Consider the following 57,671-nt stretch of genomic DNA (forward strand, 5'->3'; position numbering starts at 1 on the left):
CCAGCGTCCGCAGCACCTCCTTGTCGTCGGCCGAGACCGATTTGGGCGGGATGCGGGCGATCTTGGACACCATGTCCTCGACATCCTTGAGCGTCACGGTCTTGCGGCGCTTGGATTCCGGCTGCAGCATGCGCGCCGCCCCGGCCTCGTCGATGACGTCGATGGCCTTGTCCGGCAGCTTGCGGTCGTTGATGTACTTCGCCGCCAGTTCCACGGCGCCGCGGATCGCGTCGTCGGTGTAGCGGACCTTGTGGTGCTTCTCATACGCGACCTTCAGCCCGCGCAGGATCTTCACCGCGTCCTCGACAGACGGCTCGTTGACGTCGATTTTCTGGAAGCGCCGGACCAGCGCCCGGTCCTTCTCGAAATAGTTGCGGAATTCCTTGTAGGTGGTCGAGCCGATGCAGCGCAGCGCGCCCTGCGCCAAAGCCGGCTTGAGCAGGTTGGAGGCATCCATCGCCCCGCCGGACGTCGCACCCGCGCCGATCACCGTGTGGATTTCGTCGATGAACAGAATGGCGCCGGGCGAGTTCTCCATCTCGGTCACCACCGCCTTCAGCCGCTCCTCGAAATCGCCGCGGTAGCGGGTGCCGGCCAGCAGCGCGCCCATGTCGAGCGCGAAGATCGTCGCGTTCAGCAGCACTTCCGGCACGTCGCCATCGACGATGCGCTTGGCCAGGCCTTCCGCGATCGCGGTCTTGCCGACGCCGGGATCACCCACATAGAGCGGGTTGTTCTTGGTGCGGCGGCAGAGGATCTGGATGGTCCGCTCGATCTCCTGCTCGCGGCCGATCAACGGGTCGATCTTCCCGGCCACCGCCTTCTTGTTGAGGTTGACGCAATAGGTGGTGAGCGCGTCCTGGCCGCGTTTGGGCGTGCTCTTCTCCTCGCGGTCCGGCTCCTGCTCGGCCGCCCCGGTGGGCGTGCGCGGCGCCGACTTGCCCGGCGACTTGGCGATGCCGTGGGAGATGAAGTTCACCGCGTCCAGCCGCGTCATGTCCTGCAGTTGCAGGAAGTATACCGCATGGCTCTCGCGCTCGCTGAACAACGCCACCAGCACGTTCGCCCCGGTGACCTCGTCACGGCCGGAGGACTGCACATGGATGGCGGCGCGCTGCACGACACGCTGGAAGCCGGCGGTCGGCTTCGGGTCGCCGGCGCGGTCAGTGGCCAGCCCGGCGAGGTCCTTGTCGAGGAATTCGGTGAGGTCTTTCTTGATCTTCTCGATATCGACCCCGCAGGCGCGCAGCACCGTGATGGCGTCGGCATCGTCGATCAAGCCAAGGAGCAGGTGCTCGAGCGTCGCATATTCATGCTTGCGATCGGCAGCCAATGAAAGAGCACGGTGCAGAGTTTGTTCAAGATTGCTAGAGAGCATAGCTTTAAACCGTTCCTTCACGCCGATAAACGGCGCTCTTATATCCGGGCGATACAAGTGCCTGCCCGGCCGGCGTCATTGCCATTTGTTGCCATCATTCGGGATCTGACCGGACGGCGCCAGCCCCTATAAACGCAACATAGGGACGCTTTATGGCATTACAGCGTCATTCTTTCTCAATAGTGCATTGCAGAGGGTGCTGGTTTTGCCGCGCCAGGTCCATGACCTGAGTCACTTTTGTTTCCGCGACCTCGTAGGTGTAGACGCCGCACACCCCGACGCCGCGGCGGTGCACATGCAGCATGATCTGCGTCGCCTGGTCGCGGGATTTCTGGAAGAAGCGCTCGAGAACATGCACGACGAACTCCATCGGCGTGTAATCGTCGTTCAGCATCAGAACCTTGTACATGGTCGGCTTACGGGTCCTGGGGCGGGGTTTGACCACCACGCCGGTATTCGGCCCTTCGCCTCCCCGCTGCTTGTCGTTCTCACTCATCATCAGCATCCTGAAACTCGATCGGGCCTGCGCCTAGCCCCCTCCGGATAGATCCACCCCCGGATAACCCCAGGATCGACCCTTCTCCGATAAGCCAGCATATCGAAAGCTCTGGCCGATGTGAAAGAGCGATTTTCCGCTTGGACCGAAAAACATCACCGCATGAACAAGAAATTGACGGCATGCCCCGCCCCCGAACGCAAAAAGGCCGGCCCCGTCAGGAGCCAGCCTCGCCGCCGCCGCTCGAAAAAGCCGGCGGTCGCAAAAAATACGAGGGACCGGGCGCCTCCGCCGGCCCCGCGCTGGCCTTAGCGCGTCTTGCCGAACGTCTCGACCGCCAGGGTGACACGCGCGGTGATCGGCGCGACCACCTGCTCGGCCAACTTCACGCTGGCATCGGTCAGCTTGTTGGTCTCGGACACCGCCTTCTCGATCGAGGATTTGGCGAAGCCAGTCTGCAGATCGACCGCTTCCTTGACCGATTTCACGCCCATCAGGGACTTCGTGAAGGCCACCGTCTCTTCCAGCGAGGCCTTGCTGGACGCGGCGAAATGCTTGGAAATATCCTGGAAGCCGGAAGCGTAGATCTGGCCCGCCTTCATCAGCGCTTCCATGTTGCCCTGGCTGAACACCATCATTTCCTCGGCCGTTTTCATCGCTTTCTCCATATTTTCCTTGATCTTCACTTGCGAGGTCTCGAGCCCCTTGGCGGCCCGCTCCATGCCTTCCTTCATCGTCACCAGGGTCTTGTCGAACCCTTTGTTCGCGGCGTCGGCCGTGTGTTCGAAGGTGGTCGCGACCTCGGAGGCGGCTTTCGATTTCGTGCTGCTCATTCTCTTATTATTCCCCATTTAAGATCATAAAAGGTCTGCACAGCCCCAACCAGGCGAGCGAAAACGGCATTTGCCGCAGTGCAGCAAAATTGCTATAGCTTAAATAGCGTTTCGGGGTCAATATGTTTGTTGTGCGACGCACAAACACTTCTTGATTTTGAAACATTCCGCTGCTGGCCACACGAGTTTGTGAAAATGGTGGTCTTTGCAAGCCGCACTCGGAGCGCCCGGCGAAGGCCATGGCCGACGGCCACGCACGCCTCGCCGCCCGGCCAGCCTCCCCTTTTAACCCCTTAAAATTTCTGTTCTTTTCTACGGCCGGTAAACAATTTTTGGCTGGACACAAGACGTCCGGAACGTTTAGATCGACGCAGTTTTTCGCGGGATGGCGTGTATGGGGGCGGGGTTGAAAAGGCGAGGCGCTAGGCTGGCAGCATTATTCGGCCTTTGTGCGGCCAGTTGGCTGACTGTGCGACCCGCCACCGCTGACGTCCATCACCACATTTACCACCATCACGCGTACCACCATCACGCGTACTACCATCATGTGCGGTACCGGCCGGCGGCCGAGATAGTCCCCCCTTCGGCCGGCTTCGGCCCGACCTATCCCGGCCCGAGCTCGCTGGTGATGGACGCGGCCAGCGGCCGCGTGCTCGCCGAGAGCGGGGCGGACATTCCCCGCTACCCCGCCAGCCTGACCAAGCTGATGACGCTCGACCTCGCCTTCCAGGCGCTGCGCGACGGCCGGCTGACCCTGGACACACCGCTCCCGGTCTCCGTGCAGGCCGCCTCGGTCGAGCCGGTGAAGCTCGGCCTGCGCCCCGGCAGCACCATCACCGTGGAACAGGCGATCCTGGCGATGACCACGATGTCCGCCAACGACGCCGCAACCGCGCTCGGCGAGTATCTGGGCGGCGGCTCCGACGTGCGCATCGCGGAAATGATGAACCTGCGCGCGCAGGCGCTCGGCATGGCGCAGACCCATTTCGCCAACCCCTCCGGCCTGCCCGACCCGAACCAGGTGACCACGGCGCGCGACCTCGGAATCCTGGCGCGGGATATCGTCATCAACGACCCGGAAGACCAGCATTTCTTCGAGGTCGAAAGCTTCGATTTCGAGGGCCGCACGATCTACAGCAACAATGGCATGCTGAAACTCTATCCCGGCACTACCGGGATGAAGACCGGCTATACCGATCTCGCCCGGCACAATCTCGTGACCACGGCCGACCACGACGGCCGGATCCTGATCGGCGTCACCCTGCACGAGCCGAGTTGGGGCACCAGCTACACCGCGATGGCGATGCAGCTCAACAACGGCTTTGACGACCGCGGCACCGCGCCGGATCTCGCCGTTGCCGCCGCCGCGCCAGCCGCGCCCATCACCACGCCCGCCGTTCCGGTCCGCATGGCCGCTTCGCGTGACGCCGGGCGTTATGGCCATCCCGGCGCCATTGGCGGCTGGACCGCGCAGCTCGGCGTCTACAGACTCATGGTCAGCGCGCGCATCGAGGCGATCGCAGTGCAAAGACGGCACGGCGTCGGCGTCGCCCGCATCGCCCGGTTGCAACGGCACGGCCACACGCTGTGGACCGCGCAGCTGGCCGGCCTGACCCTCACGGCCGCGCACGAGACCTGCAACGACCTGGCCGCGCGCCGTTCCTCGTGCCTGATCATCGCCCCCTCGACCGACCATCTCGCCTCCCTGCCCGCCGACGACGGCGACAGGACCTAGAGCCGGAAGCGAAGGGGAAGTCTTCTTTTTGTGAACAAAAAGAAGCAAAAAAACTTTATTAATGCTGGGCCATGGGCTGTGTCGGCGACAACGCCCACGGCCCAGCATAACAAAAGTTTTTGCGCCGCTTTGGCTCGAAAAGCGGCCGCTTTCCTCTCTCTGAGCCCCGCGCCCCGACGCAAGGCAACCCTTCGTGTCAAGCCCTCCCCGCCCCTTTCACCGTTTCCCCCCTGGCCGCGAGGGGTGACGCGCCGATTTGAGGTGCGACGCGGTTTTCCCTATGTGGAGCCATATGATCACATCCGAATTCACGGAGCTGCTCGCGGCAGCCTCCGGCAACGAGCCGCTGCAGGCGGCGACGATCGTGATCGGCACATTCATCCTGGAAGACGCGGCAACGCTCCTGGCCGCGATGCAGGTGGCGACCGGGGCGCTATCCCTGCCATTGGCGCTGTGCTCGCTCTATGCGGGCATTGTGCTGGGCGATCTCGGCCTTTACGGGCTCGGCGGCCTGTCCGCCTCCCATCCCTGGGCGGCGCGGATGGTGCCCAAGCGGCGGCGCGATATCGGCCGCGACTGGGTCAGCCAGCGGATCATCTCCCTGGTTCTGGTCAGCCGCTTCGTCCCCGGCCTGCGCCTGCCGACCTATACCACGCTTGGCTTCCTGCACGCGCCTCTCGGCCGCTTTGCGGCCGCCGCCATCGGCGCCACGCTGGTATGGACGTCCGGGCTCTTTTACGTCAGCCTGCGGCTCGGCACCTTGCTGATGCATTATCTCGGCGTTTGGCGCTGGGCAGGCCTTGCAATATTTCTTATAATGTTAGTGATGGTGGGACGGCTTGCCACGCGTATTTACGATAAGAGGACCAGTTCATGAGCGAGACAACGCTCCGCACCAACCTGCGCTCCTTCTTCGGGCAGGCCGGCCTCTCCAAAGCCAAAAGCCCCGTTTCCTTCTTTGAATTCTGGCCCGGCTGGTTGTTCTACACCCCCGTGGTCGCCTTCTGGATCCTGAAATCCATCCGCTATGGCAGCATCACCCTGCCGACGCTGGCCAATCCCCGCATCGATGCCGGCGGCCTCTGCGGCGAGTCCAAGAACGGCATTCTCGACCAGGCCGGCCCCACGGCCCGGCAATGGATCGCCAACTTCGCCGCCGTCACCACCTCGGGCCATAATGACGGCAACGACCTGGCGCTGGCCCGCGCCGCGATGGCCACAGCGGGGCTGGAATATCCGGTGGTCGCCAAGCCGGACATGAGCTGCAACGGCGTGGGGGTGCGCATCGTCCGCGACGACACGCAGCTGGCCGCCTATCTCGCCGAATTCCCCCGCGCCACGGCCTTGCAGCTGCAGGCCTATGTCCCCTTCGAGGGCGAGGCCGGAATTTTCTATATCCGCCACCCCGGCGAGGCCAGCGGCCGCATCACCTCGGTGACCCTGAAATTCCCCCCGACCGTGACCGGCGACGGCGCCTCCACCGTGCGCCAGCTGGTCGCCGCCGATGCGCGGCTGAACGCCGTTTCCAACCTGATCCTGCCGAAAATCGGCGCCAAGGCGGACAGCGTGCCGCCCCGCGGCGAGACGGTGCGGCTGGTCTTCGTCGGCAACCATTGCCGCGGCTCGACCTTCAAGGACGGGCAGGACATCGTCACCCCGGCACTGACCGCGCGCATCGACGAGATCGCGAGGGATATGCCGGACCTGCACTTCTCGCGGATCGACCTGCGCTACGAATCGCTGGAGGATCTGCGAGCCGGCGAGAATTTCAAGATCATCGAGTTGAACGGCAGCGGCTCGGAAGCGACCCATATCTGGGACCCGCAAATGACCATCGCCAAGGCCTATGCCGCGCAGTTCTTCCATTACGGCGAGTCGTTCCGCATCGGTGCGACGATCCGCAAGCGCGGCCTGCGCCCGCTCGGCGCCTTCAAGCTGCTGGCGCTGTGGCAGCATCAGAAGCGACTGATGGCCGTCTATCCCGCCAACGAGTAAGACAAGGAAGACTATTTTTTGTGAACAAAAAGTAGCAAAAAAACTTTATTACGCTGGGCCATGGGCGTTGGCGCGGACAACGCCCATGGCCCAGCATAATAAAAATTTTTTGCGCCGCTTTTTTTAAAAAGCGGCTGCTTTCTTTCTACGCCTCGCTCGCCGTCGCGCCTTCCAGCGAACTGCGCAGGGGCATTTCCTTCATCCGCCAGGCGATCACCATCGCCACGATCTGGAGCGTGGCGCAGGCGCAAAAGCCGTAGCGAAAGCCCTGGTGCAGGTTCGAATGCGCCAGCGCCAGCAAGGCGCCGACCAAGGTGGCGCCGAACGCCCCGCCCATCGCGCGCATCAACATCAGCAATCCCGTTGCCGCTCCCATATCCCGCCGCGCCGCCAGGCTTTGCGCCTGCACCAGCGAGACGGGCATCACGCAACCGATGCCGAGGCCGAACAGCGCGGAGACGCTGATCGGATAGAACAGAGTTCCGGCCCCCGGCGCCACCGCCAGGACCAGGAATCCCGCCGCCGAGGTGGCGACGCCGGCCATCAGAATGACACGGCCACGGCCGGTGCGCCGCAGCATCTGCCCCGCCCCATAGGCCCCCGCCGTGCTCCCGAACAAAAATGGTACCAGTTCAAGCCCGGAGGCGCTCGCCCCTTGGTGGTAGAGCCATTGCAGCATCAGCGGGAGCAGAAAAATCGCCCCGAACATGGCGGCGGCATTGGCGAAGGAGACTTCCAGAAGCGCCCGGAAAGCTGGCTTGACCAGCAGCGCACCGGGAAAAAGCGGCGCTTCCGCCTGCCTCTGCTGCAGCACCAGCACCGCGAGAATCACGACCGCGAGCGCGAAAACGCCGAGCACCTCCGCCGACAGCCACGGCACATCCACGCCGCCCGTACTCAGCCCGAACAAAGCGGCCGCCACCGCCGCCATCATCAGCAGCGCGCCGGAATAATCGATCCGGCTGCGCAGCCCGGTGGGCTTCAGCCCGGCCAGCCCCCGCGCGCTGAAGCCCATGGCGAGCAGCGCCAGCGGCACGTTGAACCAGAAAATCCAGCGCCAGCTTAAGGCCTGGGCGACGAATCCGCCGGCGATCGGCCCGGCGACCGAGGAGATCGTCCACACCATGGAGAACCAGGCCTGGTATTTGCCGCGTTCGCGCGGCGGGATCACATCCGCCACCGCCGCTTGGCTCACCGCCAGCAGCGCGCCGCCGCCGATCCCTTGCAAGGCCCGCGCCAAGATCAGCATCAGCACTGAGGAGGACAGCGCGCACAGCACCGAGGCGACGCAGAAAAATACCAGCGCCGGGATCAGCACCTCGCGCCGCCCCAGCTGGTCGGATAATTTGCCGTAGATCGGCGTGGTCGCCGTGGCGGTCAGCAGGTAGGCGGACACCACCCAGGAGAGATGCCCCGCGCCGTGCAGGTTCGCCGCCATTTGCGGGATCGCCGGCAGCACCACCGTCTGGTCGAGCGCCGCCAGCATCATGCAGGTGAGAATGCCGAACACCACGCGCATGCGCTCAGCGTGGGAATAAACGCGACCGGCGCCCTCTAGCTGAGCGACTTGTTGATCGGGGGACATGGGCATTTCCGTTACTGACTCTGACATTTTTCCGCCCATGCCGGCGCAAAGACAAGGTACGGTACGAAATTTCTGCCATGCCGGAATGTGCCAGATAGGAAAGCGGCCGCTTTTTGAAAAAAGCGGCGCAAAAACTTCTTTTATGCTGGGCTATGGGCATTATCGGCGACAACGCCCATGGCCCAGGAGCAAAAAGAGTTTTTTTGCTCCTTTTTGTTCACAAAAAGTAGCCTTCCCTGCGCTTGCTCCGCCCCCACGCGATCCGGCGCGACATCGCCCCCCAGCCCCAGCTTCGGCCTTGCTGGCCCGGCAACGCTATGTTACTGCCCGGCGGATATGGCCCGATGGGCCTTAAATCACGGCAAAATAGCAAGCGAGCAGCATAATTGGTCGATCACACGGGTACTGGTGAAACGGGATTATCCGGTCGCTACGCGGCAGCGCTTTACGCGCTCGCGTTCGAGCAGAAGATCCTGAATGACGTCGTCGATCAGATGGCCGCACTTGGCCGCCTGATCCAGGAATCCGCGGATCTGCGCCGTTTGATCGAAACCCCGCTGACCGATGCGGCGAAGGCCGCCCCGGTCCTGACGCAGGCGCTGGCCGCTCAGGGCTTTCTGCCCATTATCCGCAATTACGTGAACGTGGTGATCGCGAATCGCCGCCTGCGCGACCTGCCGTTTCTGATCGCCGGCTTCGCCGCCTATGTGGCGACCAAGCGCGGCGAGATCGTCGCCGACGTCACCTCCGCGCACGCTCTGTCCGACACGCAGCGCCATCAGCTGCGCGCCCGCCTCACCGAGGCCGGCTACGGCAATGTGCACCTGCGTGAACACACCGATCCGAGCCTGCTCGGCGGGCTGGTGCTGAAAATCGGCGCCAAGCTCTTCGACACCAGCCTCAAGTCTCGCCTTAACCGGCTCAATTATTCTCTCAAGGGAGCTGCCTGACATGGAGATCCGCCCAGCTGAAATCTCCGAAATTCTGAAGAGCCAGATCGCGAATTTCGACACTGAGTCCAACGTGGCCGAGACCGGCCAGGTGCTCTCTGTCGGCGATGGCATCGCACGGATTTTCGGCCTGACCAACGTGATGGCCGGCGAGCTGGTGGAATTCCCCGGCGCCGGCATCAAGGGCATGGCCCTGAACCTGCAGCAGGACAATGTCGGCGCGGTGATTTTCGGCGACGATACGCGGATCCGCGAGGGCGACACCGTCACCCGCACCGGCCAAATCGTCGACGTCCCCGTCGGCAAGGGCCTGCTCGGCCGCGTCGTCGACGCGCTCGGCAACCCGATCGACGGCAAGGGCCCGATCGTCTCCACCGAACGCCGCCTGGTCGAGACCAAGGCGCCGGGCATCATCCCGCGCAAGTCGGTGCATGAGCCGATGCAGACCGGCATCAAGTCGATCGACGTGCTGATCCCGATCGGCCGCGGCCAGCGCGAGCTGATCATCGGCGACCGCCAGACCGGCAAGACCGCGGTGATCATCGACACCATCATCAACCAGAAGGCCATCAACGCCCTGGGCGATGAGAGCAAGAAGCTCTACTGCATCTATGTTGCGGTCGGCCAGAAGCGCTCCACCGTGGCGCAACTGGTGCGCACGCTCGAAGAGCAGGGCGTGATGGAATACTCCATCGTCGTCGCCGCCACCGCCTCCGACCCGGCCCCGATGCAGTACCTGGCGCCCTATACCGGCTGCGCCATGGGCGAATATTTCCGCGACAACGCGATGCACGCGCTGATCGCCTATGACGACCTCTCCAAGCAGGCCGTCGCCTATCGCCAGATGTCGCTGCTGCTCCGCCGTCCGCCGGGACGCGAGGCCTATCCCGGCGACGTGTTCTATCTGCACTCGCGTCTCCTCGAGCGTGCGGCGAAGATGTCGGACGACATGGGCGCCGGTTCGCTGACCGCCCTGCCCGTCATCGAGACCCAGGCCGGCGACGTGTCCGCCTACATTCCGACCAACGTGATCTCGATCACCGACGGCCAGATCTTCCTGGAGACCGAGCTGTTCTTCAAGGGCATCCGCCCGGCGGTGAATGTCGGCCTCTCGGTCTCGCGCGTCGGCTCCGCCGCGCAGATCAAGGCGATGAAGCAGGTCGCCGGCAAGATCAAGCTGGAACTGGCGCAGTACCGCGAAATGGCGGCCTTCGCGCAGTTCTCCTCCGACCTCGACCCGGCGACGCAGAAGCTGCTGGCGCGTGGCGCGCGCCTGACGGAACTGCTGAAGCAGCCGCAATACCAGCCGCTCTCCGTCGAGGAGCAGGTGATCTCGGTGTTCGCCGGCACCCGCGGCTATCTGGACAACCTGGCGGTCGACCAGGTCGGCAAGTTCGAGGCGCACCTGCTCTCCGAGATCCAGGCGCGTGAGCCGGGCATCGTCGAGGCCATCCGCAACGATCAGCAAATCAAGCCGGAGACCGAGAAGAGCCTGATCGCCTTCATCGAAAACCTGCTGCGCACGTTCGGCTGACGCATGCCGTCACTGAAAACCCTCCGCAACCGGGTCAGCAGCGTCAAATCGACGCAGAAGATCACGAGTGCGATGAAGATGGTGGCCGCCGCCAAACTGCGCCGCGCGCAGGCGCAGGCGGAGGCCTCCCGTCCCTATGCCAAGCGTATGGGCGAAATGATGGCGGCCCTGGCCGCCGCCGAAGCGAAAAACCCGAGCGCGCCTGCGCTGCTGGTCGGCAATGGCCGCCAGCAGACGCATCTGCTCGTGGCTGTCACCGCCGATCGCGGCCTCGCCGGTGCGTTCAACTCGAACGTCGCCCGCTCTGTCCGCAACCAGGCGCAGGCGCTGGAAAGCCAGGGCAAGACGGTGAAAATTTTCGCCGTCGGCCGCAAGGGCAATGATTCGCTCCGCCGCGATCTCGGCGACAAGGTCATCGGCACGAAGAATTTCGTCGGCAAGAAGACGCTGGAATTCACCGACGCCGAGGCGATCGCCCAGGACCTGATCCAGATGTTCCGCGACGGGCAGTTCGACGTCTGCACGCTGGTGTTCAACCGCTTCCAGTCGGTGATGACCCAGACCGTGACGACCTCGCCGCTGATCCCCGCCGCCCCGTCCCAGGCCAACGACAACGCCGCCGACGACGCGCAGGGCTACGAGGTCGAGCCCGATGACGGCTCGCTGCTGGACCGGCTGCTGCCGCGCAACCTGGCGGTGCAGATCTACGCCGCGTTGTTGGAAAACAATGCCGGCTTCTATGCCAGCCAGATGACGGCGATGGACAACGCCACCCGCAATGCCGGTGAAATGATCAAGAAGCTCTCGCAGAGCTACAACCGCGCCCGGCAGGCGAACATCACCAAAGAACTTATCGAGATCATCTCCGGCGCTGAAGCCGTTTAAGGTAGAGACACATGGCAAGCAACAACACTGGTCGCGTGACCCAAATCCTCGGCGCTGTCGTCGACGTGCAGTTCGAGGGTGAGCTTCCCTTCATCCAGAGCGCGCTCACCACCATGGTCGGCGAGCGCACCCTGGTGCTGGAAGTCGCGCAGGAAATCGGCGAGCGCACCGTGCGCTGCATCGCCATGGACACCACCGACGGCATGGTCCGCGGCGCCGAGGTCACCGACACCGGGGCGGCGATCTCCGTGCCGGTCGGCCCGGGCACGCTGGGGCGCATCCTCAACGTGGTTGGCGACCCGATCGACGAGCGCGGCCCGGTTCCGGCCGTCGGCCGCATGCCGATCCACCGCGATGCCCCGCCCTTCGAGGAACAGTCCGCCTCCGCGGAAATCCTCGTCACCGGCATCAAGGTCATCGACCTGCTCGCCCCCTATCAGAAGGGCGGCAAGACCGGCCTGTTCGGCGGCGCCGGCGTGGGCAAGACCGTGCTCATCCAGGAACTGATCAACAACATCGCCAAGGGCCATGGCGGCGTGTCGGTGTTCGCCGGCGTCGGCGAGCGCACCCGCGAAGGCAACGACCTATATCATGAAATGATCGATGCCGGTGTCATCAAGCTGGGCGAGAACGACACCGCCGGCTCCAAGGTGGCACTGGTCTATGGCCAGATGAACGAGCCGCCGGGCGCGCGCGCCCGCGTCGCCCTCTCCGGCGTAACGATGGCCGAGTATTTCCGCGACCAGGAAGGCCAGGACGTGCTGTTCTTCATCGACAACATTTTCCGCTTCACCCAGGCGGGCGCCGAGATGTCCGCGCTGCTGGGCCGCATCCCCTCCGCGGTGGGCTATCAGCCGACACTGTCCACCGACATGGGCGCGCTGCAGGAACGCATCACCTCCACCAAGAAGGGCTCCATCACCTCGGTGCAGGCGATCTACGTGCCGGCCGACGACTTGACCGACCCGGCGCCCGCGACCTCGTTCGCCCATCTGGATGCCACGACCGTGCTGAACCGCGCGATCTCCGAAAAGGGCATCTACCCGGCGGTGGACCCGCTCGACTCCACCTCGCGCTCGCTCGACCCGCGCATCGTCGGCGAGGAGCACTACAAGGTGGCGCGCGACGTGCAGCGCATCCTGCAGACCTACAAGTCGCTGCAGGACATCATCGCCATCCTCGGCATGGATGAGCTGTCGGAAGACGACAAGCTGATCGTCGCGCGGGCCCGCAAGATCGAGCGCTTCCTGTCGCAGCCTTTCCACGTGGCGGAAGTCTTCACCGGCTCGCCGGGCGTGTTCGTGGCGGTCGAAGACACCATCCGCTCCTTCAAGGGCATCGTCGCCGGCGAGTATGACCACCTGCAGGAAGCCGCCTTCTACATGGTCGGCACCATCGAGGATGCCATCAAGAAGGCCGAAGCCATGGCCACGAAGGCCTAAGGAGCCATCATGCCTCTCGCGCTGGAAATCATCGGCCCGGAAAAGCTCCTGCTGGCGCGCGACGTCGACATGGTCGTGATCCCGGGCACCGAGGGCGACCTCGGCATCCTTCCCGGCCACTCCCGTATGATCACCAGCCTGCGCGGCGGGCTGGTGGACATCTACGAGAACGACCGGATCATCGACCGTTTCTTCGTCTCCGGCGGCTTCGCCGAGGTCACCGAAACGCAATGCGCAGTGCTGGCGGATTCCATCACCCGCCAGTCCGAGCTTGACCCGGCCAAGGCGGACGCCGCTCTAGCCGAAGCCACGACCGCCTTCAACGCTGTGAATATGGCCGACCGCGACGCCTATCGCGTCGCCTCCGACCGGCTGATCTCGGCGCAGGCGATGGTGGACTGCATCGCCGCGTCTCACCACCACAGCTAATCTCCACACCGCTCACAAAAAAAACCCGCCTGCCCTTTCGGGAGGCGGGTTTTTTATGGAGAAGAAAGAAAGCAGCCGCTTTTTAAAAAAAGCGGCGCAAAAATTTTTGGCTATGCTGGGCTACGGGCGTTGTCGCCGACACAGCCCATGGCCCAGCAAAGCAAAGTTTTTTTGCTACTTTTTGTTCACAAAAAGTAGTCTTGCCTTCGCTTCCTAATGAAACAGCATCTTCCCGCCGACTACGGCCAGAATGATCCCCAGCGCCGCCTTAAGCACCCCGTCCGGGGCGTAGCGGGCCGTGTAGCTGCCGATGATGATGCCGGGAATGGAGCCTACGAGCAGCGATTCCAGGAGCGAAAAATTCACCGTGCCGAGATACCAGTGGCCGATTCCGGCCAGCAGGGTCAGCGGCACCGCATGGGCAATGTCGGACCCGACGATGGTGACCAGCGGCAGGCGTGGGTAGAGAACGATCAGCGCCACCGTGCCAAGCGCTCCCGCCCCCACCGAGGAGAGTGAGACCAGGATGCCGAGCACGAACCCAACCGCGATCGTATACTTATACGACGCCTCGACGCCGAAACTGGGATAGCGGCGGCTGATGAATTTCACCATCTGCCCCTTGAACACCAGGCTGATCGCGCTGAGCAGCAGCGCCACCCCCAAAGTGAGCGAGATCGCGTTGGTCACGCCGTTGCTGGCGACGCCGAAATAGGCGATGCCGGCCAGGCAGAGGATCGTCGCCGGCACCGAGCCACAGGCCAGCCGCCCGACGATCCGCCAGTCCACGGTCTTGCCCGCACTGTGGATCGTCGTCCCCACCGTCTTGGTGGCGGCGGCGAACAGCAGATCCGTGCCGACCGCCGTGGTGGGGTGAAAGCCGAACACCAGCATCAGCAGCGGCGTCATCAAAGAACCGCCGCCAACCCCGGTGAGGCCGACCAGAATACCGACGAGAAGCCCGGAAACGGCATAAGCCGGCTGAATTACCATTAATCCTACATGCATCATAAGGATATCTTTGCCCAGATTATTTTAAAAAAGGCAATGCGTGGCCATTATGCACAGATTCGAGGGCCTAAAAGTCACAAAGTGACGAGGATCGCTTCTGCTCCAGGCCCAAATTAACAAAGTTTTTTTGCTACTTTTTGTTCACAAAAAGTAGTCTTCCCGTCCTTACGCGTCCCGCCGCGCCGCGCGGGGATGCGCGTTGCGCCAGACCTCCATGAGCCGCACGGTCTCGACATCGGTGTAGCGTTGCGTGGTGGAGAGGCTGGCATGACCGAGCAGTTCCTGGATCGAACGCAGATCCGCGCCCCCTTCCAGCAGATGCGTGGCGAAAGAGTGTCGCAGCGCGTGCGGCGTGGCGTGCTCCGGCAGCCCGTTCAGCCGCCGGAAATCGCGCAGCGTTTTCTGCACCACCCCGGCATTCAGCCGCTTGCCCTGCACGCCGAGGAAAAGCGGTGCGTCCGGCGCGCTGTTGGGATGCAGGCGCAGCCAGGCGGCTAGGGCGGCGCGGATCACCGGCAGCAGCGGCACGATGCGTTGTTTGCTGCCTTTCCCGGTAACGCGCAGCGCGGCATCCTCCGCCGGCAGATCACCGACATTGAGCGACAGCGCCTCGTTGATGCGCAGGCCAGCGCCATAGAGCAGACACATCAGCGCCTCGTCACGCGCCTGCGTCTGTGCCCTGTTGGTGGCCTCGCCGATGTCCTGGGCGATTTTTTTGGCATCGTCGGGGCTTAAGCCCCGCGGCAGCGGTCGTTTGGGCCGGGGCCTTCCGACCAGCGCCAGCGCGGTGTTTTCGACCCCGTGGCGCTTGCGCAGAAACCGGTAGAACGTCTTGATCGCCGAAAGCTTTCGGGCGCGCGTCGTGTTCCCCGTCCCTCTCAAAGCATCAGCAGCGATCCAGGCGCGGATATCCGCCGCCCGCAGCGCGCCCAGCGCCGCCGCATCCGGCTCGGCGCCGATATGCTCCTGGCAGAACGCCAGAAAGGCCAGAATGTCCCGGCCATAAGTCTCCACGGTCTTGGCGGCCGCGCGGCGCTCGCCGCCCAGCCAGCCCAGAAACTCACCTGCGAGGGGATGGTAGGCTAGCAAAGTGGCCGCTTTTTAAAAAACGCGGCGCAAAAATTTTTGCTATGCTGGGTCATGGGCGGTGTCCCCGACAGCGCCCATGACCCAGCATTAACAAAGTTTTTTTGCTTCTTTTTGTTCACAAAAAGAAGTCTTCTCTTCGCTTACTAGGCAATCGTCTGCCCGGTCTTCGCCCAATCGGCCAGAAACGCGGCCAAGCCCTTATCGGTGAGCGGATGGGCATAGAGCTGGCGGATGACCGCGGGCGGAATGGTCGCGACATCGGCGCCCATTTTCGCTGCCTCGATCAGATGGATCGGGTTGCGGATCGAGGCGACCAGCACCTCGGTCCGGATCGCCGGGTAGTTGTTATAGATCTGCGTGATGTCGGCGATCAGATCCATGCCATTCTGGCCGATATCATCGAGCCGGCCGACGAAGGGGGAGATGAAGGCGGCGCCGGCCTTGGCCGCCAGCAGCGCCTGGGCGGCGGAGAAACACAGCGTCACGTTCACCATCACGCCCTTCTGGCTCAGGCTGTGGCAGGCGCGCAGGCCATCCGGCGTCAGCGGCACCTTGACCGCGACATTCGGGGCGATGCGTGAGAGCACCTCCGCCTCTTTCATCATCTGGCCGTATTCAGTCGCCGCCACCTCGGCGCTCACCGGGCCGGATACGACATCGCAGATCTCCGCGATCACCTCGGTGATTTTTCGCCCGGATTTGGCGATGAGCGACGGATTCGTCGTGACCCCGTCCAGCAGGCCGGTCTCGGCCAGTTCGCGGATCTCGGAAATTTCAGCGGTGTCGACGAAGAATTTCATGCGCACTTCCCGTTTTCAGATGGTCCGGCCTAAGCATGTAGCATGGATGCCCGAAGCCAAACCACCCGTCTCAGCGTGCTGCTGCCTTATCCGTTCGATGCCGCCTTCACCTATGAGTCCGCCTCAAAGCTGCCGCCGGGCACGCTGGTGCGGGTGCCGCTGGGCAAGCGCGTGGCGGTCGGCGCGGTCTGGGACACGGCGCCTGACGAGACGGTCAAAACCAAGGCGGTGGCGGAAATCCTTGATTTCCCGCCGCTGCCGGCGCAGCTGATGCAGTTCATCGACTGGGTGGCGAATTACACGCTGGCCCGGCGCGGTGACGTGCTGGCGTTGGCCCTCAAGGAATCTCTCCTCGCCGCCCCCTCGGCGCGGGCGAAAAAATTTCTTTTCGGCGGCGCCGATCCCACTTTGCCGCCGCCCGAATTTTCCGCCGCCCAGGAGGCGGCGGTGGCAGCGCTGCAGGAGGATGTGCGGGCACGAACATTTTCCGTGACCCTGCTCGACGGCGTGACCGGCTCGGGCAAGACCGAAGTGTATCTGGAGGCCGTGGCGCAAGTGCTGCGCCAGGGCGGCCAGGCGCTGGTGCTGTTGCCGGAAATCGCGCTCTCGGTGCAATTCTTCCAGCGCTTCGAGCGCCGCTTCGGCGCGCCGCCCGCGGTCTGGCATTCCGAGCTGACGCCGGCCTTGCGGCGGGAAACGCTGCGCGCGGTGGCGGAGGGGAGAGTGAACGTGGTGGTGGGGGCGCGCTCGGCGCTGTTCCTGCCCTTCGCCGACCTGCAACTGATCGTGGTGGATGAGGAGCACGAAAGCGCGTTCAAGCAGGAAGACGGGGTGATGTATCACGCCCGCGACATGGCGGTGCTGCGCGCCCGCCTGGCCGCTGCCCCCTGCGCGCTGGTGAGCGCCACGCCGAGCCTCGAGAGCGTGGAGAACGCCGCCTCCGGCCGTTACAAGAAGGTCGATCTGCCGACCCGCCATGGCGGGGCGACCCTGCCCACCGTGAAGGCTGTCGACCTGCGCGCACACCCGCCGGAGAAAGGCCAGTTTCTCTCGCCGGTGCTGGTGACGGCGCTGCGCGAGACAATGGCGCGCGGCGAGCAGGGCATGCTGTTCCTCAACCGCCGCGGCTACGCGCCCCTTACCTTGTGCCGGCAATGCGGCCATCGCCTGGCCTGCCCGCATTGCACCTCCTGGCTGGTCGAACATCGCAGCCATTCCCGGCTGATCTGCCACCATTGCGGCCATAGCGTCGGCATGCCGCAGAAATGTCCCGGCTGCGAAGCGGAATCGAGCTTCGTGCCAATCGGCCCCGGCGTCGAGCGGATCGCCGAGGAGGTCACGCAGCTTTTCCCCGAGGCGCGCACGCTGGTGATGGCGAGCGACATGATCCAGGGGCCGAAACAGGCCGCCGCCGCCGCGCAGGCGATTTCCGACCGCGCGGTGGACCTGATCATCGGCACGCAGATGGTGGCGAAAGGCTGGCATTTTCCGCATCTCACGCTGGTCGGCGTGGTCGATGCCGATCTCGGCCTCGGCGGCGGCGATCTGCGCGCCGGCGAACGCACCGTGCAGATGCTGCACCAGGTCGCCGGCCGCGCCGGCCGCGCCGAGGCGCCAGGCACGGTGCTGCTGCAAAGCTTCGCGCCCGAACACCCGGTGATCGCCGCCTTGCTGTCGGGAAATCTGCCGGAATTCCTGGCCCAGGAGGCGGCGCAGCGCCGCCCCGGCCATTGGCCGCCTTACGGAAGGCTGGTGGCGCTGATCGTCAGCGCCACGGACGAAAAACTCGCCGACGCCACCGCCCGCGCCCTCGCCCGCAGCGCCCCAACCGCGCCCGGCACGGAAGTCCTGGGTCCCGCCCCCGCCCCGTTCGCGCTCCTGCGCGGACGCTTCCGGCGCCGGCTGCTGCTGAAAGCGGCCCGGCACGTGCCGGTCCAAAAACTCATGCGCGACTGGCTGGCCCGCACCGACATCCCGAAAAACGTGCGGGTGGATGTCGATATCGACCCGGTTTCATTCATGTAAAAAGAAAGCGGCCGCTTTTAAAAAAGCGGCGCAAAAATTTTTGTTATGCTGGGCCATGGGCGGTGGCAGCGACAACGCCCATGGCCCAGCATAACAAAGTTTTTTTGCTATTTTTTGTTCACAAAAAGTAGGCTTCACTTTGCCTTCTACTTGTTGAACACTGCCGGGCGCTTTTCCGCGAAGGCTCGGATTCCTTCCGCAAAATCGGCGCTGCGTCCCAGCGCCTGCTGGGTGTCGCGTTCCCACGCCAGTTGCGCATCCAGCCCGTTCACCGCGGCGGCGGCAAAGGCCCGCTTCGTCGCCGCCATCGCGCCGGCGGGCTTGTCCGCCAGAGCCTTGGCCATCGCCAGCGCCTCGGCGGGCAGATGCTCGTCGTCGAACAGTTTCCACACCAGCCCCATCGCCTCGGCCTGCGCCGCGGTCAGGGTCTCGCCCAGCATGGCCAGCGCCCGCGCTCTGCCCTCGCCCACCAAACGCGGCAGAAAATATGTGCCGCCGGCATCGGGAACCAGGCCGATGCGGATAAAGGCCTGGGAGAAATTCGCTGAGCGGGCGGCGATTACGATATCCGCCGCGAGCGCGAGGTTCATCCCCGCCCCCGCCGCCACGCCGTTCACCGCGCACAGGATCGGCTTGCCCATGGAGCGCATGCGCCGCACCAGCGGGTTGTAGGATGCCTCCAGCGCGGCCCCGAGATCCGGCGGCGTGGCACCGAAATTCTGCTGCAGGTCGGCGCCGGCGCAAAACCCCCGCCCCGCCCCGGTCAACAGCACCGCGCGCACCGCCGGATCGGCCTCGGCGGCGGCAAAAGCCTCGTTCAGCGCAGTCAGTAGCGCCGCGTCCAGCGCGTTGAGCCGTTCCGGGCGGTTGAGCACCAGACGCCGCACCGCGCCTTCAGTTTCCACCAAAAGATTTGTTGTCATTTCCGTCCCCTTACGTTTACGGTAAGGCTGCCAGACTCGCCCTTCCCTGGCAATCCAGGCTTTCCCTTGCCTTGCCCTTCCTTTGGCTTTACTCAACCTCCGGCTTTTCATTTCGGAGTTTTCGCCATGTCTTTCAGGGTTGCGGTTGTCGGTGCCACCGGTGCGGTCGGACGCGAGATCCTCAAAACCCTCGCTGAACGGAATTTTCCGGTCTCGGAGGTTGCCGCCCTGGCTTCCGCCCGCTCCGCCGGCCAGCAGGTCTCCTTCGGCGAAGATAAAGTTCTGACGATCCAAAACCTCGACACCTTCGACTTCACCGGCTGGGATATCGCGCTGTTCTCCCCCGGGGCCTCGATTTCGGCGGTGCATGCGCCGCGCGCCGGCGCCGCGGGCTGCATCGTCATCGACAACACCTCGCAGTTCCGCATGGATCCTGACGTGCCGCTGGTGGTGCCGGAGGTGAACCCTGAGGCGATCGCCCAGTTCAAAAAGCGCAACATCATCGCCAACCCGAACTGCTCGACGATCCAGATGGTCGTGGCGCTGAAGCCGCTGCACGACAAGTTCAAGATCAAGCGCGTGGTGGTCGCCACCTACCAGTCGGTCTCGGGCGCCGGCAAGGAAGGCATGGACGAGCTGCACGCCAACACCAAGGTGCACTACGTCAACGACCGCAACGCCCCGCAAGTGTTCCAGAAGGACATCGCCTTCAACGTGATCCCGCAGATCGACGTGTTCATGGAAGACGGCGCCACCAAGGAAGAGTGGAAGATGGCGGTCGAGACCAAGAAGATCCTCGACCCGAACATCGCCGTAATCGCCACCTGCGTGCGCGTGCCGGTGTTCATCGGCCATTCCGAGGCGGTGCATGTGGAGTTCGAAAACCCGATCACGGTGAACGAGGCCCGCGCCGCCCTGCGCAACGCCCCCGGCGTGGTGCTGCAGGACCAGCGGACCGACGGCGGCTACATCACCCCGATCGAGTGCAAGGGCGAAGATGCCGTGTTTGTCTCGCGCGTCCGCAAGGACCCGACGGTGGAGAACGGCCTGGCCTTCTGGTGCGTCTCGGACAACCTGCGCAAGGGTGCGGCGCTGAACGCGGTGCAGATCGCCGAAGTGCTGGTGGCGCAGAACATGCTGCGCGCTCGGGCGGCATAAAGCCGTGCGCTGGCGGGTCGAATCAGAGACAGGGCGCCTCACCGACGTCCTGCTTTGCCGGCCCGTTCATTACTGCTGGGTCGACACCAATGCCGTCATCCATGCCACGCTGGCGACGGGTGCCGTTCTTGATCACGCCGGGCTGCAGGCGCAGTACCGGGAGCTGGAGGCGGCGCTGACTGAGGCCGGCGTTGCCCTGCACTACACCGTTCCCGAACCGCATCTGCCCTATCAGGTCTATACGCGGGATTCCTCGCAGACCACGCCCTGGGGGCCGGTCCTCACCCAGCTCGCCATGCCGCAGCGGCGCAGCGAATATGCCTCGGTGCTGGAGTTTCACGCGCCTTATGGCGGGTTCCACAAATACGCCAGCGCCGGGACGCTCGAGGGCGGCGATATCCATATCATCCGGCCGGGGCTTCTGGTCGTGGGCTATTCCGGCGTCCGCACCAATGAGGCCGGGGCGCGGCAATTCGCGGGATTTTTCTCGACGCAGGACTGGGAGGTGAGGCTGGTCCACTTCCCCGCGCATTTTCTGCACCTGGACGTGCTGTTCTGCATGGCCACCCCGCACCTCGCGGTCGCCTGCGTCGACGTGCTGGGCGAGGAATTTTGCACCTTTCTCGCCGAGCGGAAGATCAAGTGCATCCGTGCCAGCTATTCGGAAGTGATGGCGTTGTCCTGCAACCTGCTGGCGCTGGGCGACGGACGGGTGATTTCGCCGGCGCACTCCAAGCGCATCAACGCCGCCTTGCGCGCCGAGGGGATCGTGGTTCTGGACCCGGCGTTGGAGCAATTCGCCCGCGGCGGCGGCTCGGCACATTGCCTGACCATGCCGCTGTCGCGCGCGCCCGTTTAGCGCTACACTCCAGCCCACCTCAAACCTTACCGAGGGAGCGTCAGATGGAGCTGGTTTTCTACACCAACCCGATGTCGCGCGGACGCATCGTCCGCTGGATGCTGGAAGAAATCGGGTACCCCTACCGGACTGAAATTCTGCACCTTGCCGCGGGCGATGCAAAAACGCCGGAATTTCTGGCGATCAACCCGATGGGCAAGGTCCCGGCGATCCGCCTCGGCGACACGGTGGTGACCGAGACCGCCGCCATCGTCGCCTATCTCGCCGACGTGTTTCCCGAGGCCGAGCTCGCCCCGCTGGCCACCGACCCGCGCCGTGGCGCCTATTTCCGTTGGCTGTTCTTCGGCGCCGGGCCGCTCGAGGCCGCGATCACCAACAAACGCTTCAGCTTCACCATTCCGCCCGAGCATGCGAGGTTCTGCGGCTATGGCAGCTTTGAGACGGTGATGGACATGATGGAATACGCCGTGACGCAGTCATCCTACCTTGCCGGCGACCAATTCACCGCCGCGGACATCTATTGCGGCGCCATGCTCGGCTTCGGCCTGCGCTTCGAGCTGGTCGAAAAACGCCCTGCCTTCACAAAATACTGGGCGCATATCAACGCCCGACCCGCAGCACTCCGCGCCGCCGAAATCGACGACGCGCTGCTGCCCAAGGCAGCCTAGCTTGGCGGACAGCTTCGACCTGGAACGGTTCGTCACCGCCCAGGCGCCAATCTTCGCCGCCGTGCACGCAGAGCTCGCCGCCGGCGCCAAGCGCACGCACTGGATGTGGTTCATCTTCCCGCAGCTCGCCGGGCTGGGGACAAGCCGAATGTCGCAGACCTACGCCATTTCGGGCCGCGACGAGGCAACGGCCTATCTCGCCCACAAGCTGCTCGGCCCGCGTCTGCTGGACTGCACAAGGCTGGTCCTGGCCGTGCCGGACAAATCCGCCACCGACATTCTCGGCCCCGTCGACGCCGCGAAGTTTCGGTCCTGCATGACGCTGTTCGCACAGGTGTCCGCGGCCCCGGAATTCGCCGCAGCGCTGCAGAAATATTTCGACGGCAGCCCCGACCCGGCGACGCTTGCCGGTCTGTAAGGAAGCAGCCGCTTTTTGAAAAAAGCGGCGCAAAAATTTTTTTTATGCTGGGCCATGGGCTGTGTCGGCGACACGCCCATGGCCCTTTCGCTTGCCTTAAACGCTGATGATCAGAACTCGCGCCAGTCCTCCGCCGCGCCGGCCACGGCCGGCTGCTTCGCCTCATCCTGGCGGGGCAGCATGGCGACCTTGTTCGCGGACGTGGTCACGACGCGCTTCTTCGGCGGCGTCTTAGGAACGGCCCGCTTGAGCACCGGTGCCGCAACGCTCTCGCCGATGCGGAACTGCCCCACGAGACGGACGAGTTCATGGGCTTCGCCGGAGAGGCCGTGGCTCGCCGCGGTCGCCTGCTCGACCATCGCCGCGTTCTGCTGCGTCACCTGATCCATCTGGTTGACCGCGGCATTCACCTCGCCGAGCCCGGTTGCCTGCTCCTTGGCCGAGGCCGCCAGCTCCACCACCAACCCGTTCAGCTGCGTCACTTGCGTCACGATCCGGCCCAGCGCGTTGCCAGTCTCGCTCACCAGCTTCACCCCGGTCTCCACCTGCTGGCCGGAAGCTGAAATCAGCGTCTTGATCTCCTTCGCCGCATCGGCCGAGCGCTGCGCGAGTGCCCGCACCTCGGTTGCCACCACCGCGAAGCCGCGCCCGGCATCGCCGGCGCGCGCCGCTTCCACGCCCGCATTGAGCGCCAGAAGATTGGTCTGGAAGGCGATCTCGTCGATCACACCGATGATGTTGGCGATCTGCTTGGACGAGGATTCGATCCCGTCCATGGCTCCCACCGTCTGGCGCACCACGTCGCCGGAACGTTCCGCATCGGTCTTCGAAGTCGACACCAGATCCCGCGCCTCGTTCGCCACTTCGGCGGTGCGGCGCACCGTCGCGGTGATCTGGTCCAGCGCCGCCGCGGTCTCTTCCAGGCTCGCCGCCTGCTGCTCGGTGCGCCGCGACAAATCATCCGAAGCCTGGGTGATTTCCTCTGCCCCCGACCGCACGCCCTGGGTGTTGACAGCGATCGACTGCATCGTCCCCTGCAACGTCTCCATCGCTGCGTTGAAATCGCCGCGCAGCTTTTCGTACTCGCTCGAGAACGCCTCGGTCAGGCGGAACAGCAGATCGCCGTTGGAGAGTTTTTCCAGCCCTGTGGCGACCGAATGCACGACGAATTCCTGCTGCTTGGCCGCCGCCGCGCGCTCAGCTTCCGTGCGCTGACGCTCCTGTTCAGCCGCCGCGCGCTGGGCCGTGGCTTCCGCCTCGAGGCGCTGCTTCTCGATGCCGGCCTCCTTGAACACCTCCACCGCGCGGGCCATGCCGCCGATTTCGTCCCTACGGTCCGTCCCGGTGACCCTGGCTTGCAAATCTCCGCCGGCAAGCTTGCCCATCACCCCCTGCAGCCCTTGGATCGGCGACACGACCCAGCCGCGGACCGCGAAGAAGCCGCCCAGCATGATCACCACAAGGCCGCCAAGAATCAGGATAAAGGTCGTGATGACCGTGTTATGCGCCGTCACTGCCAGCGAGGCGGCGACAGATGTGTTCACGTTCGCTATCCGGTCCTGCAGTGTTCTCACATCGAGCACCAGAGAGGGAAATTGCGGCGCGCACTGACTGAGATAAGCGGCTTGCGAAGCCGTGATTTCAGCGGGCGTCGTGGCTGACGAGCCCAACTGAATCGAATTGGCGCAAGCACCGTCGACGGCCTGCAAGGTGCGCGATTTCAACTCCACCATATCGGCGGCATTGGCAGGAACAATAGCGGCAGCAGCAGCCTGATCCATGAATTGGCTAAACCTGCCCTTGAAATCCGCGATGCCGGCGAGATCCGTCTGATTTTCCGCAGCCGTGTTGTCGAGCATCAATTGCGCGATGTGGTCGAGCATGGCGTGAATGTCTGAGTTGGCGTTAGCCAGGTCTATCTCAGCCGCGGTCGGGCCGTCTCTGAGATGAGTGTACTCAGAATTGATGGAGGTTATCTGGCTCGTCGCATAGAATGCGACAGCGATGACAAACACGCCAAAGATACCCAGGACTGCCAGAAATTTACTGACAATGGGAAGATTTTTCATACGCAACTCCTAATGATCGAGATGCCTTTCAAGCATCTGATGAAGCCGATCGAGGCGTTGTCGCTTTGTGAAGGTCACCAGCCTCGATAGTTAAAGGCCCTTAACCTTACGTTGAAAAAATTGTCACTTGGGCAACCGGGCATGTTAGCTATGCAATAACACCGGTTAATGGCTCTATCGCCCTGAACGTGGCGGCATCGCTACGGCCAGGTTAGGCGTCAGACATTATGATGCCCTTCGATAACCATACTGAAAGCATGCTTATGCGCCGCCTGGAGCGATACGGCTGGAAATCGCATCGCGGAACGCAAGGGAAGGCTTCTTTTTGTGAACAAAAAGAAGCAAAAAAACTTTGTTAACCTGGGCCATAGGCGTTGTCGCCGACACCGCCCATGGCCCAGCGGAGCAAAAAATTTTGCGCCGCTTTTTTAAAAGCGGCCGCTCGCCTTAAACGCTAACGATTTTCACCCGCTTGCCCTGGGCCGACAGCGCGATCTCGCCGCGGATCAGCCGCAGCGCGTCTTCGCCGAACATCTCGCGCCGCCAGCCTTGCAGCGCCGGGTTCTCCGCCGTCTCGTCCAGCGCCATCGCCTCGACATCCTCGGAACTCGCCACCAGCCGGGGTGCTACGTTGTTCTGCTCCGCCACCGCGTTCAGCAGCACTTTCAGCAGCGCCACCAAGGCCGGGCTGGCCCGTGGCGTGTCGCGGCTACGCTCCGAGCGGGGCAGTTGCTCATCAGACAGCGCCTTCGCAGCCGAGATCGCCGCCAGCAGCGACTGGCCGGACTTGCCTTGGGCAAACCCCATGGTGATGCCCCGCGCCTTGGACAGCGCCTCGGCGTCGCCGGGGGCCAGCGCCGCGATTTCCGGCACCTGCTCGTCGCGGACCAGGCGCTGGCGGGGAACGTTGACCCGCTGCGCCTCGCGCTCGCGCCAGGCGGCGATGGCCTGGACGATCGCCAGCTGCCGGCGGTTGCTGGTGCGCAGCTTCAATCGCTCCCAGGCGCGCTCCGGGTCCACCCGATAGGTGGAGGGATCGGCCAGGGAGGCCATCTCCTGCGCCACCCAGTCAAGCCGCCCGTCGACGCGCAGCCTGGCCGTCAATTTCTCATAAACCGTGCGCAGATGCGTCACGTCCGCCGCAGCATAGTCCACCTGCGCCTTGGTCAGCGGCCGCGCCGACCAGTCGGAGAAGCGGTGCGCCTTGTCGATGTGCCCGCCGGTCAGCGCCGAGACCAGCGCGTCATAGCCCACCTGGTCGCCGAACCCGGCCACCATCGCCGCCACCTGCGTGTCGAACAGGTTTTCCGGCACCGCGCCGAACAGGAGCAGGAAAATCTCCACGTCCTGGCGGCAAGCATGAAACACCTTGACCACATCCGGCTTGGCCAGCAGCGCCCCCAGCGGGGCCAGATCGATGCCTTTCGCCTGCGCGTCCACCACCGCGACATCGCCCTCACCGGCCAGCTGCACCAGGCAGAGCTCCGGATAATAGGTTTTTTCGCGCATGAATTCGGTGTCGACGGTGACGAATTCCTCAGCCCCGAGGCGTTCGCAGAGGGCGGCGAGTTCGGCGGTGGTGGTGATAAAAGCGGTCTCAGTGGCGTTCATGCCTTCCCTTAATCATCCCCTGGCTTGACAGGGAAGAGGGCGCGGTTTCTTTCCGGCTCATGGAAACACTTCATGCCTACCGCTCGCATCACTGCGCCGCCCTGAACGCCGAGCATATCGGCCAGACCGCCCGGCTTTCCGGCTGGGTTCACGCCAAGCGCGACCATGGCGGTCTGCTGTTCATCGACCTGCGCGACCATTTCGGTCTCACCCAATGCGTGTTCGCCAGCGGCTCCGCCTCGTTCGCGGCGGCTGACGCGGTGCGCGTCGAGTCGGTGATCACCGTCACCGGGACCGTGGTCGAGCGGGCGCCCGGCACCAGCAACCCGAAACTGCCGACCGGGGCGATCGAGCTGCGGGTGGAGCGCCTGGAGCTGCAGTCCGGCGCCGACGTGCTGCCGATCCAGGTGGCGGGCCATGAGAATTATCCCGACGAGCTGCGCCTCAAATACCGCTTCCTGGATTTGCGCCGCGAGCAGGTGCACAAGAATATCATCCTCCGCGCCGGCGTGATCGCCTCCTTCCGGCGGCGCATGATCGAGTCCGGCTTCACCGAATTCCAGACGCCGATCCTCACCGCCTCCTCGCCTGAGGGCGCCCGTGACTTCCTGGTCCCGTCTCGCAACCACCCGGGCAAATTCTACGCCCTGCCGCAGGCCCCGCAGCAGTTCAAGCAGCTGCTCATGGTCGCCGGCTTCGACCGTTATTTCCAGATCGCCCCCTGCTTCCGCGACGAGGCGTCCCGCGCCGACCGCTCGCCCGGCGAGTTCTACCAGCTCGACTTCGAGATGAGTTTTGTCACGCAGGAAGATGTCTTCAACACGATCGAACCGGTGATCGCGGGCGTCTTCGAGGAATTTGCGAACGGCCGCGGCGTGACCAAGCCGCCGTTCGTGCGTATTCCTTACGATGAGGCGCTGCTGAAATACGGCTCCGACAAGCCCGACCTGCGCAACCCGATCGTCATCTCCGACGTCACCGAGGCCTTCCGCGGTTCGGGGTTCGGCCTGTTCGCGCGCATCATCGAAGGCGGCGGCATCGTCCGCGCCATCCCGGCGCCGGGTGCTGGGGCCAATCCCCGCTCCTTCTTCGACAAGCTGAACGAGTGGGCGCGCGCCGAGGGCGCCGGCGGGCTCGGCTACATCACCTTCTCGGAAGCCGGTCCGCAGGGGCCGATCGCCAAGAATCTCGACCCGGAACGCGCCGAACAAATCCGCGTGACCTGTGGGCTGAAACCCGGCGACGCCGTGTTCTTCGCCGCCGGCAAGGAGCTGGACGCGGCAAAGTTCGCCGGCACGGTGCGCACCAAGCTCGGCAACGATCTCGGCCTGATCAACGCCAAGGATTTTCGCTTCTGCTGGATCGTCGACTTCCCGATGTACGAGTATGACGAGGAGCTCAAGCAGGTCGTCTTCTCGCACAACCCGTTCTCGATGCCGCAAGGCGGGCTCGAGGCGCTCGAGACCCAGGACCCGCTGACCATCAAGGCGTTCCAGTACGACATCGTCTGCAACGGCATCGAACTTTCCTCCGGCGCGATCCGCAACCACCGCCCGGACATCATGCTGAAAGCCTTCGAGATCGCCGGCTACGGGCCGGAAGAGGTGGAAGCCCGCTTCGGCGGCATGCTCAACGCCTTCCGCTACGGCGCCCCGCCGCATGGCGGCTCGGCGCCGGGCATCGACCGCATCGTCATGCTGCTGGCCGACGAGCCGAACATCCGCGAGGTCATCGCCTTCCCGCTCAACCAGCAGGGCGAGGACCTGATGATGGGCGCCCCGGCCCCGGTGCTGCCGGGCCGCCTCAAGGAACTCTCCATCGCGCTGGCTTTGCCGCCGAAAGTGGTGAAGGGCTAAAATAACAAATCGCGGCTCTCTCTCAGCTGGGAGAGCCGCGATTTTTGCGGTTGACGCCGGCCTGTTAGAACCCAACCTTGCGCACAAGCCGGCGCAAGCGACGTCGCAAGCAGCGCCATCAGACGACCAGGGCACCATCGTCTGTCATCAAAGCTTCACGATACCGTCATCGTACTGTCACACAACAGGCCTAAGGAAGCGCCCATGGAATTAGCGAATCACCCGATGCAGGAAGCGCCGGCTTCTGGCACGTTTCCTGACGCTCCTCCGGACAATGTCCGCGTCTCCATTCGCAACCTGAATTTCTATTACGGGGCGACGCACGCGCTGAAGAACGTCACGATCGATTATATCGACCGGCAGACGACGGCGATGATCGGTCCCTCCGGCTGCGGCAAGTCCACGCTGCTGCGCGTGCTCAACCGCATGTACGATCTCTATCCCGGCCAACGCGCCGAGGGCGAGGTGCTGATCGGCGGCCAGAACATCGTCGCCCCCGGCCAGAACCTCACGCAGCTGCGCCGCCGCGTCGGCATGGTGTTTCAGAAACCCACCCCATTCCCCAAATCCATCTACGAGAACGTCGTGTTCGGCGTCCGCCTGCACGAAAAACTCTCGAAGGCGGATATGGATGAGCGCGTGGAATGGTCGCTGACCCGCGCCGCGCTCTGGAACGAAGTGAAGGACCGGTTGCACACCTCCGCGCTCGGCCTCTCCGGCGGCCAGCAGCAGCGCCTCTGTATCGCCCGCTCGATCGCCGTGCGGCCTGACGTGCTGCTGCTCGACGAACCGACCAGCGCCCTCGACCCGATCAGCACGCTCAAAATCGAGGAACTGATCGACGAGCTGAAGCGGGACTTCACCATCATCATCGTCACCCACAACATGCAGCAGGCCGGCCGCTGCGCCGATCAGGTGGCGTTCTTCTATCTCGGCGAGCTGGTCGAGGTCGGCCCTTCCAGCCAGATCTTCACCGCCCCGCGCGAGCGCCGCACGCAGGAATACATCACCGGCCGCTTCGGCTAAGATAGGGTTGGGAGAAAACCATGGCCGATGAGACCAAACATATCGTCACGAGCTTCGGGATCGATCTGAAAAAACTGCACGACATGATCGCCGTGATGGGCGGGCTGGTGGAGCGCGCTTTGGCGAACGCCGCCACCGCCCTGCTGGAACGCAATGCCGAGCTCGCCACCCATGTCGTGGAAATGGACCCGGCGATCGACGCCGAGGAACGCGCGGTGGAGCAGTTCGCGGTGCGGTTGCTGGCCTTGCGCCAGCCGGTGGCGGATGACCTGCGCCAGGTGATCCAGGCGCTGAAAGTCGTCACCGATCTCGAGCGCATCGGCGACTACGCCGCCAACATCGCCAAGCGCAGCCTGGTCCTCAACCAGATGGCGAGCAATTTCTCGCTCTCCGGCCTCGCGCAGATGGCCGTGCTGGTGCAGCAGAACCTGAAATCCAGCATCGACGCGGTGGGCGATGCCGACCCGCAGAAGGCGATCGCCGTGTGGCGCGCCGACCAGATGGTGGATGATCTGTACAACACCATCTTCCGCGAACTGATCACCTACATGATGGAGGATGCGCGCAGCATCACCGCCTGCACGCATTTGCTGTTCATCGCCAAAAACCTGGAGCGGATCGGCGACCACACCACCAACGTCGCCGAGTTGACCTATTACGCGGTCACCGGCCAGTCCCTGCCGGATTTCCGGCCGAAAGGCGACCATACCTCCGCCTATCTGCCCCAACAACCAGTATAGCTGAAGATAGCTGAACCATGAGCGATCCGAACAAGCCCTATATCCTGATTGTCGAAGACGAAGTGCCGCTGGTCACCCTGCTCCGTTACAATCTGGAGAAGCAGGGCTTTCGGGTCGAGGATGTCGGCGATGGCGGCGAGGCCCTGACGCGGATCTCCGAAGCCACCCCGGACCTGCTGCTGCTGGACTGGATGCTGCCGACCATGTCCGGCATCGAGGTGTGCCGCCAGCTGCGCCGCCGCCCGACCACACGCTCCTTGCCGATCATCATGCTGACCGCCCGCGCCGACGAGCAGGATTCGGTGCGCGGCCTGGATACCGGCGCCGACGATTACATCACCAAGCCGTTCTCCACCGAGGCGCTGATCGCCCGCGTCCGCGCCCTGCTCCGCCGCGCCGGCGCCGTGCCGACCAAGCTCAAGCTCGCCTTCCACGACATCTCCCTGGACCCGGCCTCACACCGCGTGCTGCGCAACGGCCGCGCGCTGCATCTCGGCCCCACGGAATTCCGCCTGCTGGAATTCTTCCTCCGCCATCCGCGCCGGGTGTTTTCACGCGAGGACGTGCTGAACGCCGTGTGGGGGCGCGACATCCATGTTGAGCCACGTACCGTGGACGTGCATATCCGCCGCCTGCGCAAGGCGATCAACGGCCCCGGCGAGCAGGACATCGTGCGCACCGTGCGCGCGGCGGGTTATGCGCTCGACCTGGAAAGCGCCATCGTCGAATAAAGCAAAAAAGACTTCTTTTTGTGAACAAAAAGAAGCAAAAAAACTTTGCTATGCTGGGTTATGGGCGTTGTCGGCGACACAGCCCATGGCCCAGCATAACAAAAGTTTTTGCGCCGCTTTTCTCAAAAAGCGGCTGCTTAACTTTCCTTGTGTCGCAATTCGTTAAGTCCAGGTCTATACCGGCATCATGACAAGCCGCACGATTCCCGTCTCCCCGTTTGTCTTGATTGTCTTTGGCGCCACCGGCGACCTCGCCCGGCGCAAGCTTTTCCCCGCCATGTTCCACCGCGACATCGCCGGCCAGCTGCCGGAAGCGGTGAACATCATCGGCGTGTCACGCAGCGCCCTGCAGCAGGATTTCACCGCCCAGGCGCGCCAGGCGATCCTGGACCACGTGCCGAAGGCGGAGGTGACGGAACCGGCGCTGGCCTCCTTCCTCAAGCGCGTCACTTACGTGCAGGCCGAGGCCGACAGCGACAAAGGCTGGGCGGAACTGGCGGAGCGCCTTAGCGCTTATCCGGATCGCATCCATGTCTTCTACCTCGCCACCGCGCCGGCCCTGTTCGGGGACATCTGCGAGCGGCTCGGCCGCTTCGGCCTGGCCGGGGACAACGCCCGCGTGGTGGTGGAGAAGCCGATCGGCAAGGACCTCGCCTCGGCCCGCGCCGTGAACGAGGCCGTGGGCAAGGTGTTCCCGGAAGAGCGCGTCTACCGCATCGATCACTATCTTGGCAAAGAGGCGGTGCAGAACCTGCTGGCTTTGCGCTTCGCTAACGCACTGTTCGAGCCGCTCTGGAACGCGGCGCATATCGACCACGTGCAGATCACGGTGGCCGAGAGCTTGGGCGTGGAGGGGCGCGCCGGCTATTATGACACCGCCGGCGCACTGCGCGACATGGTGCAGAATCATATGCTGCAACTGCTCTGTCTGGTGGCGATGGAGCCACCCGCCCGGCTCGACGCCGACGCAGTGCGCGACGAGAAGCTCAAAGTGCTGCGCTCGCTCAACCCCCTGAACAGCGACGCGCTCTGCGCCTTGAATACCGTGCGCGGCCAGTACCGGGCGGGCGCTTCCGCCGGCGGTGCGGTGCCGGGCTATCTGGAAGAGCTTGGCGAAGACTCCAGCACCACGGAAACCTTCGTGGCGCTGAAGGCGGAAATCGGCAACTGGCGCTGGGCCGGCGTGCCCTTCTACCTGCGCACCGGCAAGCGCCTGCCCGCGCGCGTCTCGGAAATCGTCATCACCTTCCGGCCGATCCCGCATTCGGTATTCGAGCCCGCCGCCGGGACGATCGAGCCGAACCGGCTGGTGATCCGCCTGCAGCCCGATGAGGGCGTGCGGCTGTTCATGATGAGCAAGGATCCCGGCCCGGGCGGCATGCGCCTGCGGCTGGTGCCGCTGGACATGAGTTTCGCCGCCGCCTTCCGCGTGCGCAATCCGGACGCCTATGAGCGGCTGGTGCTGGACGTGGTGCGCGGCAACCAGACCTTGTTCATGCGGCGCGACGAGGTCGAGGCCGCCTGGAACTGGATCGACCCGATCCTGCAGGTCTGGGCCGCCGCCACCGAACCGCCCAAAGCCTATACCGCCGGCACCTGGGGGCCGAGTGCTGCGATCGCACTGATCGAGCGCGACGGCCGCACCTGGGTCGAAACGGTGGCGTGAGTTTTGGAAGGGAAGGCTACTTTTTGTGAACAAAAAGTAGCAAAAAAACTTTGCTACTCTGGGTCATGGGCGGTGTCAGCAACAACGCCCATGACCCAGCACAACAAAAGTTTTTGCGCCGCCTTTTTCAAAAAGCGGCTGCTTTCTTAAGGAGGAGCAAAAATGGTCCACAAAATTCTCGCCGAGGTCACGGCGCGCATCGCCGCCCGCAGCGAAGCGGGGCGGACCAGATATCTCCGCCGGATCGAGGCGGCGGCGAGCCAGACACCGCGGCGCCGGGCGCTGGGCTGCGCCAACCAGGCGCATGGTTTCGCCGCCTGCGCGCCGGGTGACAAAGCCAACTTGCGCGCCGGCGACGGCCCCAGCCTCGGCATCGTCACCGCCTATAACGACATGCTCTCCGCCCACCAGCCTTATGAGCGTTTTCCCGAGCTGATCCGCGCTGCCGCGCGGGAGGCCGGCGGCGTGGCGATGGTGGCGGGTGGCGTGCCGGCGATGTGCGACGGCGTGACCCAGGGCGAGGCCGGCATGGAGCTCTCGCTGTTCTCGCGCGATGTGATCGCGCTTGCCACCGCCGTCGCGCTCTCGCACCAGACCTTCGATGCCGCCGTGTATCTTGGCATCTGCGACAAGATCGTGCCGGGCCTGGTGATCGGCGCGCTCTCCTTCGGGCATCTGCCGTCAGTGTTCATCCCCGCCGGACCGATGACCTCGGGCCTGCCGAACGACGAGAAATCCCGCATCCGCCAGCTTTACGCCGAGGGCAAGGTCAGCCGCGACGAACTGCTGGAGGCGGAGGCGAAATCCTATCATGGCCCCGGCACCTGCACCTTCTACGGCACCGCCAACACCAACCAGATGCTGATGGAGATCATGGGCCTGCATCTGCCAGGTGCCGCCTTCATCAACCCCAACACCCCATTGCGCGACGCGCTGACGCATGAAGCGGCGAAGCGGGCGCTGGCGATGACCGCGCTCGGCAACGACTACACGCCGATCGGCCTGATCCTGGATGAGCGGGCCTTCGCCAATGCCGTGGTCGGCCTGCATGCCACCGGCGGCTCCACCAACCACACGCTGCATCTGGTCGCGATGGCGGCGGCCGGCGGCATCACCCTGACCTGGGACGATTTTGCCGATCTCGCCACGATCACGCCGCTGCTGTGCCACATCTATCCGAGCGGCAAGGCGGACGTGAACCATTTTCACGCCGCCGGCGGCACGGGGTTTGTGATCCGCGAGCTGCTGGAAGACGGGCTGTTGCACGAGGATGTGCGCACCGTGGCGGGCACCGGGCTCGCCGCCTATGCCCGCGAGCCGAGACTGAGCGCAGACAACCGCGTCACATGGGTGCCGGGCGCCGAAAAAACCGGCGATGAAACCGTGTTGCGGGGGACCAAAAATCCGTTCCAGCCGACCGGCGGGCTGGCGGTGCTGGACGGCGTGCTCGGCCGCGCGGTGATGAAGATTTCCGCGGTCGCCCCCGAGCGGCACATCATCGAGGCCCCCGCGAAAATCTTTCATAGCCAGGAAGAGGTGCAAGCCGCCTTCAAGGCGGGCGCGCTCAACCAGGATTTCGTCGCGGTGGTGCGCTTCCAGGGGCCGAAGGCGATCGGCATGCCGGAACTGCACAAGCTGATGCCGCCGCTCGGGGTCCTTCAGGACAAGGGGTTTCGGGTCGCCCTGGTCACTGACGGGCGGATGTCCGGTGCCTCCGGCAAGGTCCCTTCGGCCATCCATGTCACGCCCGAAGCCGCCGAGGGCGGCGCGATCGCGCTGATCGAGGAAGGCGACATCATTCGCCTGGACGCTGTGGCCGGCACGCTGGAGGTAAAGGTGCCCCCGGAAATCTGGGTGACGCGCCAGCCCGCCGAGGCCGATCTCACCGCTTCGCATAGCGGCGTCGGCCGGGAACTCTTTGCCGCCTTCCGCAACGCCGTCAGCTCCGCCGATTCCGGCGCGAGCATTTTCATGGGAAATACTTTCATGGGACAGAATGCATGATCCTCGCCGACATTCTCCGCCTCGCCCCGGTCATTCCCGTCGTCATCATCGACGAGGTGAAGGACGCCGTGCCGCTCGCCCGCGCGCTGGTGAAAGGCGGACTGCCGGTGATCGAGGTGACCTTGCGCACCGGCGCCGGCCTGCAGGCGATCCGCGCCATCGCCGACGAGGTGCCGGAGGCGGTGGTCGGCGTCGGCACCGTGCTGACCGAGGCACAATTCGACAAATCGGTGGCGGCGGGCGCGCAGTTCGCGGTCTCGCCGGGCGCCACCGGCCAGCTGCTGGATGCCGTCTCCGAGGCCGAGGTGCAGTTGCTGCCCGGCGTCGCCACCGCCTCGGAGGCGATGGCGCTGATCGAGCGCGGCTACAAATTCGCCAAATTATTTCCGGCCGAAGCGGCCGGGGGAGCGGCCCTGCTCGCCGCCCTGGCCTCGCCGCTGCCGCAGCTGAAATTCTGCCCGACCGGCGGCGTGACGCTGGAAAGCGCGCCGAAATACCTGAAACTGCCCAACGTGGTCTGCGTCGGGGGCTCCTGGATGGTATCCCGCGCCGCCATCGCCGCCGGTGACTGGGAGTGCATCACCCTGGCCGCCTCCGGCGCCGCCGCCTTGCACGTGCACCGCACGCCTTAGAGTAAAGAAAGGAAGACTACTTTTTGTGAACAAAAAGTAGCAAAAAAACTTTATTAATCTGGGCTCTGGGCGTTGTCTGGGACATCGCCCAGGGGCGAAAACCTGCAGCGGTCGGGTTTGAGGTCGATCAGCGGCGTGCCGTCCAGGCAATCCAGCCCCTGGACGCGCAGGATGTTCCCCTCGATGCCGAGCAGCCGCACTTTCGAGGTGCCGATCGGGTTCGGCCGCACCGGCGAGCGCATCGCGAAGGTGCCGCGCACCGTGCCGTCCTTGGGGCTCTGCAGCACCAGGTCGCGCCGGGACAGGTGCAGCCAGTACAGCACTTCCACAAACTCGTACGCCTCCAGTCCCTGCAGTGCCGGGAGCCAGAGGGGCAGAATTTCGATCTGGCATTCGGGCCCGTCGAGGCGTCCCTGGCGCGGCGTCTCCTTCTTCGACATCCAGGGCGTACGGATGCGGCCGATGAAGGTCAGAGCCGCATCGTTGGGCTCGGGCGGGGTGACGGCGCGCTCGCCGGCACGGAATTCCTGTTCGCTGGCCATGACGGCAGGATAGAGCCGGTCAGGCCCTGCGACAACGGCGTGCGGCTCAGGCCAGACGCCGCACGACATTGCGGATAATCGCGTACAGGCTGACCGAGACCCAGAACACCTCGATGAAAAACGATGGCGTGTTGAAGTGGTATATCAGCGAGAACGCGAGCAGCAGACAGCCGATGATGTTGAACACCGGATAGGCCAGCCCCTGCGTGTTGAGCTTGCCCTGCACGGATAAAAAATACTGCGCCACGACGATGCCCGAGCCGAGCAGGCCGACGTAATCAGGCCCCCGCAGCTCCAGCACGCCCGCCATCACCGTGGCCAAAAATCCGTGATCCATCAGTCTTCCTCATTAAAGCAGCCGCTTTTTGAAAAAAGCGGCGCAAAAACTTTTGTTATGCCGGGCCATGGGCGTTGTCACCGAAAACGCCCATGGCCCAGATTAACAAAGTTTTTTTGCTACTTTTTGTTCACAAAAAGTAGACTTCCTTCCCTTGCCTTACCGAAACCGCATCGGGTCGATCGCCGGGATGATCGCGCCCGCCGGGCCTGGATCCTCTGCCTTGATCATCGCCGCCACCAGCGCCCCGGCCGCGGGTGCCGTCTGGATGCCGTAACCGCCTTGGCCGACGCACCAGAAGAAACCCGGCACGGTATTTTCCCAGCCGAAGACGAGGCTGCGGTCCGGCGAAAACGTCCGCAGGCCCGCCCAGGAATGCTCGACCCGGCGCACGGGAATATCCAGTGCCTGCTGCATGCGGTCGATGCCGATCGCCACGTCCAGCTCGTCCGGCTGCACGTCGTGCGGGGGCATCGGCGTCTCGTCGCAGGGCGTGACCATCAGCCGGGTCCGCGCCTCGGTGCGGATATACCAGTCATGAATGGCGGACTGCACCAGTGGCCAGTGCTCGACCTGATAGGGGGCGGGATCGATGATCGCCGCAGTGCGCCGGCACGGCACCAGGCCGAGCGGCGCGAGGCCGGCGATCCGTGCCACCTCGTCCCCCCAGGCCCCGGCGGCGTTCACGACAATCGGCGCTGAAATGAGCGTGCCGCCGGAGGTCTCCACCTCCCAGGTAGCCCCTTTGCGCTCGATCCGCCCGGCCCGGTTGCGCAGGAGCAAAACACCGCCCGCCTGCCGCGCCCGGCGCAGGAAAAACTGGTGCAGGGCCGCAACATCCATGTCGAAGGCATCGGACTCCACCCCGGCGCGCACGGCGTAGCCCTCGATCAGTGCCGGCACCATCGCCTTCACCTCGGCAAGCGAAATCTCCTCGATGCCGAGTTTCTGGCCGATCAACGTGTCGAGCGCGCCGGCCTGCTCAGGCGGCGCGAGGTAAATGACCTTGCGCCCGACCGCGAGATGGTCGGTGCCGATATCCGCCGGCGGGGCCATATAAAAATCATGCGAGAGACCGGTCAGCACGCGCACGTCGGGCGGGCCGTAATTGCGGATCCAGATGGCGGCGGAGCGCCCTGTGGTGTGATAGCCGGCCTGCTCCTCCGCCTCCACCAGCGCGACGCGGTGCGTGGCGCCGAGATTGGCGGCCACGGTGGCACCGGCGATGCCGGCGCCGATCACGATCACGTCAAAACCATCGCTCATAGGTGCAGGAATCCTTTCAGGCTTGCGATGACCTCCTGCGGCTTTTCGGCGTGCAGCCAGTGGCAGGCCCCCGCCACCGTCTCGCGCTCGGCATTGGGAAACAGCCGGGCGATGGGCGCATCCGCCGCAGGCTGAACATAGTGCGAGTCACCGCCGCGCAGAAACAGGGTCGGGCCGGTATAAGGCTGCATGCCGGGCGGGTCGTCCCAGCGGAGCAGGTTCGGCATCGAAGCGGCGATCTCCTCGAGGCCGATGCGCCAACGCGGCTCAGCCCCCAGCACCAGGTTGTTGAGCAGGAAGGCACGCATCGGCGGTTCTTCCACCACCTGCGCCAAAGCCGCATCCGCCTCATGACGGGCCAGCCCCGGACGCAGCTCGATCGCCTGCATCGCCGCCACATAGGCGTCGTAATCATGGCTGTAACTCACCGGGGCGATGTCCATCACCACCAGCCGCTCGACCATTTGCGGCCGCGTCAGCGCCAATGTCATGGCCGTCTTGCCGCCGAGGGAATGGCCGACGAGGCTCGCTTGGGGCACGCCCAGGCTTTGCATCGTCTCCGCCACATCCGCCGCCATGGTGCCAAAATCCATGGCGCCGTGCGGGCTGTCCCCGTGATTGCGCAGATCCAGGGAGATCACGCGCGCCCCGCTCAGGCTCCGGGCGATGACGCCGAGATTGCGCGCGGCGCCGAACAGGCCATGCAGCAGGACAACCGGCGCGCCCTCGCCGTTCACGATGGAGTTCAAGATCATGGGCACCACCATCGCATTTAACGCAAAAATCTCAAGCAGCGCCGTTTCAATTCGATTGTGAAACAAACCATGCTGATCGCATTGCTGATCCTGGCTTGTGTGTGCGGCCTCGGCCTTATTTGCCGTTTCCCCGCTTTGGCCTGCGCCCTGTGGGTGCTGGCGCTGGAAACCTCACCCGACAACTGGCTCGCTCAAGCGATCGGCGGGCATGCGACCATCATCGCCGTGATGAAGGCATTCGGCCTGCTATTGGCTGCAATGCTGGCGCTGCAAGCCGGGCTGCGGCGGGACCGCTACAATCCCGGCTTCGCGTTTTTCCTGATGTTTTGCACCGGGCTGATGCACGGGCTGTATCCGGGCCTATCGCTGCTCGGTTCGGTGCGCTCGCTGCTCAGCTCGGCGGCGCCGTTTCTGTTCAGTTTTTTGCGCCTGCCCGTGTCGGTGGTGCGCGCGGTGAAGCACGCCGCCATTGCCGGTCCCGCGGTCACGGTCGCCTTCGGCGCGCTGCTGGCGCAGGCCGCGCTCGGCCACATGTACGACATCGAACTAGGCGCCTTGCGGCTCGGCGCCTCGGGCGAGCCGCCCTTCCTCGCCGGCTTCGCGCTGGTCGGCGTCTATGCCGCGCTGATGGAGTTTTTGGAAAGCCGGCGGCACAGAAATCTCGGCCTCGCTGCCCTCAACCTCATCATCATCCTGTTCACCGGGGCGCGGGTGCCGCTGCTGCTTGGTCTGGCACTCACCGTTTCGGTGCTGGCGCAGCAGCGCCGTCTTCAGCTCCTGGCCGCCTTGGGCGCCCTGCTCAGCCTGGCGCTGATGTTCTGGCCCGACCTCACGATTTTCCGCGTGATCGACCTGGCGCGGCTCGGCGAGGTGGAAAATCTCTCCAGCCGCGAGCTGGTCTGGCCGTATTTCCAGCACGCCTTCGCCGCCTCGCCGTTGATCGGCTGGGGCGTCGGTGCCGGAAAAGTGATCATCCCTTTGTCCTCACCGCTCGCAGCGCAGATCGGCACCAATGCGGCGCACGACGAATACTTACGCATCGGCGCGGAAGGCGGGGCGCTCGGCCTCGGCGCCTTGTTGGTCTCCCTCTGGCTCTGGGTGGCGCACGGCAGCGCCGCCCTGGCCCCCGCGCCGCGCCGGCTGATGCGCCTCATCTTCCTCTCCTTCGCCCTTCATTCCGTGACCGACAATACTTTAATCGCAACGACCAGCAGTGTTTTCTTTATCTGGGTCAGCGCGGTCTTCGCAGCCGCACCGGAACGGACTAAACCCGAAACATGATCACCCGCCGCACCACCCTTGGTCTGCCCCTGGCCCTTCTCGCCACCCGCGCCTTCGCCGCCGACGCGCCGCCGCTGGCCATCGTCATGAATTCCGCCGCAGCCTCGGTGAGCGTCATCGACATGACCACCCGCAAAGTGGTGAACACCCTGCCGACCTACCGCGAACCCAGCCACTGGGCGCTGACGCCGGACCGCAAGACCCTCTACGTCGCGGATGCCAGCGGCAACGCGCTGTTCGGCTTCGACCCGGTCACCGCCGCCCCGCTCGGCCATGTCCGCATGGCCGACCCCTACCAGCTCGGCTACACGCCGGACGGGAAATACCTGGTGGTGAACGCGCTGCGCCTCGACCATGTCGACGTCTATGACGCGAAGACGCTCAAGCTGGTGAAGCGCTTTATGCCCGGGTCGATGCCGAGCCATCTCTATTTTTCGCCGGACAGCCGCTGGAGCTTCAACTCCATGCAGGGCGCCGACACGCTTGTCTCCTTCGACCTCACCAACATGACCACCCGCTGGACGGCGCATGTCGGCGACACCCCGGCCGGCGTGCTCTGGCATAACGGAAGGGTGCTGGTCGCGGTGATGGGGGCGAGCGAGGTGGTGGAGCTGGATCCCGAGACCGGCGCGATCACCCGCCGGGTGAAAACCGGCAAGGGCGCGCACAACATTTTTCTTAGCCCCGACCGCTCGGTGCTCTACGTCTCCAACCGGATCGGCGGCTCGCTCAGCGCACTCGACCCGACCACGCTGGAAGTGCGCCGCACCTACCCCCTGCCCGGCTGCGGCCCGGACGATATGGGCATCGCCCCGGACGGCAAGCTCTGGATCGCCCTGCGCTTCGCCGAGGCAGTGGCCGTGATGGACCCGGTCACCGGCGATTACGAATCAATCCCGGTTGGCCGCTCGCCGCACGGCATCTTCCTCAACACCCAGCTGCACCAGCAGGGCAACATCACCGCCGAGCATCTGTAAGTAAGCAGCCGCTTTTTAAAAAAAGCGGCGCAAAAATTTTTGCTCTGCTGGGCCACGGGCGTTGTCCCCGCCAACGCCCATGACCCAGATTAATAAAGTTTTTTGCTACTTTTTGTTCACAAAAAGTAGCCTTCCCTCGCCTTGCCTGCCCTAATCATCTAACTTAGCGCCGTTTCGCCTTTGAGGACGCCGTATGGGACTCGACCGTTTTTTCAGCATCATCGCGGGTTATATCGACCAGTACGCGGTGCTGCCCGTGCTCTATCATTTCGGCTGGATGACCTGGGAGGAGCTGTCATTCGACTGGTGCCTCGTCTGCGTCTACGGCATGTTCGCCGTCATCGTCACTTACGCGGTGTGCTGGCCGCTCGAAGCCTTGTTCCCGGTCGAACGCTGGGCCGACAAAAAGGCCGTCTTCACCGACGTGATCTACACCATTCTCTCCCGGGTCGGCGTGATCCCGGTCGTCACCTTCCTGATCTTCTACCAGCTGCAGACCGCCTTCAGCGGCGCGATCGTCGATGCCGGCTTCATCCCGCCGGATCTGGAAATGGTCTTCCCCTTCCTGTTCGGCCATCCGGTCCTCACCTTCCTGTGCTACGCGCTGATCCTGGACTTCGCCGACTATTGGCGGCACCGGTTCTCGCACACCTACCGCTCCTGGTACGCGCTGCACGCGCTGCATCACGCGCAGCGGCAGATGAGTTTTTGGTCCGATGACCGCAACCATCTGCTCGACGAGGGCATCTCCTTTCTGTGGTTCTTCACCATCGGCCTGGCCATCGGCATTCCGCCGCTGCAATTCCCTCTGCTGATCCTGGCGCTGCGCTTCGTGGAGAGCATGAGCCACGCCAACATCAAGCTGTCCTTCGGGCCGTTCGAGTATTTACTGGTCTCGCCGCGCTTCCACCGCCGCCACCACGCGACCAAGGCGGCGGGCCATCATTCCTGCAACTACGCCGCGGTGTTCCCGATCTGGGACATCATCTTCCGCAGCGCCGACTTCTCCGATGTCTGGCTGCCGACCGGCGACCCGAAAGCCGCCGAGGTGCTGCATTCCGGCAACTATTTCGAACAGCAGTACTGGGGCTTGAAGATGTTCGTTAAGGCGCTGACCCGGCCGCGACGTAAGGCCAAGGCTTAAGAAAAAAGAAAGCAGCCGCTTTTTGAAAAAAGCGGCGCAAAAACTTTTGGCGAAGCTGGGCCATGGGCGTTGTCGGGGACAACGCCCATGGCCCGTAAAAAAGCCGGGAGCCTGATTGATTTAACGCAGTCATGCTCTAGAAACCGGGGCATGGAACAGAGCATCAAGAAAGTCGTTCTCGCCTATTCCGGCGGGCTGGATACCTCGGTCATTCTGCGCTGGCTGCAGAATACCTATAAATGCGAGGTCGTGACCTTCACCGCCGATCTCGGCCAGGGCGAGGAGCTCGAGCCCGCCCGCAAGAAGGCCGAGATGTTCGGCATCAAGCAGATTTTCATCGAGGATCTGCGCGAGACCTTCGTCAAGGATTTCGTTTTCCCGATGTTCCGCGCCAACGCGCTGTATGAGGGCCAGTATCTGCTCGGCACCTCCATCGCCCGGCCGCTGATCGCGCAGCGCCAGATCGAGATCGCCGAAATGGTCGGCGCCGACGCCGTGGCCCACGGCGCCACCGGCAAGGGCAACGACCAGGTCCGCTTCGAGCTCGGCTATTACGCGCTGAACCCCAACATCCGCGTGATCGCGCCGTGGCGCGAATGGGACCTGACCAGCCGCACCAAGCTGATCGAATACGCTGAGGCGAACCAGATCCCCATCACCAAGGACAAGCGCGGCGAAGCGCCGTTCTCGGTGGACGCGAACCTGCTGCACTCCTCCTCCGAGGGCAAACTGCTCGAGGACCCGGCGCAGGAGCCCGAAGAGATCGTCTACCAGCGGACCATTTCCCCACTCGACGCCCCCGACGTGGCGACGGAAATCTCCATCGATTTCCAGCACGGCGACGCGGTGGGCCTCAACGGCGAAGCGCTGAGCCCGGCCACCATCCTCACGCGCCTGAACGCCTATGGGCGGGAAAACGGCATCGGCCGGCTGGACCTGGTGGAAAACCGCTTCGTCGGCATGAAGTCCCGCGGCGTGTACGAAACCCCCGGCGGCACCATCCTGCTCGCCGCGCATCGCGCCATCGAGAGCATCACGCTCGACCGCGAGGCCGGGCACCTCAAGGACAGCCTGATGCCGCGCTATGCCGAGCTGCTCTATAACGGCTTCTGGTTCGCCCCGGAGCGGCGCATGCTGCAGGCGCTGATCGACGCCTCCCAGGCCTCGGTTACCGGCACGGTGCGGCTGAAGCTCTATAAGGGCAACGTGATCGTCACCGGCCGCGAGAGCCCGAACTCGCTGTACTCGACCCGCATGGTGACCTTCGAGGACGATGCCGGCGCCTATAACCAGCAGGATGCGGCGGGCTTCATCAAGCTGAACTCATTGCGCCTGCGCCTCGGCGCCACGATCGGCCGCCGCGGCGGGGCGCTGTAGGAAGAACAAGGAAGGCTACTTTTTGTGAACAAAAAGTAGCAAAAAAAACTTTGCTATGCTGGGCCTGAGGCGTTGTCGCCGACACCGCCCATGGCCCAGCATAATAAAAGTTTTTGCGCCGCTTTTTTCAAAAAGCGGCTACTTTCTAAGCCGGCGGGAACTCCCGCCGGGGAACAAACTCTGAACAATTAGTTAACTTCCCTGTTGCTATTTTGTTCTCCCCATGCCAGCACTGCACCAGCAGCGTCCCCAAGGATTCGCTCTGGTATTTCAAAGGAATCACGCTATGGTTGTATCGACATCGACACAAAAGCGGCGCGCCGCAGCGCCCGCGTCGGTTTCGGACGCTGCAGAGACCCCAACCAGCAGGAAGCCGGACATGGAAAAGAACAAAGCCCTGGATGCCGCGATGGCGCAGATCGAGCGGGCCTTCGGCAAGGGTTCCATCATGCGCATGGGCGCGAAGGGCACCTCCGAGCAGATCGAGGTCATCTCCTCCGGGTCGCTCGGCCTTGACTTAGCACTCGGCATCGGCGGCCTGCCGCGCGGCCGCGTGGTCGAGATCTACGGCCCGGAAAGCTCGGGCAAGACCACCCTCGCTTTGCACGCCATCGCCGAGGCGCAGAAACGCGGCGGCGTCTGCGCCTTCATCGATGCCGAGCACGCGCTCGACCCGACCTATGCCCGTAAACTCGGCGTCGATGTCGACAATCTGCTGATCTCGCAGCCCGATACCGGCGAGCAGGGTCTGGAGATCGCCGACACGCTGGTGCGCTCCGGCTCGATCGACGTGCTGGTGGTCGATTCCGTCGCCGCCCTGGTGCCGCGCGCTGAGCTGGAAGGCGAAATGGGGGACTCCCATGTCGGCCTGCACGCCCGCCTGATGAGCCAGGCGCTGCGCAAAATCACCGGCTCGGTGGCGCGCAGCAATACCATGTTGATCTTCCTCAACCAGATCCGCCTGAAGATCGGCGTGATGTTCGGCAACCCGGAAACCACGACCGGCGGCAACGCCCTGAAATTCTACGCCTCGGTCCGCATGGAGATCCGCCGCACCGGGTCGATCAAGGACCGCGAGGAAGTCACCGGCAACCATACCCGCGTGAAAGTGGTGAAGAACAAACTGGCCCCGCCCTTCCGGCAGGTCGAGTTCGACATCATGTTCGGCGAAGGCATCAGCAAGATGGGCGAACTCGTAGATCTCGGCGTGAAGGTCGGTGTGGTGGAGAAATCCGGCGCCTGGTTCAGCCATGACAGCCAGCGCATCGGCCAGGGCCGCGAAAACGCCAAGCAGTTCTTGCGCGAAAACCCGAAAATGGCCGACGCGATCGAGAAGAAGATCCGCGAGCAGTCCTCGACCATCTCCGAGGCGCTGATGGTCGCCGATACCGGCGACAGCGACAGCGAGACCGACGCCGAGGCGGCGGACTGAGAAAGCAGCCGCTTTTTAAAAAAAGCGGCGCAAAAATTTTTGTATGCTGGGCTTGGGGCGGTGTCGGGGACAGCGCCCATGGCCCAGCATAACAAAGTTTTTTTGCTACTTTTTGTTCACAAAAAGTAGTCTTCCCTTTCGCTTGTCTGAGATACTTGGCGAAAACCTCGCCAGCCTGTAATGCCGCAGCATGTTCTCAAGCAACGACATCCGCGCGACGTTCCTGAATTATTTCGCCCGCAACGGCCATCAGGTCGTGCCCAGCGCTCCGCTGGTGCCGCGCAACGATCCCACCCTGCTGTTCACCAATGCTGGCATGGTGCCCTTCAAGAACGTCTTCACCGGCCAGGAGAAGCGCCCTTATGTGCGCGCCACTTCGTCGCAGAAATGCGTGCGCGCCGGCGGCAAGCATAACGACCTGGACAATGTCGGCTACACCGCCCGGCACCACACCTTCTTCGAGATGCTGGGGAACTTCTCCTTCGGCGACTATTTCAAGGAACAGGCGATTTTCCACGCCTGGACGTTGCTGACCAAGGATTTCGGCCTGGACAAGGACCGTCTCCTCGTCACCGTCTACCACACCGACGATGAGGCCGCCGGCCTATGGAAAAAGATCGCCGGCCTGCGGGATGAGAAGATCATCCGGATCCCGACCGACGATAATTTCTGGAAGATGGGCGATACCGGCCCGTGCGGCCCCTGCTCGGAAATCTTCTACGATCATGGCCCCGGCATCGCCGGCGGGCCGCCCGGCAGCCCGGATGAGGATGGCGACCGCTTCATCGAGATCTGGAACCTCGTGTTCATGCAATACGAGGAAGGCCCGCCCGGCACGCGCGTCGCGCTGCCGCGCCCCTCGATCGATACCGGCATGGGGCTGGAGCGCTTCGCCGCCATCCTGCAGGGCAAGCACGACAATTACGACACCGACACGCTGCGCGCGCTGATCCTGGCTTCCGCCGAGGCCACCGGCCAGGACCCGGACGGCAAGTTCCGCATGAGCCACCGCGTCGTCGCCGACCATCTGCGCAGCACCTCCTTCCTGATCGCCGACGGCGTGCTGCCCTCCAACGAAGGCCGCGGCTATGTGCTTCGCCGGATCATGCGCCGCGCCATGCGCCATGCGCATCTGATGGGCGCGGCGGAGCCGCTGATGTACCGCCTGGTGCCCGCCCTCACCCGCCAGATGGGCCAGGCCTTTCCGGAACTCACCCAGGCCGAGGCGTTGATCACCGAGACGCTGAAGCTCGAAGAGAACCGCTTCCGCGCCATGCTCGACCGCGGCATTTCGCTGCTGCGCGACGAAGCCGCCACCGTGCCCACCGGCGGCGCGCTCTCCGGCGCCGTCGCCTTCAAGCTGTATGACACCTATGGCTTCCCCCTCGACCTCACCCAGGATGCCCTGCGCGAGGAGCAGAAATCGGTGGACATTGAGGGCTTCAACGCCGCGATGGCGGAGCAGAAAAAACGCGCCCGCGCGGCCTGGGCCGGTTCCGGCGAGGCCGCGACCGAGACCGTCTGGTTCGAGCTGAAGGAACAGCTCGGCGGCACGGAATTCCTGGGCTACGCCACCGAAGGCGCGGAAGCCGCCATCACCGGCCTGGTGGTCGACGGCCAGCCGACCGACGAGGCGCTGCCGGGCCAGGCGGTCGCCCTCATCCTCAACCAGACGCCCTTCTACGCCGAGAGCGGCGGCCAGGTGGGCGATACCGGCATCATCACCGGCCCGGACGACCTGCGCATCCGCATCACCGACACGCAGAAGAAGCTGGGCGAGCTGTTCGTGCATCTCGGCACGGTGGAAGCCGGCACGGCGCGGGTCGGCGGGACGGTGGTGGCCCGCGTCGACCATGAGCGCCGCAGTGCCATCCGCGCGCACCATTCCGCGACGCATCTGCTGCACGAGGCGATGCGCCGGCATCTCGGCACGCATGTGACCCAGAAGGGCTCGCTCAACGCGCCGGACCGGCTGCGCTTCGATATTTCTCAGCCGCGCCCGGTCACGGCCGAGGAGCTGGCGCTGGTCGAGCGCGAGGTGAACGCCCGCATCCGCGAGAATGCCGAGGTCACGACCCGGCTGATGACGCCCGACGAGGCGGTGAAGCTCGGCGCCATGGCGCTGTTCGGCGAGAAATACGGTGACGAGGTGCGCGTCGTCACCATGGGCGCGCCGGAAGAAGGCACCGACAAATCGGCCTATTCCATCGAGCTCTGTGGCGGCACCCATGTCACCCGCACCGGCGATATCGGCCTGTTCCGGATTGTCTCCGAGGGCGCGGTCTCGGCCGGCGTCCGCCGCATCGAGGCGCTGGCCGGCGCTGCCGCCATCGCCTCCGTCGAGGATGCCAACCGCTTGCTGGCGGAAGCCGCCGCAGTGCTGAAAGCGCAGCCGTCGGAACTCCCCACCCGCATCACCCAGCTGCAGGAAGACAAGAAGCGGCTGGAACGCCAGCTCTCCGAGCTGCAGAAAAAGCTCGTCCTCAGCACCGCCACGGAATTTGAAATGGTCGGCGGCCTGAAACTCATCGCCCGCCATGTCGGCGAGATCCCCGCCAAGGAGCTGCGCCCCATCGCCACGGACCTGCTGAAGGGGCTGGGCTCCGGCGTGGTCGCGCTCATCTCCACGGCGGACCAAAAAGCCGCCATCGCGGTCGCGGTCTCGGACGATGTCAGCGCCGCGCATGGCGCCGTGGATCTGGTGCGCGCCGCGGCCGTGGCCGTGGGCGGCTCCGGCGGTGGCGGCAACAAGACCATGGCGCAGGCCGGCGGCCCCGACGGCGGCAAGTGGGAGGCGGCCCTCGCGGCCATCCGCAGCACCATCACCGCCTAAAGAAAGCGGCCGCTTTTAAAAAAGCGGCGCAAAATTTTTGTTATGCTGGGACATGGGCGTTGTCCCCGACAACGCCCATGTCCCAGCATAACAAAGTTTTTTTGCTACTTTTTGTTCACAAAAAGTAGTTCTTACTTAGTCTTGCTGAGAAAACATCTTCTTCCCCGGCACGTCGAGCGACGCCACGAGGATGCTGCCGCTGCCGGATTCGGTGATGTAGAGGTCTTTGCCCTCAGGACCGCCGAAGGCCACGTTGGTGGTGTGCAGTTCGGCGCAGGTGCGGACGCGGTAGACCGGCTCGCCGATGCGGTCGACGACCCAGACCGAGCCCATGCCGACATGCGCGATGGCGAGCCGGCCTTCGGAGTCGAGCGCGAGCCCGTCCGGGCCGCCCCAGCCGCCGGAGAGTTGCACGAACACACCGACCTTCGCGACGCCGCCATCCGGCGTAAAGGGCACGCGCCAGACGCAGTTGCCGCGGGTCACCGCGACATAGAGCATCGACTCGTCGAGATTTGCCACGATGCCGTTCGGGCTGGGCACGTTGTCAAGGAGGCAGTCCACGCGCCCGCTTGGCGTCACGCGGAAGACGCGCCCTGTGGGGTCGTGCAGGCCGGTCAGCCCCTGGTCGGTGAAGTAGAGCGTACCGTCGGCGCCGAAGAAAAGATCGTTCACCGCCTTGAAGCGCTCGAGCTGGGCACGCACCAGATAGGGGCGGACCTTGCCGCTCACCGGGTCCATTTCCATGATGCCGTTCTTATAGTCGGCGATGAAAATGCGCCCATCCTTGTGGAACTTCAGCCCGTTCGGCCAGCCGTCATACTCGGCCGCCTTGTGGAAGGTCCCGCTTTTATCGATGCGGTAGATGCGGCCGTTGGGCAGATCAACGCACCAGAGATTGCCCTCCCGGTCGAAGGACGGGCCTTCGAGGAGCGAGGTCGCCGGGCTGCCGCCGGGCTGGAATTTTACCCACTCGTTCTCGGCCGTCGCGTTGCGGAACTCGTCGGGCAAGCGGGCGAAAACTCTCGTTGGCACATCGGCGGGCGGTTTGAAGAACATCTTTGGCTCCGGGTCGTGAAAGCGGGAGATCAGGCCGCGCGGGCGGCGCTGTATCCGGTGGTGTTGCGCGCGAACAGCAGGCAGGAGGCGCAGCCGATGACAAGCAGCGCGCCCGCCAGCGCGAAGGCCATCTCGTAATCATGCGTCTCCGCGATGACATAGCCAGTCACGATCGGCGCGAGGAGGCCGAAGACGTTGCCGCCAAAGATCAGCACGGCGGTGGCGCGGCCAATATCGGCCGCCGAATCCAGCAGGTCGCTGAGCAGCGCGATGTTGAGCGCAACGGCGGTCGAGACGCCGGTGAGCGCGATCATGATCAACACGAGAATAACATAGACGTTAGAGATCGCGGGGGCGGCGAGGATCACCGCCGAGCAGAGCATCGTCCCCGCGACCATCGTACGGCGCCGCGACCGACGCTCCGTCCGACCCTTCAGCAGCCGGTCGCTGAGCAGCCCCAGCAGCACCGCGAGCACGACGGCGCCGAAGAAGGGCAGCGCCATCAGCGTGCCGCTCTTCAGCATGGTCATGCCCTTCTGCGCCTGCAGATAGCTCGGCAGCCAGGTGAGGAAGAGATATTGCGTATAGACCGCGCAGCCCTGGGTCAGCATCAGCGCCCAGAGCGTCGGCCAGGCGAGCAGGCCGGCCAGGCCAAGCGCCGGCGCGTCCGGTGCTGCGGCAGCTTTGCCCGCATTGGCCGGGGCGCCGGCGACGGCGTTGCGTTCACGCAGGATCATATCGCGCTCGGGGCGCGCCAGCCAGGACGCACGCTCGGGCAGGCGATAGACGAACAGCCAGGCGACAAGCCAGACAAAGCCGAGCCCGCCGCAAAGGTAGAAGGCCATGCGCCAGCCGGCCGCCGCAACCAGCGCGGACAGCACGATCGCGCCGACCGCCGGGCCGAAATAAGCGCCGCTGTTGAACACGGTGGCGGCGATGCCACGCTCATGCGCGGGCATCCATTCCCGCAGCACGCGGCCGGCGGCGGGATAGGTCGTCGACTCGCCGATGCCCATGACGAGGCGCGAGGCGAGCAGAGCGCCGAAGCCGGTGGCAGCGCCGGTCACGATGGTCGCGGCCGACCAGAGCGCGATGCCGGCGGCGTTGATCGTGCGCGTCCCCAGACGATCGACCAGCACGCCCATCGGGATCAGGCAGACAACGTAGAGCCACAGGAAGGAAGAGAAAAGATAGCCGAGTTGGATCGAGCTCAGCCCGAACTCATGCGCAATGGATTTGCCCGAAACCGAGAGCGCGATGCGGTCGAGGTAGTTGATCATGTTAAGGACAAAGAGAAAAGCGAGAATCCAGATCCGTCGGCCGCGCAATATATTCCACCCTATGTTTTACTATTTTACTCTGCGTTAGAATTTCTCGGCTTGAAGCCGCCCGGCGCGGCGAAAACAACTAAATATTTTGTAACTTCCTGCAAGCTAGGAAGCAGCCGCTTTTTGAAAAAAGCGGCGCAAAAACTTCTTTATGCTGGGCCATGGGCGGTGTCGGCGACAACGCCATGGCCCAAGTTGATAAAGTTTTTTTGCTTCTTTTTGTTCACAAAAAGAAGCCTTTACCAACGTTGCGGGCACGGCATTCGGGGGTGTAGGAATCGGCTGTGAAGATGGAGAGGCGAACCCCATGCACATTGGCTTGATCGGCGGCATCGGACCGGCGGCGACAGAGTTTTACTACCGCGCGCTCGTGAAACTATATAAGCAGGCCGAAAGACAACTGGAGCTGACCATCGTCAATGCCGACGCGCGCGAGCTGGTGGGGCATTTGGAAGCCGGCGAATCGGCTGCCCAGGCTGCGATATTTGCCCGCTACATCGATCGGCTGAAGGCGGGGGGATGCGAGGCCGCCGCCATAACCTCGATGGGCGGGCATTTCTGCCTCAAGGACCTCGCTCCCATTTCGAGCCTGCCCCTGATCAGCGCGGTGACGGCCCTGGAGGAGTATTTTTCCGCTGCTGGCATCGGACGTGTCGGCGTGCTGGGTACGCGCGCCGTTATGGAGTCCGGCCTCTACGGTCTCTCCTCTGCAGAGGTGGTTACGGTTCCCGTGGACGAGCTGCAGACAGCGCACGCGCACTACACCGCGATCGCGGTCTCGGGACATGCAACCGATGAGCAGCGCGCCTATTTCGAGACGGCAGCGTCACGACTGATCAACAGCCACGGCGCGGAAGCCGTTGTGCTCGGCGGGACCGACCTCTTTTTAGCGTTCGACAAGCCCGGTTACCCGTACCGCATCGTGGATTCCGCCCAGGTTCATGCAGAGGCGATCGCGCGCGTCGGGCTGGGGTAAACAGTCGCCGACGCCTTTCCAATCGCTAAAAGCCTTTCGTGGCGACCCGCATCTGACTCAAACTTTCCAAAAGGACGTCTGCCAGGGCATTCGCCGCCTTATTGGTTTTACTTGGCCCCATCACGATAAATTCGATCTCTGCGAGGCGGGGGAGGAGATTTGAGGTATCCACAAATGATAGCCCGGGCGGGACGAGCTGCCCTGCATGTGGGATAACCCCCAGCCCCGCCATGGCAGCGGCGCGCAAGCCGCTAAGACTGCCGCTGGTGCACGCGATACGCCAACTGCGTCCCGCATCTTCCAGCGCGGCGAGTGCTAATTCGCGAGTCTTGCTGGGCGGCGGGAAGACGACGAGCGGCACCGGCGCAGCAGGATCCAGGGAAATATCGGGACGACCAATCCACCGCAAACGGTCGGCCCACGCGATCCGCCCCCGTTTGTCTCCCTCTCGACGTTTTGCCAGGATCAAATCCAGTTGTCCTGAATCGTATTTTTCATAGAGCTGCTCACTGAGCGCCACGGTCAATTCGAGGTCTATCGCGCTGTGGCCGGCGACAAACTCGGCGAGCACATCCCCCAGGGCCGAAAAGACAAAATCCTCCGAGGCGCCAAATCGTATTCGTCCCCGCAAATTTGCGGATGAGAGCTGCTGGCTTATCCGGGCGTTCGCCTGCAAGGCTCTGCGCGCAAACGGGAGAACGACATCACCATCGGTGGTGGTGGTCACCGCATGCGTATCACGGGCCAGGAGAAGTCTGCCGACCTGCTTCTCCAGGCGAGAGACATGTTGGCTCACCGTGGACTGGCTGAGGCCAAGTTGCCTTGCCGCGACGGTAAAGCTCTGCGCTTCGGCCACTGCGACAAAGCTGCGAAGTAATACCGGATCGAGAAATTCTGGTATCACGCCTGAACTCCGTTATTGCGATTCGTGAATTCCGTTATCCTCTGCAGCCACATACCAATTCGTTCGGTCAAATGATAGTGCCTCGCCCATGTCGTGAGGTGATCGCGATGCCCATGAGCAGCAGGATGGTGGCATAATGGAACGCCAGTTGAAGACGCCCCAGAGGATTGGTGAAGTCGCAAAGGCGGGCGCCACTCTCATCCGCACGGAAACACCGCGGCCATCCGCCGTAACGCGCGCAGTCGTGACCATACTCGTAGGTATTTCCGCGGGGTTATGCGGCATGGCACTCGCACTTCTCCTGCATGCCATTCAGCATATCGCATATGGATATAGTCTCGATGCTGTCATCGGTCCACAAAGTTTTCTGCAGGGCGTGAGTGGTGCCAAACCGGAACGCCGGGTCGCCGTCATGATGGTGTGCGGGCTTGTGGCAGGGTGCGGGTGGTGGTCGGTCTATCGCTTTGGCGCGCCACTGGTCAGCATCAAGAAATCCGTCGATGCATCAGGCTCTCGCATGCCCCTGGGCGCGACAACAAGCCATGCTCTGCTGCAGATCATAACCGTAGCGCTCGGCTCTCCCTTGGGGCGTGAGGTGGCGCCACGGGAGATGGGCGCCCTTCTCGCGGGGTGGCTTTCCCACAAGGCGGGCCTCAGTGCGGCCGATGTGAAGATCATGGTGGCGTGCGGTGCGGGTGCGGGCCTGGCCGCGGTTTATAACGTGCCTTTGGCTGGCGCGCTGTTTGCCCTGGAAGCCCTGCTGGGATCGTTCGCACCCGCGGCTGTTGTGCCGGCATTGTGCACCTCGGCGATCGCGACCGTCGTGGCCTGGGTGGGCTTGGGAGACGTCCCACAATATTCCATTCCGAAGCTGGAGGTCACGCCTTCTCTCGTCGTGCTTTCGGTCTTTTGCGGCCCGCTGTTCGGGTTGGCCGGTTATTGGTATTCGCAATTGGCGACCATCGTGCGCAAGAAGGCCCTCCGCGGCTGGCGGATGATCGTGGGATGTCTTGTTGTTTTCTGTGGTATCGGCGTTTTATCGATCCACTTTCCCCAACTGCTCGGAAACGGAAAGGGACCGCTTCAGGAGGGCTTTGATAGCAATCTTCCCCTGGATCTCGCGCTCCCCCTTCTGGCTGTTAAGCTCGTCGCCACCACGGGAAGCCTGTGGGCCGGCGGAGAAGGCGGCTTATTGACACCGGGCATGACCATCGGCGCATTGTTGGCAATCTGCCTTGCAAACATCTGGAACCTGGCGTTGCCAACGATTACACCAGGAGCATTCGCGATCATTGGCGCGACGGCATTTTTATCCTCCTCCATGAGAATGCCGATTACCGCAATCGCGCTCATCTTCGAATTCACCGGTGTCGGGCAGGACTTTTTCATTCCCATTTCCATCGCGGTGGCGGGGGCATCCCTGGTTCCGATCATTCAAGCGAGCCCACGTCCCTGGCACTCATTGGCCTTTGATTTTCGCGCCATGAAAGAAACAAATGGCACGAAAAAGCTGGGGGCAAATAATGCGTAGTTCGTCATTTTCTGGGTGTTCGATGATTGTATCAGACGTCATGAGTGGCACGCTTTTTACTGTGCGTCCGAATGACACAGTGCTTTCGGCTGTTCGAAAGATGCTTGATCTTCATTCAAGGGATCTTATGGTCGTTGACGAGAAGGAGAAGTTTTTGGGCGTCTTTACGGCGCGAGCGTTGACCACCCGTGCAGAGCTCGGTACGCATCGACAAGAAAAAAAATGGCTATCGGAATTTTTTCCACGATCAAGCGCCGCCTCAGAGTACGTGAAAAGTCACGGTCTCTACGTGCATAATGTCATGGTACAGAACGTTCCTGTCCTGCGTCCGGAGATGGAGCTGGCAAGAGCCGTCAGGATGATAAAGTACCACGACGTCAACTCCTTGCCTGTTGTCGTCGCGGGAAAATTTGTGGGCGTACTGCGTTACGCAGATCTTTTGAGGCCGTTGGAAATGACGTTGTCATCCAACGGCGCGAACGACGAACCCTCCGACAGCGCAATCCGCAAATCTATCCTTACGACTCTCGGCGCCGAGTTCTGGGCGCCGACCAGCGGCATCGAGGTTAGCGTATCAGAAGGCAGGGTATCGCTCGACGGCGTCGTATTCAGTGACGACGAGCGAAGGGCCATCGTTGTCGTGGCAACCGCGACGTATGGCGTAAGGGAAGTTCATGATGGCTTGGTGCGAAGCTATCAAGTGGAGTAGGAAGAAAGCAGCCGCTTTTTGAAAAAAGCGGCGCAAAAACTTTTGGCTATGCTGGGTCATGGGCGTTGTCAGCGCCAACGCCCATGACCCAGCATAAAAAAGTTTTTTTGCTACTTTTTGTTCACAAAAAGTAGTGCTTCCTTTTTCTTCCTACGCATTCGCGCCGCTCATGATCTGCGCGGCCACGAGGGCGGAAAAGTTTCCTTGTGCGGCCATCAGCTCCGTGAAGCTGCCGCGCTCGACGATGCGGCCTTGCGCGAACACGAGAATTTCGTCGGCGTCGCGGATGGTGGAGAGGCGGTGGGCGACGATGAAGCTGGTGCGGCCGACCATCAGCGTTCGCAAGGCACGGGAGACGTGCGCCTCGGTGGCGGCGTCGAGGGCGCTGGTCGCCTCGTCGAGCACCAGGATCGGCGGGTCCTTGAGGATGGCGCGGGCGATGGCGAGGCGCTGGCGCTGGCCGCCGGAGAGGTTGACGCCGCGCTCGCCGATCATCGTCTCGAAACCGTCCGGCTGGCGTTCGATGAACTCCAGCGCCTCGGCCATTTGGCAAGCGCGGCGTAGCTCGGCGCGGGTGGCGTTGGGCTTGCCGACCAGCAGGTTCTCAGCGATCGAGCGGTTGAACAGCAGGTTGTCCTGGAACACCACGCCGATGGCGCCGCGCAGGGAATCGAGGCTGACGTCGCGGATGTTCTGGCCGTCGATGGTGATGCGGCCGCTGGTGGGGTCCCAGTAGCGTTGCAGCAGCGCCATGGCGGTGGATTTGCCGGCACCGGTGGCGCCGACCAGGGCGACGACGCTGCCGGCCCGCGCCGTAAAGGATAGGTTCTGCACGGTGGGGACGCCGCTGACATAGGCGAAGCTGACCTGGTCGAAATGGACGTCACCGCCGGTGACGGTGAGGGCGGCGGCCGCTTGGGGCTCGGCGAGCGTGCTTTCGGCGTCGAGCACGGCGAAGAAATCGAACAAGGTCGGCATTTGCAGGAACAGCCGGGAGATGAAGCCCATGGCGCCGGTGAGGCGGCCGATCAGCAGCGTGGCGAAGCCCATGAAGGAGACGATGGCGCCGATGCTGGCGGCGCCCCGCAGGTGCAGGATGGTGCCGACCATGAAAATGGTGATGACGGTGATGGTGCTCGCGGCGGAGGTGACGACGCTGAGCACGGCCCACCAGTTGAGCACGGGAAACTGCTTGGTGAGCACCATCTCCCCGGTATCGCGGAATTTTTGCGCTTCGGCGGTGAGACGGGTGAAGGCCTGGACCACCAGCACATTGGCCAGCGCGTCCTGGGCGGTGCCGGCGAGCGCGGAGTGGTAGCTCTCGACCTGGCGCTGCGCGCTCTCGGTGCGGCTGATGGTGAGGATGGTGAAGGTGCAGAACACCACGACCAGCAGGATGAGCGCGAGGGCCAGCTGCCAGTTGAGGATGATGGTGAGCGGCAGAAGCACCAGCGTGGCGAGAAGGGTGGCGAGATGCTCGCGGAAGAAGGAGAGCCACATCCAGAACAGCGCGTCGGCCCCCGAGAGCATCATTTTCATCAGCCGCCCCGATTGTCGCTCGCGATGGAAGGCAGGGGGCATCGAGAGCACGTGGCGGAAATAGCGCGCCATGGCGGTGAGGCGGTTGCGGTGCGCCAGGCGCTCGGCTTGCACCGCCAGCATGATGCCGGCACCGATGCTGACGAGGCCGATGGCGGCCCAGATGGCGAGGAGCACTACCGCGTCGTTGATCACCGAGCGGTCCGCCATGGAGTCGGCGCGGGTGAGCAGGTTGATGACGCGGCCGAACAGCACCGGTTCGGCGAACTGGAAGATCATCACCATGAGATTGGCGAGCATGAGGCCGAGCGCCGTGGCACGGTCCGGCCGCAGGAGACCAAGGACACGCGCATAGACCCGGATGAACCTCATCGCGCGTTCCTGCACATCCGGCTCATTTAAGGGCGTTTTGCTGTCGGATGTAAGGCCCGGCCCTGGTGTCAGAGAAGGGAAAGGAAAGGGAAGGCTACTTTTTGTGAACAAAAAGTAGCAAAAAAACTTTATTAATCTGGGTTACGGGCGTTGTCGGCGACAACGCCCGTAACCCAGATTAATAAAAGTTTTTGCGCCGCTTTTTTCAAAAAGCGGCTTCTTTCTTTTAGTGCCGGCTGGTCGCCAGGGGCGCGTATAATTCCGGCCTGCGGTCCGTGAGCAGCGGGTCGGCGCGGCGGATGGCGGCGTGATGCGAAGGGTCGGTGCTGGCGAACAACAGTTCCTCGCCGTGCCTGGCCAGTGCCAGGACCGCGCCGTTCGGCCCGCAGATGCTGGACTGGCCGATATAGGTGAGCCCGTTCTCTGTGCCGGAATGATTGGCGTGAGCGAGATAGACCTGGTTTTCGAAGGCGCGGGCCGGGATGATGTGGCGAGCGACCTGGTCGTACGGTTGCATCAGGGCGGTCGGCACCAGGATGAGGTCGGCGCCGGCCAAAGCCAGGCGGCGGGCGGGTTCGGGGAATTCGATGTCGTAGCAGATCAGCAGGCCGAGTTTTGCGCCGCCGACGGTGGCGAGGGGAAACTCCTGGCCGGTGACGCCGAACATCGCGCGGTCGAGGTCGCCGAACAGATGGGTTTTGCGGTAGTTGAGCAGGATGGTGCCGGTGGCGTCGATCAGCGCGGCGGCATTGGCGATCTGGTCGCCGACCCGCTCAGGGTAGCCGAAAGCCAGGCATATGCCGAGTTTTTGGGCGATTTTTTGCGCCGGGGCGAGGCCCGCCTGGGTGACAGCGTGGCGGCGCGCGGCGGCGGCGCCGATATTGTAGCCGGAGAGGTACATCTCCGGGAACAGAAGCAGCCGGGCGCCGTTGGCCCGGGCTTCGGTCGCTTTCGCCTCCATCAGAGAGAAGGCGGCGTCGGTGTTGTTGATGACGCCGGGACCTTGGTAGAGGGCGAACTTCATGCCCTCATGTTAAACGCAGACTCCGTGCCGTGAAAAGAGTTGTTTTGAATACAAAAAGTTCGAGGCTTGAAACAATCGGGGTCTTTGACCGCCGGGGGCTGAGTTAGAAATAAAAACTCATGATTAGGGCGATAAGACTAGCCCAGGATTACGCAAGGGAAGACTACTTTTTGTGAACAAAAAGTAGCAAAAAAACTTTGTTAATTTGGGCCATGGTCGTTGTCATCGACACAGCCCATGACCCAGCATAGTAAAAAATTTTTGCGCCGCTTTTTTTAAAAAGCGGCCGCTTTCTTATCCGGCGTTAGGATCAGACGTTGAACCGGAACAGCAGCACGTCGCCGTCCTTGACCACATAGTCGCGCCCTTCGATGCGCAGCTTGCCCGCATCGCGGGCGCCGACCTCGCCCTTATAGGCGATGTAGTCTTCATAGGCGGTGGTCTCGCAGGCGATGAAGCCGCGTTCGAAATCGCCATGGATGACGCCGGCGGCACCCGGGGCCTTGGTGCCATTGATGATGGTCCAGGCGCGGGTTTCCTTCGGCCCGACGGTGAAATAGGTGATCAGGCCGAGCAGCGCGTAGCCGGCGCGGATGACGCGATCCAGGCCGCTATCCTCAAGGCCGAGATCGGCGAGGAAGCCGGCGCGGTCGGCCTCGGGGAGCTGGCTCACCTCGGCCTCAATCGCCGCGGAGAGGATGACATGAGCGGCGCCCTGCGCGGCGGCCATGACGGCGACGCGGGCGGATTGAGCGTTGCCGGTGGCTGCCGCGGCCTCCTCGACATTGCACACATAGAGCACCGGCTTGGCGGTGAGCAGGTTGAGGCGCTTGGCGGCCTCGGCATCGGCGGGGGCGACCGCGGTACGGGCGGGCCTGCCAGCTTCCAGCGCTGCCAGGATCGGCTCGATCAGGGCGACATCGGCGGCGGCGGTGCGGTCGTTGCCCTTGGCCTTTTTCTGCAAGGCGGGCAGGCGCTTCTGAAGGCTGTCGAGGTCGGCCAGCATCAGCTCGGTCTCGACCGTCTCGGCGTCGCGGACCGGGTCGATATTGCCCTCGACATGGGTGATGTCGTCATCCTCGAAGCAGCGCAGCACATGGACGATGGCATCGACCTCGCGGATGTTCGCGAGAAACTGGTTGCCGAGGCCCTCGCCCTTGGAGGCGCCGCGCACCAGGCCGGCGATGTCGACGAATTCCAGGCTGGTGGGCACGGTCTTCACCGATTTGCCGATCACGGCCAGCGCGTCCATGCGCTTGTCCGGTACGGCGACGCGGCCGACATTGGGCTCGATGGTACAGAAGGGATAGTTCGCGGCCTGCGCGGCCACCGTGGCGGTGAGCGCGTTGAACAGGGTGGATTTGCCGACATTCGGCAGGCCGACGATACCGCAGTTAAAGCCCATTTTTCTGGTCCCCTGTACGCAGAGCGATTTTGGTCATGAAGTCTTCAGGTTTGCCGGCGGCGAGCAGGCCGGCCTCGTCGGCCACGGCGTCCAGGCAGGGCAGAAGCCAGTCCAGGTCGGCCTTGGAAAAGTCGCCCAGCACATGGCCGGTGACACGCTCCTTGTGGCCGGGATGGCCGATGCCCAAGCGCACCCGCCAGTAATCCGGCGTGCCGAGGCGCTGGTCGGTGCTGCGCAGCCCGTTATGGCCGGCCGCACCCCCGCCGCGCTTCACGCGGATTTTGCCCGGGGCGAGGTCGAGCTCGTCATGGAACAGCGTGATGGCGGCAGGT

The 57,671-nt window shown here is 63.8% G+C and carries 50 protein-coding genes (1 of these 50 running past the window's edge); 29 read left to right on the forward strand and 21 right to left on the reverse strand.

Features of this window, described 5'->3' with window-relative positions:
- The 3 genes from VGG47_RS06710 to VGG47_RS06720 form a co-directional block, all read right to left on the reverse strand.
- Positions 1-1,378: AAA family ATPase (locus tag VGG47_RS06710; protein ID WP_331536725.1), on the reverse strand; the 1,378-nt coding region annotated here is incomplete at its 3' end.
- Positions 1,379-1,544: 166 nt separating this feature from the next.
- The gene (clpS, locus tag VGG47_RS06715) at positions 1,545-1,874 is read right to left on the reverse strand and encodes an ATP-dependent Clp protease adapter ClpS (protein WP_331536858.1); all 330 of its coding nucleotides are present in this window, start codon (positions 1,872-1,874) and stop codon (positions 1,545-1,547) included.
- A gap of 308 nt (positions 1,875-2,182) precedes the next feature.
- Complete coding sequence (locus VGG47_RS06720; RefSeq protein ID WP_331536727.1) at positions 2,183-2,707, reverse strand: phasin family protein; 525 nt, start codon at positions 2,705-2,707, stop codon at positions 2,183-2,185.
- A gap of 469 nt (positions 2,708-3,176) precedes the next feature.
- On the opposite strand from VGG47_RS06720, the gene VGG47_RS06725 reads away from it, so the two are divergent.
- The 3 genes from VGG47_RS06725 (at position 3,177) to VGG47_RS06735 (ending at position 6,437) form a co-directional block, all read left to right on the forward strand.
- On the forward strand, positions 3,177-4,442 hold the full coding sequence (locus VGG47_RS06725; RefSeq protein WP_331536729.1) for a D-alanyl-D-alanine carboxypeptidase family protein: 1,266 nt from the start codon (positions 3,177-3,179) through the stop codon (positions 4,440-4,442).
- Between the two features lie 292 nt (positions 4,443-4,734).
- On the forward strand, positions 4,735-5,319 hold the full coding sequence (locus VGG47_RS06730) for a DedA family protein (protein ID WP_331536731.1): 585 nt from the start codon (positions 4,735-4,737) through the stop codon (positions 5,317-5,319).
- A complete protein-coding gene (locus VGG47_RS06735; protein ID WP_331536733.1) occupies positions 5,316-6,437 on the forward strand; it encodes a D-alanine--D-alanine ligase in 1,122 nt (373 codons plus the stop codon). Before VGG47_RS06730 ends, VGG47_RS06735 begins: the two co-directional genes overlap by 4 nt.
- A gap of 145 nt (positions 6,438-6,582) precedes the next feature.
- Here VGG47_RS06735 and VGG47_RS06740 read toward each other — a convergent pair whose 3' ends face one another.
- On the reverse strand, positions 6,583-8,022 hold the full coding sequence (locus tag VGG47_RS06740) for an MDR family MFS transporter (protein WP_331536735.1): 1,440 nt from the start codon (positions 8,020-8,022) through the stop codon (positions 6,583-6,585).
- A 386-nt stretch (positions 8,023-8,408) separates the two neighbouring features.
- Here VGG47_RS06740 and atpH point away from each other — a divergent pair, with 386 nt between their 5' ends.
- From atpH to atpC, 5 genes are read left to right on the forward strand one after another with little or no spacing between them, the layout of a single operon-like run.
- Positions 8,409-8,972 (forward strand): ATP synthase F1 subunit delta, encoded by a 564-nt coding sequence (gene atpH, locus VGG47_RS06745; RefSeq protein WP_331536737.1) that lies wholly within the window; start codon positions 8,409-8,411, stop codon positions 8,970-8,972.
- 1 nt (position 8,973) lies between these two features.
- Positions 8,974-10,506 carry a F0F1 ATP synthase subunit alpha gene (gene atpA, locus VGG47_RS06750; protein ID WP_331536739.1) on the forward strand — a complete coding sequence of 511 codons (1,533 nt, stop codon included), beginning with the start codon at positions 8,974-8,976 and terminating at the stop codon, positions 10,504-10,506.
- 3 nt (positions 10,507-10,509) lie between these two features.
- A complete protein-coding gene (locus VGG47_RS06755; protein ID WP_331536741.1) occupies positions 10,510-11,391 on the forward strand; it encodes a F0F1 ATP synthase subunit gamma in 882 nt (293 codons plus the stop codon).
- An 11-nt stretch (positions 11,392-11,402) separates the two neighbouring features.
- The gene (gene atpD, locus VGG47_RS06760) at positions 11,403-12,833 is read left to right on the forward strand and encodes a F0F1 ATP synthase subunit beta (RefSeq protein ID WP_331536743.1); all 1,431 of its coding nucleotides are present in this window, start codon (positions 11,403-11,405) and stop codon (positions 12,831-12,833) included.
- A gap of 9 nt (positions 12,834-12,842) precedes the next feature.
- Entirely contained in the window at positions 12,843-13,262 is a 420-nt protein-coding gene (gene atpC / locus VGG47_RS06765; protein WP_331536744.1) for an ATP synthase F1 subunit epsilon, read from the forward strand.
- 213 nt (positions 13,263-13,475) lie between these two features.
- Here the strand turns inward: atpC and VGG47_RS06770 are convergent, their stop codons facing one another.
- The 3 genes from VGG47_RS06770 to fsa all read right to left on the reverse strand — a co-directional run bounded on the left by VGG47_RS06770 (position 13,476) and on the right by fsa (position 16,162).
- Entirely contained in the window at positions 13,476-14,255 is a 780-nt protein-coding gene (locus tag VGG47_RS06770) for a sulfite exporter TauE/SafE family protein (RefSeq protein WP_331536746.1), read from the reverse strand.
- 183 nt (positions 14,256-14,438) lie between these two features.
- Positions 14,439-15,362: a tyrosine recombinase XerC gene (locus VGG47_RS06775; protein WP_331536748.1), complete on the reverse strand. Its 924-nt coding sequence runs from the start codon at positions 15,360-15,362 to the stop codon at positions 14,439-14,441.
- Positions 15,363-15,505: 143 nt separating this feature from the next.
- Complete coding sequence (gene fsa / locus VGG47_RS06780) at positions 15,506-16,162, reverse strand: fructose-6-phosphate aldolase (protein ID WP_331536750.1); 657 nt, start codon at positions 16,160-16,162, stop codon at positions 15,506-15,508.
- Between the two features lie 42 nt (positions 16,163-16,204).
- Between fsa and priA the strand changes: the two genes are divergently transcribed.
- Complete coding sequence (priA, locus tag VGG47_RS06785) at positions 16,205-18,187, forward strand: replication restart helicase PriA (protein ID WP_331536752.1); 1,983 nt, start codon at positions 16,205-16,207, stop codon at positions 18,185-18,187.
- 146 nt (positions 18,188-18,333) lie between these two features.
- Here the strand turns inward: priA and VGG47_RS06790 are convergent, their stop codons facing one another.
- Positions 18,334-19,110: an enoyl-CoA hydratase-related protein gene (locus VGG47_RS06790; protein WP_331536753.1), complete on the reverse strand. Its 777-nt coding sequence runs from the start codon at positions 19,108-19,110 to the stop codon at positions 18,334-18,336.
- 126 nt (positions 19,111-19,236) lie between these two features.
- Between VGG47_RS06790 and VGG47_RS06795 the strand changes: the two genes are divergently transcribed.
- From VGG47_RS06795 to VGG47_RS06810, 4 genes are read left to right on the forward strand one after another with little or no spacing between them, the layout of a single operon-like run.
- Complete coding sequence (locus VGG47_RS06795) at positions 19,237-20,268, forward strand: aspartate-semialdehyde dehydrogenase (RefSeq protein WP_331536756.1); 1,032 nt, start codon at positions 19,237-19,239, stop codon at positions 20,266-20,268.
- Positions 20,269-20,272: 4 nt separating this feature from the next.
- The gene (locus VGG47_RS06800) at positions 20,273-21,127 is read left to right on the forward strand and encodes a dimethylarginine dimethylaminohydrolase family protein (RefSeq protein ID WP_331536759.1); all 855 of its coding nucleotides are present in this window, start codon (positions 20,273-20,275) and stop codon (positions 21,125-21,127) included.
- 44 nt (positions 21,128-21,171) lie between these two features.
- A complete protein-coding gene (locus VGG47_RS06805; RefSeq protein ID WP_331536761.1) occupies positions 21,172-21,795 on the forward strand; it encodes a glutathione S-transferase family protein in 624 nt (207 codons plus the stop codon).
- Position 21,796: 1 nt separating this feature from the next.
- Positions 21,797-22,213, forward strand: a complete 417-nt coding sequence (locus VGG47_RS06810) for a DUF1810 domain-containing protein (RefSeq protein ID WP_331536763.1) — start codon at positions 21,797-21,799, stop codon at positions 22,211-22,213.
- Between the two features lie 110 nt (positions 22,214-22,323).
- Here the strand turns inward: VGG47_RS06810 and VGG47_RS06815 are convergent, their stop codons facing one another.
- Complete coding sequence (locus VGG47_RS06815) at positions 22,324-24,282, reverse strand: methyl-accepting chemotaxis protein (RefSeq protein WP_331536765.1); 1,959 nt, start codon at positions 24,280-24,282, stop codon at positions 22,324-22,326.
- Positions 24,283-24,729: 447 nt separating this feature from the next.
- Positions 24,730-25,893 (reverse strand): ribonuclease D, encoded by a 1,164-nt coding sequence (gene rnd / locus VGG47_RS06820; RefSeq protein ID WP_331536767.1) that lies wholly within the window; start codon positions 25,891-25,893, stop codon positions 24,730-24,732.
- Between the two features lie 59 nt (positions 25,894-25,952).
- Between rnd and aspS the strand changes: the two genes are divergently transcribed.
- The 7 genes from aspS (at position 25,953) to eda (ending at position 34,548) form a co-directional block, all read left to right on the forward strand.
- Positions 25,953-27,749 (forward strand): aspartate--tRNA ligase, encoded by a 1,797-nt coding sequence (aspS, locus tag VGG47_RS06825; protein WP_331536769.1) that lies wholly within the window; start codon positions 25,953-25,955, stop codon positions 27,747-27,749.
- Between the two features lie 225 nt (positions 27,750-27,974).
- Entirely contained in the window at positions 27,975-28,775 is an 801-nt protein-coding gene (gene pstB / locus VGG47_RS06830; protein WP_331536860.1) for a phosphate ABC transporter ATP-binding protein PstB, read from the forward strand.
- A gap of 20 nt (positions 28,776-28,795) precedes the next feature.
- Positions 28,796-29,515: a phosphate signaling complex protein PhoU gene (gene phoU, locus VGG47_RS06835; RefSeq protein WP_331536771.1), complete on the forward strand. Its 720-nt coding sequence runs from the start codon at positions 28,796-28,798 to the stop codon at positions 29,513-29,515.
- A 17-nt stretch (positions 29,516-29,532) separates the two neighbouring features.
- Complete coding sequence (phoB, locus tag VGG47_RS06840; protein WP_331536773.1) at positions 29,533-30,246, forward strand: phosphate regulon transcriptional regulator PhoB; 714 nt, start codon at positions 29,533-29,535, stop codon at positions 30,244-30,246.
- Between the two features lie 187 nt (positions 30,247-30,433).
- The gene (gene zwf, locus VGG47_RS06845; protein ID WP_331536775.1) at positions 30,434-31,912 is read left to right on the forward strand and encodes a glucose-6-phosphate dehydrogenase; all 1,479 of its coding nucleotides are present in this window, start codon (positions 30,434-30,436) and stop codon (positions 31,910-31,912) included.
- A gap of 162 nt (positions 31,913-32,074) precedes the next feature.
- Positions 32,075-33,916: a phosphogluconate dehydratase gene (gene edd / locus VGG47_RS06850; protein WP_331536777.1), complete on the forward strand. Its 1,842-nt coding sequence runs from the start codon at positions 32,075-32,077 to the stop codon at positions 33,914-33,916.
- A complete protein-coding gene (gene eda, locus VGG47_RS06855; protein WP_331536779.1) occupies positions 33,913-34,548 on the forward strand; it encodes a bifunctional 4-hydroxy-2-oxoglutarate aldolase/2-dehydro-3-deoxy-phosphogluconate aldolase in 636 nt (211 codons plus the stop codon). The genes edd and eda overlap by 4 nt, the downstream gene beginning before the upstream one ends.
- Before the next feature lie 53 nt (positions 34,549-34,601).
- Here eda and tsaA read toward each other — a convergent pair whose 3' ends face one another.
- The 4 genes from tsaA to VGG47_RS06875 all read right to left on the reverse strand — a co-directional run bounded on the left by tsaA (position 34,602) and on the right by VGG47_RS06875 (position 37,448).
- Positions 34,602-35,090 (reverse strand): tRNA (N6-threonylcarbamoyladenosine(37)-N6)-methyltransferase TrmO, encoded by a 489-nt coding sequence (tsaA, locus tag VGG47_RS06860; protein WP_331536781.1) that lies wholly within the window; start codon positions 35,088-35,090, stop codon positions 34,602-34,604.
- Positions 35,091-35,136: 46 nt separating this feature from the next.
- Positions 35,137-35,427, reverse strand: a complete 291-nt coding sequence (locus tag VGG47_RS06865) for a CBU_0592 family membrane protein (protein WP_331536783.1) — start codon at positions 35,425-35,427, stop codon at positions 35,137-35,139.
- Between the two features lie 159 nt (positions 35,428-35,586).
- The gene (locus VGG47_RS06870; protein ID WP_331536785.1) at positions 35,587-36,693 is read right to left on the reverse strand and encodes an NAD(P)/FAD-dependent oxidoreductase; all 1,107 of its coding nucleotides are present in this window, start codon (positions 36,691-36,693) and stop codon (positions 35,587-35,589) included.
- A complete protein-coding gene (locus VGG47_RS06875) occupies positions 36,690-37,448 on the reverse strand; it encodes an alpha/beta fold hydrolase (RefSeq protein WP_331536787.1) in 759 nt (252 codons plus the stop codon). Before VGG47_RS06875 ends, VGG47_RS06870 begins: the two co-directional genes overlap by 4 nt.
- A 69-nt stretch (positions 37,449-37,517) precedes the next feature.
- Between VGG47_RS06875 and VGG47_RS06880 the strand changes: the two genes are divergently transcribed.
- The 6 genes from VGG47_RS06880 (at position 37,518) to alaS (ending at position 46,492) form a co-directional block, all read left to right on the forward strand.
- Positions 37,518-38,729: an O-antigen ligase family protein gene (locus VGG47_RS06880; protein ID WP_331536789.1), complete on the forward strand. Its 1,212-nt coding sequence runs from the start codon at positions 37,518-37,520 to the stop codon at positions 38,727-38,729.
- Entirely contained in the window at positions 38,726-39,706 is a 981-nt protein-coding gene (locus VGG47_RS06885) for a beta-propeller fold lactonase family protein (RefSeq protein ID WP_331536791.1), read from the forward strand. Before VGG47_RS06880 ends, VGG47_RS06885 begins: the two co-directional genes overlap by 4 nt.
- A gap of 193 nt (positions 39,707-39,899) precedes the next feature.
- Complete coding sequence (locus tag VGG47_RS06890; RefSeq protein ID WP_331536793.1) at positions 39,900-40,850, forward strand: sterol desaturase family protein; 951 nt, start codon at positions 39,900-39,902, stop codon at positions 40,848-40,850.
- Positions 40,851-41,000: 150 nt separating this feature from the next.
- Positions 41,001-42,227 carry an argininosuccinate synthase gene (locus VGG47_RS06895; protein ID WP_331536795.1) on the forward strand — a complete coding sequence of 409 codons (1,227 nt, stop codon included), beginning with the start codon at positions 41,001-41,003 and terminating at the stop codon, positions 42,225-42,227.
- 379 nt (positions 42,228-42,606) lie between these two features.
- Positions 42,607-43,659 (forward strand): recombinase RecA, encoded by a 1,053-nt coding sequence (gene recA, locus VGG47_RS06900; protein ID WP_331536797.1) that lies wholly within the window; start codon positions 42,607-42,609, stop codon positions 43,657-43,659.
- Positions 43,660-43,849: 190 nt separating this feature from the next.
- Positions 43,850-46,492, forward strand: coding sequence for an alanine--tRNA ligase (gene alaS / locus VGG47_RS06905; protein ID WP_331536800.1), 2,643 nt, complete (start codon positions 43,850-43,852; stop codon positions 46,490-46,492).
- A gap of 135 nt (positions 46,493-46,627) precedes the next feature.
- Here the strand turns inward: alaS and VGG47_RS06910 are convergent, their stop codons facing one another.
- Positions 46,628-47,551 (reverse strand): SMP-30/gluconolactonase/LRE family protein, encoded by a 924-nt coding sequence (locus VGG47_RS06910; protein ID WP_331536803.1) that lies wholly within the window; start codon positions 47,549-47,551, stop codon positions 46,628-46,630.
- 29 nt (positions 47,552-47,580) lie between these two features.
- A complete protein-coding gene (locus VGG47_RS06915; protein WP_331536804.1) occupies positions 47,581-48,879 on the reverse strand; it encodes an MFS transporter in 1,299 nt (432 codons plus the stop codon).
- Between the two features lie 307 nt (positions 48,880-49,186).
- Between VGG47_RS06915 and VGG47_RS06920 the strand changes: the two genes are divergently transcribed.
- Complete coding sequence (locus VGG47_RS06920; protein ID WP_331536806.1) at positions 49,187-49,855, forward strand: aspartate/glutamate racemase family protein; 669 nt, start codon at positions 49,187-49,189, stop codon at positions 49,853-49,855.
- A 25-nt stretch (positions 49,856-49,880) separates the two neighbouring features.
- Here VGG47_RS06920 and VGG47_RS06925 read toward each other — a convergent pair whose 3' ends face one another.
- Positions 49,881-50,759: a LysR substrate-binding domain-containing protein gene (locus VGG47_RS06925; RefSeq protein ID WP_331536808.1), complete on the reverse strand. Its 879-nt coding sequence runs from the start codon at positions 50,757-50,759 to the stop codon at positions 49,881-49,883.
- 136 nt (positions 50,760-50,895) lie between these two features.
- Between VGG47_RS06925 and VGG47_RS06930 the strand changes: the two genes are divergently transcribed.
- Together VGG47_RS06930 and VGG47_RS06935 are read left to right on the forward strand one after the other, a co-directional pair.
- Positions 50,896-52,290: a chloride channel protein gene (locus VGG47_RS06930; protein ID WP_331536810.1), complete on the forward strand. Its 1,395-nt coding sequence runs from the start codon at positions 50,896-50,898 to the stop codon at positions 52,288-52,290.
- 40 nt (positions 52,291-52,330) lie between these two features.
- Positions 52,331-52,999, forward strand: coding sequence for a CBS domain-containing protein (locus VGG47_RS06935; RefSeq protein WP_331536812.1), 669 nt, complete (start codon positions 52,331-52,333; stop codon positions 52,997-52,999).
- A gap of 150 nt (positions 53,000-53,149) precedes the next feature.
- Here the strand turns inward: VGG47_RS06935 and VGG47_RS06940 are convergent, their stop codons facing one another.
- The 4 genes from VGG47_RS06940 to pth all read right to left on the reverse strand — a co-directional run.
- Positions 53,150-54,910 (reverse strand): glucan ABC transporter ATP-binding protein/ permease, encoded by a 1,761-nt coding sequence (locus VGG47_RS06940; protein ID WP_331536814.1) that lies wholly within the window; start codon positions 54,908-54,910, stop codon positions 53,150-53,152.
- 226 nt (positions 54,911-55,136) lie between these two features.
- Positions 55,137-55,934, reverse strand: coding sequence for a carbon-nitrogen hydrolase family protein (locus VGG47_RS06945; protein ID WP_331536816.1), 798 nt, complete (start codon positions 55,932-55,934; stop codon positions 55,137-55,139).
- 310 nt (positions 55,935-56,244) lie between these two features.
- Positions 56,245-57,339 (reverse strand): redox-regulated ATPase YchF, encoded by a 1,095-nt coding sequence (ychF, locus tag VGG47_RS06950; RefSeq protein ID WP_331536818.1) that lies wholly within the window; start codon positions 57,337-57,339, stop codon positions 56,245-56,247.
- Positions 57,329-57,671, reverse strand: the 3' portion of a protein-coding gene (gene pth, locus VGG47_RS06955) for an aminoacyl-tRNA hydrolase (protein WP_331536820.1). The gene runs 245 nt beyond the window's last position; 343 of the gene's 588 nt are visible here — the last part of the coding sequence; its start codon lies off the right edge, out of view; it ends in the stop codon at positions 57,329-57,331. Before pth ends, ychF begins: the two co-directional genes overlap by 11 nt.

The organism is Acidocella sp. (assembly GCF_036489515.1).
Classification (GTDB): Bacteria; Pseudomonadota; Alphaproteobacteria; order Acetobacterales; family Acetobacteraceae; genus Acidocella.

Coding starts and splice junctions, on each gene's coding strand:
- atpD (WP_331536743.1), top strand. CDS start 11,403: ATGGCAAGCAACAACACTGGTCGCGTGACCCAAATCCTCGGCGCTGTC.
- phoB (WP_331536773.1), top strand. CDS start 29,533: ATGAGCGATCCGAACAAGCCCTATATCCTGATTGTCGAAGACGAAGTG.
- VGG47_RS06885 (WP_331536791.1), top strand. CDS start 38,726: ATGATCACCCGCCGCACCACCCTTGGTCTGCCCCTGGCCCTTCTCGCC.
- phoU (WP_331536771.1), top strand. CDS start 28,796: ATGGCCGATGAGACCAAACATATCGTCACGAGCTTCGGGATCGATCTG.
- VGG47_RS06890 (WP_331536793.1), top strand. CDS start 39,900: ATGGGACTCGACCGTTTTTTCAGCATCATCGCGGGTTATATCGACCAG.
- VGG47_RS06875 (WP_331536787.1), bottom strand. CDS start 37,448: ATGATCTTGAACTCCATCGTGAACGGCGAGGGCGCGCCGGTTGTCCTG.
- VGG47_RS06790 (WP_331536753.1), bottom strand. CDS start 19,110: ATGACAACAAATCTTTTGGTGGAAACTGAAGGCGCGGTGCGGCGTCTG.
- clpS (WP_331536858.1), bottom strand. CDS start 1,874: ATGAGTGAGAACGACAAGCAGCGGGGAGGCGAAGGGCCGAATACCGGC.
- VGG47_RS06730 (WP_331536731.1), top strand. CDS start 4,735: ATGATCACATCCGAATTCACGGAGCTGCTCGCGGCAGCCTCCGGCAAC.
- recA (WP_331536797.1), top strand. CDS start 42,607: ATGGAAAAGAACAAAGCCCTGGATGCCGCGATGGCGCAGATCGAGCGG.
- rnd (WP_331536767.1), bottom strand. CDS start 25,893: ATGAACGCCACTGAGACCGCTTTTATCACCACCACCGCCGAACTCGCC.
- eda (WP_331536779.1), top strand. CDS start 33,913: ATGATCCTCGCCGACATTCTCCGCCTCGCCCCGGTCATTCCCGTCGTC.
- VGG47_RS06735 (WP_331536733.1), top strand. CDS start 5,316: ATGAGCGAGACAACGCTCCGCACCAACCTGCGCTCCTTCTTCGGGCAG.
- VGG47_RS06740 (WP_331536735.1), bottom strand. CDS start 8,022: ATGTCCCCCGATCAACAAGTCGCTCAGCTAGAGGGCGCCGGTCGCGTT.
- VGG47_RS06870 (WP_331536785.1), bottom strand. CDS start 36,693: ATGAGCGATGGTTTTGACGTGATCGTGATCGGCGCCGGCATCGCCGGT.
- atpA (WP_331536739.1), top strand. CDS start 8,974: ATGGAGATCCGCCCAGCTGAAATCTCCGAAATTCTGAAGAGCCAGATC.
- VGG47_RS06865 (WP_331536783.1), bottom strand. CDS start 35,427: ATGGATCACGGATTTTTGGCCACGGTGATGGCGGGCGTGCTGGAGCTG.
- zwf (WP_331536775.1), top strand. CDS start 30,434: ATGACAAGCCGCACGATTCCCGTCTCCCCGTTTGTCTTGATTGTCTTT.
- VGG47_RS06795 (WP_331536756.1), top strand. CDS start 19,237: ATGTCTTTCAGGGTTGCGGTTGTCGGTGCCACCGGTGCGGTCGGACGC.
- atpC (WP_331536744.1), top strand. CDS start 12,843: ATGCCTCTCGCGCTGGAAATCATCGGCCCGGAAAAGCTCCTGCTGGCG.
- ychF (WP_331536818.1), bottom strand. CDS start 57,339: ATGGGCTTTAACTGCGGTATCGTCGGCCTGCCGAATGTCGGCAAATCC.
- VGG47_RS06920 (WP_331536806.1), top strand. CDS start 49,187: ATGCACATTGGCTTGATCGGCGGCATCGGACCGGCGGCGACAGAGTTT.
- VGG47_RS06805 (WP_331536761.1), top strand. CDS start 21,172: ATGGAGCTGGTTTTCTACACCAACCCGATGTCGCGCGGACGCATCGTC.
- pstB (WP_331536860.1), top strand. CDS start 27,975: ATGCAGGAAGCGCCGGCTTCTGGCACGTTTCCTGACGCTCCTCCGGAC.
- VGG47_RS06910 (WP_331536803.1), bottom strand. CDS start 47,551: ATGTTCTTCAAACCGCCCGCCGATGTGCCAACGAGAGTTTTCGCCCGC.
- VGG47_RS06755 (WP_331536741.1), top strand. CDS start 10,510: ATGCCGTCACTGAAAACCCTCCGCAACCGGGTCAGCAGCGTCAAATCG.
- VGG47_RS06720 (WP_331536727.1), bottom strand. CDS start 2,707: ATGAGCAGCACGAAATCGAAAGCCGCCTCCGAGGTCGCGACCACCTTC.
- edd (WP_331536777.1), top strand. CDS start 32,075: ATGGTCCACAAAATTCTCGCCGAGGTCACGGCGCGCATCGCCGCCCGC.
- VGG47_RS06880 (WP_331536789.1), top strand. CDS start 37,518: ATGCTGATCGCATTGCTGATCCTGGCTTGTGTGTGCGGCCTCGGCCTT.
- VGG47_RS06895 (WP_331536795.1), top strand. CDS start 41,001: ATGGAACAGAGCATCAAGAAAGTCGTTCTCGCCTATTCCGGCGGGCTG.
- fsa (WP_331536750.1), bottom strand. CDS start 16,162: ATGAAATTCTTCGTCGACACCGCTGAAATTTCCGAGATCCGCGAACTG.
- alaS (WP_331536800.1), top strand. CDS start 43,850: ATGTTCTCAAGCAACGACATCCGCGCGACGTTCCTGAATTATTTCGCC.
- VGG47_RS06815 (WP_331536765.1), bottom strand. CDS start 24,282: ATGAAAAATCTTCCCATTGTCAGTAAATTTCTGGCAGTCCTGGGTATC.
- VGG47_RS06770 (WP_331536746.1), bottom strand. CDS start 14,255: ATGGTAATTCAGCCGGCTTATGCCGTTTCCGGGCTTCTCGTCGGTATT.
- VGG47_RS06940 (WP_331536814.1), bottom strand. CDS start 54,910: ATGAGGTTCATCCGGGTCTATGCGCGTGTCCTTGGTCTCCTGCGGCCG.
- tsaA (WP_331536781.1), bottom strand. CDS start 35,090: ATGGCCAGCGAACAGGAATTCCGTGCCGGCGAGCGCGCCGTCACCCCG.
- VGG47_RS06930 (WP_331536810.1), top strand. CDS start 50,896: ATGGAACGCCAGTTGAAGACGCCCCAGAGGATTGGTGAAGTCGCAAAG.
- VGG47_RS06945 (WP_331536816.1), bottom strand. CDS start 55,934: ATGAAGTTCGCCCTCTACCAAGGTCCCGGCGTCATCAACAACACCGAC.
- aspS (WP_331536769.1), top strand. CDS start 25,953: ATGGAAACACTTCATGCCTACCGCTCGCATCACTGCGCCGCCCTGAAC.
- VGG47_RS06935 (WP_331536812.1), top strand. CDS start 52,331: ATGAGTGGCACGCTTTTTACTGTGCGTCCGAATGACACAGTGCTTTCG.
- priA (WP_331536752.1), top strand. CDS start 16,205: ATGGATGCCCGAAGCCAAACCACCCGTCTCAGCGTGCTGCTGCCTTAT.